This is a genomic window from Streptomyces sp. NPDC006544 (assembly GCF_040611715.1).
Lineage (GTDB): Bacteria > Actinomycetota > Actinomycetes > Streptomycetales > Streptomycetaceae > Streptomyces.
This window is the reverse complement of record NZ_JBEXOV010000045.1, coordinates 1-56,639: the sequence shown is the minus strand read 5'-3', so window position 1 is coordinate 56,639 and position 56,639 is coordinate 1. Positions and strand designations below refer to the sequence as shown.

At 71.9% G+C, this 56,639-nt stretch carries 50 protein-coding genes and 1 pseudogene (1 of these 51 running past the window's edge); 20 read left to right on the top strand and 31 right to left on the bottom strand.

Annotation, left to right across the window (positions count from 1 at the left end; translation table 11 throughout):
• Positions 1-1,624 carry the 5' portion of a hypothetical protein gene (locus ABZY44_RS21325; RefSeq protein ID WP_356656065.1) on the bottom strand. Its footprint begins 5 nt before the window's first position, so 1,624 of the gene's 1,629 nt are visible here — the first part of the coding sequence; its start codon is at positions 1,622-1,624; its stop codon lies beyond the left edge, outside the window.
• A gap of 212 nt (positions 1,625-1,836) precedes the next feature.
• Here ABZY44_RS21325 and ABZY44_RS21320 point away from each other — a divergent pair, with 212 nt between their 5' ends.
• Complete coding sequence (locus ABZY44_RS21320) at positions 1,837-2,010, top strand: hypothetical protein (protein WP_356656063.1); 174 nt, start codon at positions 1,837-1,839, stop codon at positions 2,008-2,010.
• Between the two features lie 102 nt (positions 2,011-2,112).
• Positions 2,113-2,307, top strand: a complete 195-nt coding sequence (locus ABZY44_RS21315; RefSeq protein ID WP_356656061.1) for a hypothetical protein — start codon at positions 2,113-2,115, stop codon at positions 2,305-2,307.
• On the opposite strand, the gene ABZY44_RS21310 is transcribed toward ABZY44_RS21315, so the two are convergent.
• Entirely contained in the window at positions 2,304-2,549 is a 246-nt protein-coding gene (locus tag ABZY44_RS21310) for a hypothetical protein (protein WP_356656059.1), read from the bottom strand. The two genes, ABZY44_RS21315 and ABZY44_RS21310, sit on opposite strands and share 4 nt — an antisense overlap.
• Before the next feature lie 2,275 nt (positions 2,550-4,824).
• On the opposite strand from ABZY44_RS21310, the gene ABZY44_RS21305 reads away from it, so the two are divergent.
• Together ABZY44_RS21305 and ABZY44_RS21300 are read left to right on the top strand one after the other, a co-directional pair.
• Entirely contained in the window at positions 4,825-5,067 is a 243-nt protein-coding gene (locus ABZY44_RS21305) for a hypothetical protein (protein WP_356656057.1), read from the top strand.
• 108 nt (positions 5,068-5,175) lie between these two features.
• On the top strand, positions 5,176-6,030 hold the full coding sequence (locus tag ABZY44_RS21300) for a hypothetical protein (protein ID WP_356656055.1): 855 nt from the start codon (positions 5,176-5,178) through the stop codon (positions 6,028-6,030).
• Positions 6,031-6,149: 119 nt separating this feature from the next.
• Here the strand turns inward: ABZY44_RS21300 and ABZY44_RS21295 are convergent, their stop codons facing one another.
• The 4 genes from ABZY44_RS21295 to ABZY44_RS21280 all read right to left on the bottom strand — a co-directional run bounded on the left by ABZY44_RS21295 (position 6,150) and on the right by ABZY44_RS21280 (position 10,949).
• The gene (locus ABZY44_RS21295; protein WP_356656053.1) at positions 6,150-7,106 is read right to left on the bottom strand and encodes a hypothetical protein; all 957 of its coding nucleotides are present in this window, start codon (positions 7,104-7,106) and stop codon (positions 6,150-6,152) included.
• 58 nt (positions 7,107-7,164) lie between these two features.
• A complete protein-coding gene (locus ABZY44_RS21290) occupies positions 7,165-9,444 on the bottom strand; it encodes a DUF6571 family protein (protein ID WP_356656051.1) in 2,280 nt (759 codons plus the stop codon).
• Positions 9,445-9,453: 9 nt separating this feature from the next.
• The gene (locus ABZY44_RS21285) at positions 9,454-9,894 is read right to left on the bottom strand and encodes a hypothetical protein (RefSeq protein ID WP_356656049.1); all 441 of its coding nucleotides are present in this window, start codon (positions 9,892-9,894) and stop codon (positions 9,454-9,456) included.
• Positions 9,895-10,106: 212 nt separating this feature from the next.
• Positions 10,107-10,949, bottom strand: a complete 843-nt coding sequence (locus ABZY44_RS21280) for a hypothetical protein (RefSeq protein WP_356656047.1) — start codon at positions 10,947-10,949, stop codon at positions 10,107-10,109.
• A gap of 322 nt (positions 10,950-11,271) precedes the next feature.
• Here ABZY44_RS21280 and ABZY44_RS21275 point away from each other — a divergent pair, with 322 nt between their 5' ends.
• The gene (locus ABZY44_RS21275; protein ID WP_356656045.1) at positions 11,272-12,522 is read left to right on the top strand and encodes a hypothetical protein; all 1,251 of its coding nucleotides are present in this window, start codon (positions 11,272-11,274) and stop codon (positions 12,520-12,522) included.
• A gap of 44 nt (positions 12,523-12,566) precedes the next feature.
• Here ABZY44_RS21275 and ABZY44_RS21270 read toward each other — a convergent pair.
• From ABZY44_RS21270 to ABZY44_RS21250, 5 genes and pseudogenes are all read right to left on the bottom strand, one after another.
• Positions 12,567-12,810, bottom strand: a pseudogene (locus ABZY44_RS21270) (hypothetical protein); the annotation flags it as partial.
• 897 nt (positions 12,811-13,707) lie between these two features.
• Positions 13,708-14,337, bottom strand: a complete 630-nt coding sequence (locus tag ABZY44_RS21265; protein WP_356656043.1) for a class I SAM-dependent methyltransferase — start codon at positions 14,335-14,337, stop codon at positions 13,708-13,710.
• Positions 14,338-14,427: 90 nt separating this feature from the next.
• The gene (locus ABZY44_RS21260; protein ID WP_356656041.1) at positions 14,428-14,703 is read right to left on the bottom strand and encodes a hypothetical protein; all 276 of its coding nucleotides are present in this window, start codon (positions 14,701-14,703) and stop codon (positions 14,428-14,430) included.
• An 87-nt stretch (positions 14,704-14,790) separates the two neighbouring features.
• On the bottom strand, positions 14,791-15,588 hold the full coding sequence (locus ABZY44_RS21255) for an alpha/beta hydrolase (RefSeq protein ID WP_356656039.1): 798 nt from the start codon (positions 15,586-15,588) through the stop codon (positions 14,791-14,793).
• A 101-nt stretch (positions 15,589-15,689) separates the two neighbouring features.
• Positions 15,690-16,364, bottom strand: coding sequence for a DUF4097 family beta strand repeat-containing protein (locus ABZY44_RS21250; protein WP_356656077.1), 675 nt, complete (start codon positions 16,362-16,364; stop codon positions 15,690-15,692).
• 221 nt (positions 16,365-16,585) lie between these two features.
• Between ABZY44_RS21250 and ABZY44_RS21245 the strand changes: the two genes are divergently transcribed.
• A complete protein-coding gene (locus ABZY44_RS21245) occupies positions 16,586-17,404 on the top strand; it encodes a helix-turn-helix domain-containing protein (RefSeq protein ID WP_356656037.1) in 819 nt (272 codons plus the stop codon).
• 75 nt (positions 17,405-17,479) lie between these two features.
• Here the strand turns inward: ABZY44_RS21245 and ABZY44_RS21240 are convergent, their stop codons facing one another.
• The 4 genes from ABZY44_RS21240 to ABZY44_RS21225 form a co-directional block, all read right to left on the bottom strand.
• A complete protein-coding gene (locus tag ABZY44_RS21240; protein WP_356656035.1) occupies positions 17,480-18,133 on the bottom strand; it encodes a TetR/AcrR family transcriptional regulator in 654 nt (217 codons plus the stop codon).
• Complete coding sequence (locus tag ABZY44_RS21235; protein ID WP_356656033.1) at positions 18,130-19,209, bottom strand: TlpA disulfide reductase family protein; 1,080 nt, start codon at positions 19,207-19,209, stop codon at positions 18,130-18,132. The genes ABZY44_RS21240 and ABZY44_RS21235 overlap by 4 nt, the downstream gene beginning before the upstream one ends.
• A gap of 162 nt (positions 19,210-19,371) precedes the next feature.
• Entirely contained in the window at positions 19,372-20,832 is a 1,461-nt protein-coding gene (rox, locus tag ABZY44_RS21230) for a rifampin monooxygenase (protein ID WP_356656031.1), read from the bottom strand.
• A gap of 135 nt (positions 20,833-20,967) precedes the next feature.
• Positions 20,968-22,113, bottom strand: coding sequence for an epoxide hydrolase family protein (locus ABZY44_RS21225; protein WP_356656029.1), 1,146 nt, complete (start codon positions 22,111-22,113; stop codon positions 20,968-20,970).
• 63 nt (positions 22,114-22,176) lie between these two features.
• Here ABZY44_RS21225 and ABZY44_RS21220 point away from each other — a divergent pair, with 63 nt between their 5' ends.
• A complete protein-coding gene (locus ABZY44_RS21220; RefSeq protein WP_356656027.1) occupies positions 22,177-23,142 on the top strand; it encodes a YafY family protein in 966 nt (321 codons plus the stop codon).
• Positions 23,143-23,407: 265 nt separating this feature from the next.
• Here the strand turns inward: ABZY44_RS21220 and ABZY44_RS21215 are convergent, their stop codons facing one another.
• Both ABZY44_RS21215 and ABZY44_RS21210 read right to left on the bottom strand, forming a co-directional pair.
• The gene (locus tag ABZY44_RS21215) at positions 23,408-23,665 is read right to left on the bottom strand and encodes a hypothetical protein (RefSeq protein WP_356656025.1); all 258 of its coding nucleotides are present in this window, start codon (positions 23,663-23,665) and stop codon (positions 23,408-23,410) included.
• Positions 23,666-23,772: 107 nt separating this feature from the next.
• Complete coding sequence (locus ABZY44_RS21210) at positions 23,773-24,342, bottom strand: hypothetical protein (RefSeq protein ID WP_356656023.1); 570 nt, start codon at positions 24,340-24,342, stop codon at positions 23,773-23,775.
• Positions 24,343-24,480: 138 nt separating this feature from the next.
• Here ABZY44_RS21210 and ABZY44_RS21205 point away from each other — a divergent pair, with 138 nt between their 5' ends.
• Positions 24,481-25,029 (top strand): PadR family transcriptional regulator, encoded by a 549-nt coding sequence (locus ABZY44_RS21205; RefSeq protein ID WP_356656021.1) that lies wholly within the window; start codon positions 24,481-24,483, stop codon positions 25,027-25,029.
• 88 nt (positions 25,030-25,117) lie between these two features.
• On the opposite strand, the gene ABZY44_RS21200 is transcribed toward ABZY44_RS21205, so the two are convergent.
• The 5 genes from ABZY44_RS21200 to ABZY44_RS21180 all read right to left on the bottom strand — a co-directional run bounded on the left by ABZY44_RS21200 (position 25,118) and on the right by ABZY44_RS21180 (position 31,351).
• Positions 25,118-26,611, bottom strand: coding sequence for an oligopeptide:H+ symporter (locus ABZY44_RS21200; RefSeq protein WP_356656019.1), 1,494 nt, complete (start codon positions 26,609-26,611; stop codon positions 25,118-25,120).
• Positions 26,612-27,169: 558 nt separating this feature from the next.
• A complete protein-coding gene (locus ABZY44_RS21195; RefSeq protein WP_356656017.1) occupies positions 27,170-29,350 on the bottom strand; it encodes an MMPL family transporter in 2,181 nt (726 codons plus the stop codon).
• Between the two features lie 93 nt (positions 29,351-29,443).
• Positions 29,444-30,034 carry a DUF4865 family protein gene (locus ABZY44_RS21190; protein WP_356656015.1) on the bottom strand — a complete coding sequence of 197 codons (591 nt, stop codon included), beginning with the start codon at positions 30,032-30,034 and terminating at the stop codon, positions 29,444-29,446.
• 191 nt (positions 30,035-30,225) lie between these two features.
• On the bottom strand, positions 30,226-30,768 hold the full coding sequence (locus tag ABZY44_RS21185) for a MarR family transcriptional regulator (RefSeq protein ID WP_356656013.1): 543 nt from the start codon (positions 30,766-30,768) through the stop codon (positions 30,226-30,228).
• 79 nt (positions 30,769-30,847) lie between these two features.
• Entirely contained in the window at positions 30,848-31,351 is a 504-nt protein-coding gene (locus ABZY44_RS21180; protein ID WP_356656011.1) for an SgcJ/EcaC family oxidoreductase, read from the bottom strand.
• A gap of 260 nt (positions 31,352-31,611) precedes the next feature.
• Here ABZY44_RS21180 and ABZY44_RS21175 point away from each other — a divergent pair, with 260 nt between their 5' ends.
• Positions 31,612-32,556 (top strand): methyltransferase, encoded by a 945-nt coding sequence (locus ABZY44_RS21175; RefSeq protein ID WP_356656009.1) that lies wholly within the window; start codon positions 31,612-31,614, stop codon positions 32,554-32,556.
• Positions 32,553-34,187: an FAD-dependent oxidoreductase gene (locus ABZY44_RS21170; protein WP_356656007.1), complete on the top strand. Its 1,635-nt coding sequence runs from the start codon at positions 32,553-32,555 to the stop codon at positions 34,185-34,187. The genes ABZY44_RS21175 and ABZY44_RS21170 overlap by 4 nt, the downstream gene beginning before the upstream one ends.
• A 157-nt stretch (positions 34,188-34,344) precedes the next feature.
• Here the strand turns inward: ABZY44_RS21170 and ABZY44_RS21165 are convergent, their stop codons facing one another.
• The 4 genes from ABZY44_RS21165 to ABZY44_RS21150 form a co-directional block, all read right to left on the bottom strand.
• A complete protein-coding gene (locus tag ABZY44_RS21165) occupies positions 34,345-36,126 on the bottom strand; it encodes a hypothetical protein (protein ID WP_356656005.1) in 1,782 nt (593 codons plus the stop codon).
• A complete protein-coding gene (locus ABZY44_RS21160; RefSeq protein WP_356656003.1) occupies positions 36,126-36,932 on the bottom strand; it encodes a hypothetical protein in 807 nt (268 codons plus the stop codon). The genes ABZY44_RS21165 and ABZY44_RS21160 overlap by 1 nt, the downstream gene beginning before the upstream one ends.
• A 50-nt stretch (positions 36,933-36,982) precedes the next feature.
• Positions 36,983-38,335, bottom strand: coding sequence for a hypothetical protein (locus ABZY44_RS21155; RefSeq protein WP_356656001.1), 1,353 nt, complete (start codon positions 38,333-38,335; stop codon positions 36,983-36,985).
• Between the two features lie 359 nt (positions 38,336-38,694).
• Positions 38,695-39,183, bottom strand: a complete 489-nt coding sequence (locus ABZY44_RS21150) for an SRPBCC family protein (RefSeq protein WP_356655999.1) — start codon at positions 39,181-39,183, stop codon at positions 38,695-38,697.
• A 98-nt stretch (positions 39,184-39,281) separates the two neighbouring features.
• On the opposite strand from ABZY44_RS21150, the gene ABZY44_RS21145 reads away from it, so the two are divergent.
• Entirely contained in the window at positions 39,282-39,899 is a 618-nt protein-coding gene (locus tag ABZY44_RS21145; RefSeq protein ID WP_356655997.1) for a MarR family transcriptional regulator, read from the top strand.
• Here the strand turns inward: ABZY44_RS21145 and ABZY44_RS21140 are convergent.
• The 3 genes from ABZY44_RS21140 to ABZY44_RS21130 form a co-directional block, all read right to left on the bottom strand.
• Positions 39,874-41,067 (bottom strand): cytochrome P450, encoded by a 1,194-nt coding sequence (locus tag ABZY44_RS21140; RefSeq protein ID WP_356655995.1) that lies wholly within the window; start codon positions 41,065-41,067, stop codon positions 39,874-39,876. The genes ABZY44_RS21145 and ABZY44_RS21140 overlap by 26 nt on opposite strands.
• A 56-nt stretch (positions 41,068-41,123) precedes the next feature.
• A complete protein-coding gene (locus tag ABZY44_RS21135; protein ID WP_356655993.1) occupies positions 41,124-42,563 on the bottom strand; it encodes a multicopper oxidase domain-containing protein in 1,440 nt (479 codons plus the stop codon).
• Positions 42,564-42,666: 103 nt separating this feature from the next.
• Positions 42,667-43,419, bottom strand: coding sequence for an SDR family NAD(P)-dependent oxidoreductase (locus ABZY44_RS21130; RefSeq protein WP_356655991.1), 753 nt, complete (start codon positions 43,417-43,419; stop codon positions 42,667-42,669).
• 250 nt (positions 43,420-43,669) lie between these two features.
• Between ABZY44_RS21130 and ABZY44_RS21125 the strand changes: the two genes are divergently transcribed.
• From ABZY44_RS21125 to ABZY44_RS21105, 5 genes are read left to right on the top strand one after another with little or no spacing between them, the layout of a single operon-like run.
• Entirely contained in the window at positions 43,670-44,629 is a 960-nt protein-coding gene (locus tag ABZY44_RS21125) for a hypothetical protein (protein ID WP_356655989.1), read from the top strand.
• 39 nt (positions 44,630-44,668) lie between these two features.
• Positions 44,669-45,202: a cobalamin-dependent protein gene (locus ABZY44_RS21120; protein WP_356655987.1), complete on the top strand. Its 534-nt coding sequence runs from the start codon at positions 44,669-44,671 to the stop codon at positions 45,200-45,202.
• Complete coding sequence (locus ABZY44_RS21115) at positions 45,199-48,537, top strand: FAD/NAD(P)-binding protein (protein ID WP_356655985.1); 3,339 nt, start codon at positions 45,199-45,201, stop codon at positions 48,535-48,537. Before ABZY44_RS21120 ends, ABZY44_RS21115 begins: the two co-directional genes overlap by 4 nt.
• Complete coding sequence (locus ABZY44_RS21110; protein WP_356655983.1) at positions 48,534-50,405, top strand: AMP-binding protein; 1,872 nt, start codon at positions 48,534-48,536, stop codon at positions 50,403-50,405. The genes ABZY44_RS21115 and ABZY44_RS21110 overlap by 4 nt, the downstream gene beginning before the upstream one ends.
• Positions 50,402-50,809: a cupin domain-containing protein gene (locus ABZY44_RS21105; RefSeq protein ID WP_356655981.1), complete on the top strand. Its 408-nt coding sequence runs from the start codon at positions 50,402-50,404 to the stop codon at positions 50,807-50,809. The genes ABZY44_RS21110 and ABZY44_RS21105 overlap by 4 nt, the downstream gene beginning before the upstream one ends.
• A gap of 66 nt (positions 50,810-50,875) precedes the next feature.
• On the opposite strand, the gene ABZY44_RS21100 is transcribed toward ABZY44_RS21105, so the two are convergent.
• Both ABZY44_RS21100 and ABZY44_RS21095 read right to left on the bottom strand, forming a co-directional pair.
• Entirely contained in the window at positions 50,876-51,202 is a 327-nt protein-coding gene (locus tag ABZY44_RS21100) for an antibiotic biosynthesis monooxygenase family protein (protein ID WP_356655979.1), read from the bottom strand.
• Positions 51,203-51,213: 11 nt separating this feature from the next.
• Positions 51,214-51,909: an N-acyl homoserine lactonase family protein gene (locus ABZY44_RS21095; RefSeq protein ID WP_356655977.1), complete on the bottom strand. Its 696-nt coding sequence runs from the start codon at positions 51,907-51,909 to the stop codon at positions 51,214-51,216.
• A 191-nt stretch (positions 51,910-52,100) separates the two neighbouring features.
• Between ABZY44_RS21095 and ABZY44_RS21090 the strand changes: the two genes are divergently transcribed.
• From ABZY44_RS21090 to ABZY44_RS21075, 4 genes are all read left to right on the top strand, one after another.
• Positions 52,101-53,873 carry an MFS transporter gene (locus ABZY44_RS21090; RefSeq protein WP_356655975.1) on the top strand — a complete coding sequence of 591 codons (1,773 nt, stop codon included), beginning with the start codon at positions 52,101-52,103 and terminating at the stop codon, positions 53,871-53,873.
• Positions 53,874-54,040: 167 nt separating this feature from the next.
• On the top strand, positions 54,041-55,249 hold the full coding sequence (gene metK / locus ABZY44_RS21085; RefSeq protein WP_356655973.1) for a methionine adenosyltransferase: 1,209 nt from the start codon (positions 54,041-54,043) through the stop codon (positions 55,247-55,249).
• Positions 55,250-55,305: 56 nt separating this feature from the next.
• Complete coding sequence (locus ABZY44_RS21080) at positions 55,306-56,289, top strand: carbohydrate kinase family protein (RefSeq protein ID WP_356655971.1); 984 nt, start codon at positions 55,306-55,308, stop codon at positions 56,287-56,289.
• A partial coding sequence (locus ABZY44_RS21075; RefSeq protein ID WP_356655969.1) for a homocysteine S-methyltransferase family protein occupies positions 56,289-56,639 on the top strand: 351 nt, incomplete at its 3' end. The genes ABZY44_RS21080 and ABZY44_RS21075, both read left to right, overlap by 1 nt.

Below are 56,639 nucleotides of genomic sequence, written 5' to 3'. Positions count from 1 at the left end.
TCAGGGCGACGAGGGTGGCGGCCCACTCCCCTACGACGTCCAGGCCGACGAAGGGAGCCAAAGATCCCAGACCGAAGGCGATCGGGGGTCCAGCCATCGCTGCATCTACGGGTATGTGCCGATGGAGTTTTTCCGCCTGCTTGACGACGGTAATGAAAGCGACGACCCATGTCACCAGCACCAGGCCAAGGCCTCCCAGGCCGTAGACCGTCATCTTCGAGATGGCCGGGCCCGGGTCGGCATGAAGAGCTGCGAACCAGGCGGTGGTGATCAGGCCCGTGAGAACAGTCTCGAAGACCGGAAGAGCCATGTCGAGCGCGAGCAAGGGCAGCGCTCGCGGCAGCGGCACCGCCGCCGCCGCGGCTGCGGCCGCTCGGGTGCCCTCGGGATCAGGCACCCAGCGGAACTCTGGTGGGTAGTTGGAGCTGATCTTCCCGTGAGCGGTGGCGAACGCGGAGATCTCCGGTGCCGTGGCATCCAGGCTAGTCAGGATGCGGTCCAGGTGATTCCAGTCGCCAGGAACCTTCCTACCCTCCGCCGTTGTCGGCCACGTTGCGGTACCGCCAGCCCTCTGCCGTAGCTCTTGCAGGGCGGCTTCCAGGTCTTCTGGGGTAGTGGCAGTTTCGGCGAGCTGCTGCACCAGGGACTTGTAGCCCTCGGACGGCGGGGACGGCATGTCGGGCGGGTCGGGGACCGGGCGCTGTCTGGTCGGATCCTGTGGGTTGTCCCGTGGTTGTTCCGGGACAACCATGAGATCCGGTCCCTGGGCGTTCCCGGATTGTTCCGGGACTGTCCGCGACGCCGGCCGGCTGAGGGGGGCGTCCTGCGGTGCGGGGTCGAGGCCGATCAGCTCCTCCAGGTCGTCGAGTTCGTCGTCCTGGACCTCCAGCTGCTCTTGGGCGGCCTCGAGGACGTCGCGGATCTGCTCCAACCGCGGAAACCCGAGATGCTCCGGCCCGGTGGCCGAAGGCTTCGGAGCGCTGTCGGTCGTCTGCTCGTCGATGCGGTTCACGGCGAGGCGCTCGCGTGCGACCTGCTGTTCGGCGGCGAGGCGGAGCTGGTAGGCCTTCTCTTCCGCCCGGCGGGCGTGTTCCAGCTTCTCGTCGGCCTGGCGCCGGTACTCCCGGGAGATCTGCAGTTCGCTCTCCAGCTCGGCGCGTACGTCCTCGCGGGCCCGGTCCCGCTCCACTTCCAGCACGGTGCAGCGTTCCTGGAGGACGGAGACCATGTTCTCCAGCTGTGCCCGCCGGCGTTCGGAGGAGGCCAGCTTCTCGAGGGCCTCGATCTGCCGCATCCGTGCGTCGTCCAGGCGCAGCAGCGCTTTGGTGACCTCGTCGGTTCCCCTCACCACGGGCACCGGCAGCGGGGCCGACGGCGGCGGGGCCGCGGTATCCCCCAGGGCCGCCTCGGCCTTCTTCGCGTCGGCCAGGAGACGCAGCCCCTGCGTCTCCTGGCGGACGCGCATCTCCGGATCTGCCACGTAACGCTCGACCACGGCCTTGAGGAGCTCCTCCGACGGAAGGCGGCTGCCGCTGCGGAACTCACTCCACGAGGTCGTGCTGTAGGCGAAGTCCTCCTCAAGCTTCCGGACCGCCTTGCCCAGCGTCACTTTGCGCAGCCACACGGCCAGCTCGTTCGCCTGCTCGGTCCGGCCCCGTAACGCACCCAGCGGTCGCCCCATGGCTCCCCCGCATCCTGTTGTCCCCAGGAACAACCCAGGGATTCTTCCCGATCTTCGGCCCCCACCTGCGAGGACAGTCATCACCCGCAGCGGACAATCACACCATCGAAGACGGTGAGACCTCCACCCGATCAGACGATCACAGGAGGCCCGTCGTGACCAGCCCCAACACCACCCAGCCCCCGCGCCGTTCCTGGCCCTACGCGGTGGTCGCCATCACCGTCCTGGCCATCCAGCAGGGTTGGGAGGCCCAGCAGGTCACCACCCTCGCCGTCAGCCTCCTCGTCCTCGTCGCCGTGATCACCTCCGCAGGACGCGGCAACGACTAGCCGGCCATGTCTGACGCCCAAGACGGCCGACCTGCCCCCGCGCCCCGCGCCCGCAGGCAGCCCACTGCTCCAGAGATCGGAGCGTGGGCGGAGACTGTGCAGGTGGATGATCAGCGCCGCCCCCTGGGCACCGGACCCCGCCAAGCCCCCACCCCGGACGGGCCGGTACGCCGTGGCCGTCTGGCGGCCGAACTCGCCGCCCCGGCCCCGGTGGTACCCGCCACCGAGGAACCGGCGCCAGAGGCCGCCCTGCAGCCGCAGCGGCGGATCCTCGGCACTGGCGGCGCCCGCGCCTAGGCGGGGCCGGCACCGGCAGGGCCGCCGTCCTGGACGACGACCACGCGGACGGGGCGCAGGCTCGCGGCAACCGTGACCGCAGCGAGCCCGGTCTGGAGGGAGTCGCCCAAGGCCGGCACCACGTACGTGGCGGCCGCGACGGTGCCCGCCAGGGCGAGGTAGCCCAGGGCCAGGAGCAGCGGAGCGAACCGGCGCCGGGCGGACGGCTGCTGCGGCTGGGAGTCGGTCGGGAGCGTGGTCATGACGGTGGTGTCCTTCCGGAGTGCTGCGGGATTTCCGCATGGCGGCACCGTGCTGGACCACGCACCAAGCGGCGCAACCCCGGACGGCGTCACCATCCAGGCGCCCAGCCCGAGTCCCATTCAATGAATCCCAGTGCTTCCGCCGGCAACCGGACCTAGCCCACCCCCGGCGCCCGTTCAATAGCCACGGCAACGCCGACGCTTTCGCGTTCTCAAGAGCCCGTGCGCAGCAGCCGGCCCGGCCGCCCAGGCCCCCAGCCACCCCGCCCCCATAGAGAAAGTCTGTGCACTCACCAGCCGAGAAACAGGCTCTGAACAGGTACAACGCGAACCCGCAGCCTGAACCTCTTCCCCCCATGGTTCCCCGCTTTGACTTCCCCCGATGGTTCCCCGACCTGGCGTCCCCCCATGGATCCCCCCACGGTTCAGCGGCAGGGAAACCCGCTGGTGGACACGGTACGAACGCATCCCCGGACGGTCACGAGAAGCGTTGAGGAGCCAGCTGGTGCCTCCGCTACGAACGAAGACCCGGACTCGGCTGAGCCGGACCCTGCCCAAATACGGCGAGCCGCACCCGCGAAGCCAGAGAAGCCAAGACCACGCAGCAAAGGGCATCGCTCAGGGGCAGGTTGGGCATCGAGTCTGCAAGCTCGCAGTACCCCACGAACCTACGGTGCAGCGGATGAGGCCCTTCCACGTCGCAGCCGTCGCCGACGAGACGACCTGGTCGCTGCTCTCCCGGATCGCCACCCGCTACGGCCAGGAGTCCGGCTCCGTGCTGGGGCACTGGCGGTGGAGGAACTGCCAGCCCCGCCACCCCGGCGGCGCGCTGCGCGCAGACGCAGAAGTTCTGCTCGGCCCAGCCGGGCGGACCGTGCTGGCGGGACTGTCTGGAGCATCCGGGGAAAGCTCAGGTGCGCGCTGCCGTCCTGGGGCGATGAAGAGGACGGACTTTCCGGCCAGGACGCCATAGGCGCCCCGCCGGCCCTCTGGCGCGTCGGCGGCGCCGTCGTACGCCCGGTGGGGGGGCGTGCCGGTCCGGGAGGGCGGCCAGGTCGGAGAGACGCGCGGCGCGGCCGCCATCCCGGCCCCCACCGGCCCACGCAGGGAGCGGCTGACAGGGGCGTTGGGGGTGCCGCTCTCGCCCTGCCGCCCCCGGGTGACGGCCTCCGAGGTCGGCCCCTGGTCCGCGCCGGTCTGCTGGTGTACCTCGGCGGGGACGTCGAGTTCCCCGATGTGCACCCGGACCAGGTGGCCACCCTCGCCCGCCGCGGGGGAGCCGCTGGGTGGGGCGAGGGGCGGACCCCTGACGGCGCGTTCCACGATGGCTTCGGGCCCTGGGACGTGGGACGTCCGCTGGTGGTGTGGGACGAGGCCGAGGGCAGGGTGGGGTGTGCCCGCCGGCGTTCTTCGGGACGGAAGCCGTGCTCGGCCTGTGGTCCTTCCCGTCTTTCAAAGCTCTGGGTGCAGCCGGTGGGCTGCACCCGGGGCCGGCTTCCCGCTGCAACGGGATCCGGCCTGTTTCCCCTGTTGGTGTCGAGTGGCAACGGCCCGGGGAGACCGCGTCTGAGAGGTCCGCCCTGGGGGCGGACATGGTTCGCCACGTCCCGGACATGCCTGAGTTGCGGGGCATACGGACGCGGCTCGGGATTCATCCCGGACGGACGGACCTGGTCGACGATCGCGTCCGAGACTTCCCCCTGGGACGGAAGACATGGTTCCCCACGTCACAGACCATGCCGGGCCTGCCGGCATGCGTGTGTGGCTCCGGGAGTCATCCGGGAGATGCGCGGAGTAACCCGGGCCAGGGCCGCGCGCAGGAGCTCCACGGCAGTGCGAGGGCGCTCACCGGGCCAGGGACGGGACCGGGGCCGGCGCAGAGCGGTGCGGGCGACGACGGCAGTCCGCAGGTGTTGTTGTCCGGGGTCATGACGTTCATCGCCTTCTCTCCCTCCGTGGGGCCCGGTCGGTTCGGGCTGATGACTCGAAGGATCGTCCGTTCTCTCCGGGCGGGACAAGGCTCGTTGGCCTCCGCACGTGGGAATCGGACCGTTTTCGGCGCAAGCACGGCCGGGTGGTAGTACCGCTGACCTGGGGAAATCGTGCTGACGCCGTCTCAACTTCCAGTGGGACAAGATGAAACGGCGCTCCGCGAGCGGCTGGACGCACATATGGAGGGGGATCCACGCTTTGTGAAGGTCTATGACCTTCGGTCCTGCAAGGCCGTCGGTCGTCTGGTGGACCTGTCGAGTGGTAACGAACCCAGGAGATGCAGTTGAAGAAGAAGACCGCGCTCGCAGCCGCGTGTGTGGAGGCTCCGACGACGAGTACCGGGACCCTGGTCCCGGTACCCGCCACGATCATCGTGGTCATCGTCATCCTCCTCACCGCCGCACTCACCGTGTACGGGATGCCGGTGGACACCGTCATCACCGTCATCGCCGTCGGAGGCCTGCTCGCCATCGAGCTGATCCGCCGGCTGGTCGACACGCTCACCACCCGCCGCCAGGCCTCCTAGGGGACCGCGGTGGGGCGCATCAACAGCGCCCTGGCTGAGCAAAGTGCCCGAGGCCTGGCGCAGTGGCTGTTGTCACTGCGCCAGGCCTCGGGCCTCACCATCAGCCAGGTGGCGATCCGAACCCAACGGGTGGGCATGCCCACCTCCCGCAGCACCCTGTACCGGGCCGAACTGGTCCGCATTTCCGGGCGCCGCCCGTCCATCCCGGCCTGGCCCGTCGTCGAGGCCTACACCAAGGCCTGCGGCGGCAACACCGCCGAGGCCAGACGGCTGTGGACCAAAGCCGCCGGGGCTCCCGCCCCGGGCAAGGCCAGCACCCTGCCGCGCCGCCCGGCGATGGCACCCCAGTACATCTGCGAGCCCGCCGACCTGCTGCGCGCGCTGCGCGCGCTGCGCCTGCGGGCCGGGAACCCGTCACTGCGGGAACTGGGGCTGCGGGCCGTCCCCGTCGGCAGCACCGTCACCCTCCTGCCGCGCAGCACCCTGGGCGCGGTACTCAACGGAACACGGCACTGCCGCCGGGACTTCCTCGCCGACTTCGTCCGGGCCTGCGGGGTGACCAAGGAATCCGAGGTCATGCTCTGGCTCGCGGCCTGGGACCGCATCGAGGCCGTCCGCAACGGCACCGCCGGCCACGACATGCACCAGCGCCTGACCGCACTCGAGGAGGACCTCCACCGCACCAAGACCGCCCTGGCCAACGTGATCACCCTGCCCGAGCACCGGCCCGGGACCGAGCCCGTACTGATGCCAATGCCGGTACCAGGCATCCGCCCCGCGGCCACCGAGAAGCCGGAGCCGCACGTCCCCGAGCCGGCCACCGCGGCGGCCGCCAGCACACCGGCCCGCACCCGGACCAAGCGCACCCGCCGCTCCCGGCCGTGGCTGTCAGCACTGCTCAAAGGCCTCACGAGCACAGCCGGGACCGCGGCGGTGAACGCAGCCGTGGACGCAGTCCTCTGAGAACGGTGGCGGGAGCGTCCGGGACCCCGGGCGCTCCCGCCACGAACTCCCGCGCGAGGCGGCCGCGGTGGTAGGTGGGGGGGCCGTGGGGGCGCCGGGGGACCCCGGGCACGGTGGGGTCAGGGCTTGATCTCGCGGTAGGCGCTGAGTTGGCTGCCGTCCACCTCGGCCAGCAGGGCCTGGCGGGTCTGCTCCTCCGTGGTGCGTTCCCGTGTCCATGTGCGGGCCATGTCGATTCCCTGAGTACGCAGACGGTCCGGCCGGTCCTTGTCCGGGGTGTCCTTCAGGTCGTTGATCCAGGTGGCGGTGAGGTAGGCGGCCGGATCTTCGCGGTAGGTCTTCGGGGTGGCCGGCTCGTCGAGGAGGCGGTCCATGACGGTTCGGCGCCACTTCTGGGCCTGGTCCTTGTCCTGACCATGGGTGACGGCGTTCGCGATGCCGTCCAGGATGCCGAACGCGCGCGCGTTCGTCGTCGGCGGGGCGGTGAACGCGTGGCCCGTGGCGTCGGCGGGGACATCGACGAGGTGCTGGGCCGCCGTCCGGGTCTCCGTCATGCGCAGCAGGGCGTAGGCGGCGGGGTCCTCGGCAACCGCGCGCACCGTTTCCCTGAGGACGTTGGTGTAGACCGAGAGGTGGTAGGTGCCGTCGGCTTCCCAGGGCGGGGCGTCGCGGCCCGCCTGGAGAACGTACTGGCTGTCGAGGCCGGCGAGCATGGCGTGCAGATCGGGCGCGTAGTCGGCCAGAGCGTTGGCCAGGGGTGAGCGGAGCGCTGGGTCGAGGGCGAGCTCCCGCGGGTGCTCGAACGCGAGGGCGAACAGTACGTTCTTCATCGCTTGCGCCTGTGCCTGGGTGTGGCGGCCGGGCTCGTTCCCCGAGGTCGCCTTCACGACGGCTTCGCCTACGGCGGCACAGCTCATGCCCGGTCGGAGGTTCGCCCCCAGGGACTGCCGCACCCCGGTGTCCTCGGGCAGTCCGTTGCAGGGGGCGGCTGCCTCTCTTCCGGTGAGGAGCCAGGCGGCGAGTCCGCCGAGGAGTGCCAGACATATTCCGGCAGCGGCCCATGCCTTCACCGGCACGGCTCGGCGCCTTGTGCTCACCGTCACGGCTGTCCCACTTCCATTCTTCACCGGCGGATCAGTTGGTCGTGTCGGTGAGGTACTTGTGTGCTGTTTCGGTGCCCCGGACGCGCCCTTCGAGTACATCGCGGGTGTAGGCCTGGACGTCGCTCTCGGAGATGTCCGCCCGGTCGTCGGCCCACTCGCGGATCAGGATCGGCGCCTGTGTGTTGACGGAAAGGTACTCGTCCGCGATCTGGGGGTTGGCCTTGGCGTCGATCTCCCCCTTCATCCGGTTGCCCCACTCCCAGGCCCACGTGTCGACGCCGCGCTGGATCGAGTCACCGAAGGCGAGGGAGACACCGCCGGCCGTGGTGAAGTACATGGGGGTCACCGCGCCGCCGATGACGTGGTAGGCGAGCTTGGCCTTCCAGTCCGCTTCGCTGTAGCCGGCCATCCTGCCGTCGTTGATGACGTCTTCCCGGATGGAGCTCATCACGCCCAGGGCGGTGCCGGCCTTGTTGATCGGGTTGGACAGCTCAGAACCTTCGGCTCCCTTGGGGATCTGTTCCAGTGTCAGGTCGATGTACCGGGACTCCGCCTTGTGGAGGGTGCCGTAGGCTTCCGGGTCCTCCGAGAGCCCCCGCATGAACTGCACGAGGTCTTTCTGGGACACGGCCATGTGGGTGTTGCCGCCGTCCTGGAAATATCCGGTGCCGGCCGCGGAGATGTACTTGGAGTCCAGGCCTCCGAGGATCTCGTGGGTGTCCGCGGTGTACGAGGACAGGGCGCGGGCGAGGGGTTCGCGCATGTTCTCGTGCACGCTCTGGTCCGGTCCGAGCTGACCGATGACGTCGTGCATGATCCGGGCCTGGTTCTCGGTGTGCGGGGTAGCGGGCCAGGGGTCCTGGTTCGGGCCGAGCGGTGCATGGCCGGTCGTCGAGGATTCCAGGAGGAGGCCCAAACCGGTACGGGCGTCCTTGCCCTCGCTCTCCGTGTCGCTGTGGGTCTCGATGTTGCCGTGCCAGACCGGCGTGTCGTCGAACTTCCAGTCGCGGTCCTTCAGCAGGTACTGGAGGTTGTCGTTCTTGTGGTCCGGGCCCGGGTCCAGATACGAGGTGGCGGCGGCGGGGTCCTTGGACATGATGCCGAGGAGCCCGTCGAGGGGGTCGTTGGCGAACCAGCCGCCGTTCTTGCCGCTGAAGTCGCCTTGCAGGTCCCAGACGTTCGGGTCGCCGCCGCGCTTCTTGTCCTCCGCGGAGCGGATGTCATCGGCGAGGTCGTGCATGAACGGTGCCGAGTATCCGTCGCCGCTCTGCATGAGCGTGACCAGGCTCTGGTAACCGCGGACCTTCTGGCCGTGGCCACGGCTGATGGTGTTCGGGCCCTCCGCCGCTTCCTTGAGGTCGAACTTCTCGACGCCCGCCTTCTTCAGCTGCTCACGGAAGTCCTTGTAGAACGCGGACTGCGGGTCCTGCATGGCGTTGGAGAGGGAGCCGGCCAGGCCCTTCTGGAGGTCCAGGTACCGCTGCTTGTGGCCCTTGTCGTCACCGTACGCGTGGTCGCTCAGTGTGTTGGTGAGCTTCAGGGTGTTCTGCGCGCCCATGCCGTTGAGGAACGTCTGGTTGAACTCGGGCCGCTTGGCATTGTCGCGGAAGGAGCGGTCCAGCTCCGCGTAGTCGGCTTCCGAGACCTTCTCGCCGCTGTTGATGCGGGTGGCGATGTCCTCCGCGTTGCGGGCTTCGTAGACTTCGATGTCGCCCTGTGCTCCGGCGTTGAAGCCGGCGAGGGTCTCGTCGTCGCCCTTGCCGAGGGCGTCCTTGTTGCTGTCGACGACCACGGCTTCGAGGGCGATCTTCACACCGTGGTCGGCTTCGGAGACGGCCTTCACGCTGTCGTCGATGTGTTGCTGCCACTTGGTGACAGCGGTGCGGATGGAGGCCTGGCCGTCCTGATCATGCTGGTAGGCGCTGCGTTCGGACGGGGAGAGCTTGGCGTAGTCGAAAGCGACATGGCCCTGCTCCGAGACCGTCATGCCCCCCTTGGTGATCGCGTCGTCCCGCGCGGACTCGAGCCTCTTCTTCAGCTCGGTGAACTGGCTGTGCGCGTCGCGCAGGAGGCTTGCGACGGCCTTCGCCTGGATCTGCGCCGCGGAGTACTCGTAGCGGGTCGCCGCGAAGCTCGTATGGGCCACGCCCACACTGATACCGGTCCAGCTCTGCCCCATGGTGATCTTCTGGACGCTCTCGCCGTAACGGCTCTCGACCTTTTTCAGCTCGCCGGCCATGGAATCCCACTTGTCCGCGGCCGTCGTCAGCAAACCGAGGTCCGTGGTCATCACTTCGTAGTACGTCAGCACGTGCTCCCCCTAGAGCCCGTCGAGCTTGGACCGGCCGACCGGGCGGAGCTGATCGCCCACAGCGATGTCGTTGCGCACGAACAAGCCCGAGGTACCGCGCAGGGCACTCTTCTCGGACCCGAGGCGGCCCATCAGCGCGATGACTTGTTTGTCCCACGTGTCCGCGACCTTCTTCAGGCCCGGGGCGGTGTCCCAGCCCTCGAAGCCCTTCACCGCGGCATTGGTCGCCTCGTCGGCGTGCTCCGTGGCCGTCTTGGTCTTCGGCTGCAGCTCGGTCTCGATCGTGTTGGCCGCCGCGTTCTTCTCAGCCGGTGTGGACCCGAAGGTCCCCGATCCCCCAGGTGCCAGCGGCCCCGCCGGATCGCCCGTCCCGTTCAACCGCGTGCCCACCTGCTGATCGGCCCCGCGAGCGCGGAAGGCGCCCCACTCCCTTTCGAACTCCCCCGGCATGTCCGCCCTCCCCCTTGGCCTTCTCCATGATCATAGACATGGCTCAGACGCATACGTCGAGCACGCGAAGGCAAGGTTTTCCGCAAACTTCCGTCAACCCGAACGTCCTGCCGCGAACGCCGTGAGCCTCATCCTGGTGCCGGGGCTGGGGCTGGGGCCGCCGGCCCCGGGGCTCGTTCCGAGGAGGGCTGGTGCCGCTGGGGCGGGCGGGCTTACGGGCGTTCGAAGGCTTGGAGGGCGCCGCCGATCGTGAAGCACAGGGCGCCCAGCAGTGTTCCCCAGTTGGCGATGCCGGTGTTGATCAGGCTTCCGGTGGTGGGGCGGGTGTATGCGGCCAGGGCGGAGATCATGAAGAGGCCCGAGCCGAACTGGTTCACCGCGACGATCCACCAGCCGAGGCTGCGTGAGCGGAGGCAGGGCCAGGGGCGATGGCAGATCTCGGCGAACGCGAGGTGTCCGGAGATCAGGAACAGCAGGCATCCGATCATGTCGGGGGCCCAGATCAGCCGGTTGGTCTGCTCGGCCGTGAGCCCCTGTAGGAACGAGTCGAGGAGATTGACGCCGAAGACGAGCGTCCCTACGAACAGGACGAAGGTGCTCAGCCAGTCCAGGCGCATCGGCTCGTATCCCCACCACCTCCAGCCGGCCGCGCGGAACGCACCTCCGCCGGGGGAGTGTCGCGGCGCGTTCAGCACCTGCAAGAGGGAGGTGTAGCCCCCGGCGTTGAAGAGGAGGCCGCCCACGAAGTAGATCGAGGCGCTTTCCGTTGCGTCGCCCGAGCCGAGCTGGGCTACGGCGGCGCCGAGGGCGAAGAGTGCTCCCCCGGCGAAGAACGCGGCGGAGGCGAGGGCGTTGAGCCTTCGGAGTCGGTCGAGGGTGGTGGCGTCGGCGGTCGGGGAGGTGGTGACCGTGCCCTCGGGACCGTGGACCGCCATCGATCCGCGCCTTCGCGCCGGCCGCGATTCCCACACCACCGTTTCCCCTCCGGGGCGGTGCCAGGTGAGCCGGGTGGTGAACGGGCCTGCGCCTTCGGCGCGCTGCTCGGGCTGTTCCACGAGCCGAGCCTAGACCTGGGGGTGATGGCCGACGATCAGCGAAACGTGGCTTTCCCTCCCTGACGGGGGCGCTCGAAGGGGGCTCCCGGCTGTGTTTCACGCCCGGCCGAATGCTCCCCGGAGGGTGGGCCCGCATCATCGTTTCTTCCCTATCAGCCCTGTGACCTGCGCGGAAAGGGCTTCGGGTCGCAAGAGTGACGTGGTGTGGATTCGCTGGCAGCGGGATCCGAGCCATCGCCATCATGGGTCCGCTTTCGCCCTGAAAGCGGCGGCCTCACGGGTGGCACAGCCCGGCCGCACCCCGAGACGGAGGAGCTGGATCATGTCCATGTCCGTTGTGAGCATCTGGGACCACGCGATGCCGGGCGCTCAGCCCGTGTACCCGAGGACTTCCGCATGGGACGCCACGTGGCCTCTCGAAGGGGGGACCGCCTGGGTGTTCTACAGCACGCCGGGCCAGAACCGGGTCAGGAAGCCGGTGATCCTCTCCGACGGCTTCTCGGCCGGGAAGAGCGACCCCGACGCCCTGTGGAACGCCTTGGAGAACGGCGCGTACCCGTTCGTCTCCAAGCTGCGGGAGGCGGGCTTCGACTTGGTGCTCCTCGGCTTCGACGAGCGGTCCGCGTCCATCATCGACAATGCCGGTGTGGCGATCCAGTGCATCGAGAAGGCGATCGCCGACCGCGAAGGGACCGCCAAGCTGACGGTCGGTGGTTTCAGCATGGGCGGGCTGGTCACGCGGTACGCCCTCGCGAAGATGCAGCACGACGGTGACGACCCCCAGACCTCGACCTACCTCTCCTACGACACGCCTCATCGCGGCGCCTGGCTGCCCATCGGGGTACAGGCGTTCGCGCACTGGGTGAAGGACAACTGGGGTTCGATCCCGGGGTTCGGCCAGCTCCTCGGCAGCTTCTCCGTGCTGGTCAACAGTCCGGCCGCCCGGGAACTGCTGCGCTGGCACATCGATACCGTCGGCGCCGAGGCCCGCCCGGACCGGGCCCGCATCGACTTCCTCGCCGAACTCGAGCGGGTCGGCGGCTGGCCCGAGGGCGTACGCCTGCTCGGTGTCGGAAACGGGACGGGCACCGGCGCCGGGAACAACATCCCGGCCGGCGTGACGGCGATGCGCACCACCGGTGCGGAGCTGACGGGCACCTGTCTGGACACCCAGCGGACGGGAGACCAGGTCGTCGCCGTCCTGAAGAAGGCCGGAGCCCCCGAGATCCCGATCACCACCAGCGGCCTGCCCGACGTCGACGGCGCTCCGGGCGGCCTGTTCCCCGAAGCGCACAACCTCCCGGGGCACCCCGGCAACTTCGGCACCGCCGCCTTCCTGGCCGGGCTCCTCGAAGGCGAGCCGGCCGAGCTCACCTACAACACCAGCACGTTCGTCCCGAGCGTGAGTGCGGTGGCGGCCGGTGACATCGACGACCACGACACGCTCTACGGCAAGATCGACCCCGCCGACAGCGAGCTCGACGCCTTCATGTGCGCCAGTGAGAACGAGGGGCACACGCTGATGACCGAGGAACTCGGCGCGTGGATCCTGGCCAGGCTCCAGGGCGAGTAGCCCTGTGCCGCGACGATGACCGGGTCCCGGTCATCGTCGCGGCTGCGGCGGGCCGCCTCGAGGGCGCCGTGGTCGAGGAGCTCGCGGGCCCGGGCGTCGATGCGGAGCTGGTAGCGGGAGGAGCGGCGGTGGCCGCCCTCGGAGCGCAGCGGGGGATGAGGCGGGCTTCGCCGAGGGCCCGCAGGAAGTTCAGTTCTGGGTGGTGTCGAGGAGTTCGGCGGCGCGGCCCGTGGTGGAGGCGCGCACCGCGCTGTGCGCATGCGGAGGGGCCCGGGTGCGTGTGCGCACCCGGGCCCCGAAGGAACTGCTACACCATCTGCCGGCCCTGATGCCGCGCCGGCCTTCTGTTTCCGCCCACCCGACCTGAGCTCAACTTTGTCGGGGGTGCGGGGATCGCGGTTGCTTGACCGGAGACCACCTCACTCACGATGTCCTGCGGTACCCGGACTCAGACTTCCGCCCGGGCGATCCTGATGGCGCTCAACTCCTCCGTTCTTCCCTCTGGATCACTCACTTACCAAACGGGGGGACTGCGTACTGCTGATACTGCGAACTACGGCAACGCTGAACTACTGCAACGCGGGTACTGCCCTACTGCACTGCTGGTGTTGCGTACTGCTGGTGACCTGTGGAAGCGCCACGTCTTCGGCAGCCAGCCCCGTCGCCCATCGTGCGTCTGCTCTGGCTTAGAACCCCACTGCCGAACCTCCCGGTGCGCGCGCCCGCAGCCGACGCCTTCACCGAGGTACCACTCACTTCACTTCACTGCGGGTACTGCACCTACCACTGGGAACTGCGGTACTGCTCACGGCGGCCCCTGATCACTGCGGGCCACCCGGTCCGGTCGCCAGTCCCGTCGCCGTCCTGCAACCACTCTGGCTTCGACACTCCACCACCGCACCGTCCTGCGTACTGCGACTACTCGTACTGCTGCCCGGCAGTTCGTGTCTGCCAGGCCCTGCGGTCTCTCTGCGTTACGAGAGAAACCATACCCACCTCACCGCCGGATGTCTACTCTGGCCGTCATAGATTTCTGGGGGCGTGGTGGAGAGATAATCGTGCTCAGGTGCTGTCGGTCTCGTGCCCGGCGGGGCCAGCCCCACCGAGGGGCCGGGCGCTCCTCGGCCCCGCCCCGCACGGCACCGGACACCGCGGGCTCGGCCGACAAGGTCCGGAAGGGGCTGCCTAGCGGCGGCGGGCCATCACGTGGGCGTCCAGGAAACCCCGCTCGGAGGCCGGGTCGTGGAGCAGCCGGGCGAACGTGTCGAGCCCGGCCTCGGCCAGCAGCTCGGCGAAGCGGTCCGCCGGCCAGCTGTAGGCGGGCGTCACCTTGTGGTCGAAGCGGATCGGCTCCGGGCCCTCGGTCGCGAAGAACGAGACCAGGAGCAGGCCGCCGGGCGCGAGGACGCGTACCTGCTCGGCGAGCAGCGCGGGGAGGTCCCGGGGCGGGGTATGGATCATCGAGTAGTGGGCCAGGACGCCGCCGAGCGCGCCGTCGTCGACCGGCAGGGCCTCCATGCGCGCCTCGTCGAACCGCACCGCCGGATGGGCCCGCCGGGCGTGGGCCACCATGGCCGGGGAGAGGTCGAGCCCGAAGGCGTCCAGCCCCAGGTCGTGCAGCATGGCCGTGAGATGTCCGGGTCCGCACCCGACGTCGGCTGCCCACGGGTTGCCCGTCCCGCGCACCAGTTCGGCGAAGGTACCGATCATGGACCGTGCGAACGGGCGCGTCTCCAGCCGGTCGGCGAACAGCGACGCGTACAGCTCGACGACCCCGTCATAGGCCGCCCTCGTCTGCTCCTGGTACTCCGTCACGGGAAGGAAGCTAACACCCGCGTGCGGAGGAGCGGTCTGCTGCGCGGGCTCGGGGCGGGCCCTCCCGCCGGCCGGCGCCCCGCACGTGCGTCAGGCGGGGGTGGCGGTCCGGCGCGGTGCGGCGTGGTGGGCGGGGCGGGGAGCGGACCGGAGGTTCCGCAACCACGCGGACGCGGTGACCAGCAGGCCGGTGAAGACGGTCAGGAGGAGGACGGAGACCCACATCTGCCGGCTGCCCGGGTCCAGCCATCCGGCCCAGGCGGCGGCAGCCGCCCAGAGCAGGGTTCCGGACAGGTAGAGGGAGCGGACCCGGCGCAGCTGGCGTGCGGCCCGCAAGGACGTGAGGAGTTCGCGCTTCGGTGCCATGGCGGGTCGTGTACCCCGAAGCGCCGTGTGTCCACGGAGGATTCCCGAGGAGTTGTCCGGGGGCCCGGACCTGGGGTTCGGGCACCGTCAGGCGGACTCGTCGGCGGTGAGGGCCCGTACGGCGTCGGCGACGGCCCGGAAGTCCTTGCGCAGGATCTTGGAGTGGTTGCTCGGGACCTTGGCGCTGACCCGGATGTTCGGGTTGCGGACGAGGGCCGGGTCGAGGTTGGCGCGGATCTTCTCCATCAGGTCCGCTTCGCCGCCGAGGTTGCCGCCGGTGGCGAGTACGTACCGGGCCGGGACGGTCAGGCGGTCGAGGACGGGGTCGAGGGCGGCGGGCGCGCACAGTTCGTTGGCCTCGATGTTGATCTCGGCGTGCTGCGCCGCGCTCATGCGCGCGGCCAGGCCGAGCGGGCGGGCGAGGGGGAACAGCGGGCTGAGCCGGCGGAAGAGCGTGCGGATCTGCTCCCGGCCCGCGTCGTCGAGCCACTCGTGCGGCAGGGCGCCGTCCACGGAGACCAGCCCGAGGACGCGGTCCGGGTTCCGGGCGGCCCAGTGCACGGCGATCATGGCCCCGTAGGACCAGCCCACCAGGATGGGCCGGTCCACGTTCCTGGCGGTGAGGACGGCGTCGAGATCACGCAGGCACGCCTCGAACGAGTAGTCCGTGGCGCGCCCGGATCTGCCGCGGGCGCGCTCGTCGTAGGTGATGTGCCGGTAGTCCTCGCCGAGTTCGGCGATGACGCGCCGCCAGTGCGACTGGTCGGCGTACGAGCCGTTGAGGTAGACCACGGGGCGGCCGGGGCCGCCGGTGTCGGTGACGGCGAGTGCGGTGTCCTCGATCGGCACCATGGCGGTGGTTCCGGCGGATCGGCTGAGTGACACGGTTCTGTTTCTCCTGGGTGAGAAGTGGGGCGGTGGGGGTGGAGGAGGTGCGGCTGCGCACCTCCTCCTGGTTCCGGCGGGCCCTTGGGGCCGGGCGCGTCTCAGAGACTGCGGGCGGTGATGTCGCCGTAGGACGTGGTCGCGTGGATGTTCAGGCCGGCGGCGGCGCCGTCGGTGTTGCGGAGCGCGTTGTGGATCCGGCCGTAGGCGGTGTCGGCGTCCAGGGTGGCGGAGGCTCCGCGGGCGGCGCCGACCGAGATCGCGCCGTGCTCGGTGCGCAGTGTGACCGTTCCGCCCATGGCTTCGGTGATGCGGAGGTCGCCCTTCTGGGTGCTGATCTCCGCGGGGCCGCCGAGGCGGCCGACCGAGACGTCGCCGGCGAGGAGGGTGAGGCGGGCGCTCGCGGTCTCGTCGAGCTTGACCGCGCCCTGGGCTCCCTCGAAGGTGACGTCGCCGAGACGTCCGACTCCCCGCAGTTCGGCGGCGGCCGCCTTCGCCTCGACGCGGGAGCCGGCGGGCAGCTGGACCGTCACCTCGACGCGGCCCGAGCTGCCGAGGATCCGGTTCTTCGCGGGTGAGGCCTCGATCCGCAGGACGCCGTCGCGGTAATCGACCGTGGTCTGCTCCGCCGCCCGGACGTCCCGGCCCTGCGCGGCGTCCGCCGGCAGGACCTCGACCGTGGTGTCGGCGCGGTCGGCTGCGATGAACCGGATGCGTCCTGCGGGGATGTCGAGGACGGCGGCGATCGGGGCGGGGGTGGTGAACTTGTTCTGCATCGTCTTCTCCTGCGAGTCGTCGTTTCCGATGACCGAAACGCTACGTTGCATTCCAAAGCTCGACAAGAAGTTCGTTGCGTATGATTGTTGTTTTCGCAGGTGAGGGGCGTCTAATCGTTGCGACGATCCTCGAGGCGAATGCAACGAGAGCAGGGTGATCGTTGCAATGAACTGTAGGTGAACGCTATGCTCGAGGCTCACGGAGACGAAGGAGACCGATGATGCCGGGAGGCAGGCTCACCCAGCAGGAACGCCGGCAGATCGCGCTGGGGCTGGCCGACGGCCTCACCTACGCGGAGATCGGCAGACGCCTCGATCGTCCGACCTCGACGGTCACGCGCGAGGTCATGCGCAACGGCGGCCCCACCGGCTACCGCGCCGATCTGGCCCACCGCGCGACGGAAGCGCGTACCCAGCGGCGTGGGCAGGCCGCGCCCCGGGGGCCGCAGCCGCCCCCGCAGGAGCACGGACGGGACGCGGAGGCCGTGCGGGCGTACGAGGAGACGTTCACCACCGTCCTCATACAGGCGGGCACGCCCAAGATGATGGCCCGGGTGCTGGTCTGCCTCTACACCACCGACGCGGGCAGCCTCACCGCGTCCGAACTCGTCCGGCGCCTCCAGGTCAGCCCGGCGTCCGTCTCCAAGGCGATCGCGTTCCTCGAGGGCCAGGGTCTCGTCCGCCGGGAACGCGACGAGGGCCGCCGCGAGCGCTACGTCGTCGACGACGACGTCTGGTACCAGTCGATGATCGCCAGCGTCCGGGCCACCACCCTGCTCGTCGAGACCGCGCGGGAGGGCGTCACCGTCCTCGGCCCCGACACCCCGGCCGCCTCTCGTCTCGAGAACATCGCCCGCTTCGTCGACTTCGTCAACGAGAGCATCACCCGTGCCGCGGAACAGGCCCGCGAGATCCTGCACACGAGGGTCGAGGCTCCGCCGGGCCGCGTCACCGTGGGCGGGCCGGACGCCGTGGGCGGCCCAAACGTCGTGGGCGGCCCGGACTCCGTGGGCGGGTCGCCGGCCACTGGCGCACCCTGACAGGGGCGGGCCCCCGCGCCGCTGGGTGCCGGCGGACGCGCGGGGCGGCCGCCGGCTGACGGGCGGGCGCCCCGGCTACCCGGCGGGCCCGTCCGCGGCGGCGTCCCCCGCCGGAGGGCCGGCGGAGAGGTACGCGGCCACCACCGCGCCGGTGAGGGTGCGGTAGCGGTGTTCCGCGACCCCTTCGGGGAAGTGGCCGGTCAGTTCGAGGCTGATCGAGCCGTGGGCCGCTGCCCAGATGGTGTCCGTGACCTCGTCGGCGTCCACGTCGGGGCGGAAGACGCCGGCCGCGGCACAGGACCGGACGGCTTCGCGCAGGACGTCCAGGCTGGCGGCGGCGAGGGAGCGGGACTCCTCGGTGGGGGTGAAGCCGGGGATGAGGCCGGCGAACATGACCTGGTAGAGGTTGCGTTCGGCGAGGGCGTTCTCGCGGTAGGCGCGGCCGAGGGCCGCCAGGTACGCGGGTGGGTCGACGGAGGGGGCGACGGACTCCAGGCGGTGGCGGAGGCGGGTGAAGCCTTCCCGGTACAGGGCTTCGGCGATGCCGTCCTTCGCGCCGAAGTGGCGGTAGAGGACCGTGGTCGAGCAGCCGGCGGCGGCGGCGATGCGGCGCATCGTCAGCGCGGCCGGGCCTTCCGCGGCGAGGAGTTGGGCGGCCAGGTCGAGGAGGGCCGCGCGGAGTGCTTCCTGACCCTGGGCCTGAGCTCGGGTGTAGAGGGCGCCGGTCATGCCGGGCGCCGGTCGCCGAGGGGGCGGTAGATCGGGATGCCGGCCTCGGTGAGGGCGGCGCGCTTGGTGAAGTACGCGTCGCCCATCGGGTCCAGGCCGCGCAGCGGCATGGTTCCGCGCCAGATGGTCAGGTCCTCCGGGGCCAGCTCCTCGGCCCGTGCGAAGTGTTCCTCGGCGGCTGCCGTGCGGCCGTTGCGGTGGAGCCACAGGGCCAGGGCCGCCTCGGTGCGGGCCGACTGCCGGCCGGCCGTGGCCCGGCGGGTGTGGCGGGCGACCTCCGCGTCGGACAGGCCGCTGTCGCCCGTGCGGACCCAGCGGTCGAGTGCGGCGAGCGCGGCGGCGGAGTCCAGGCCGGAGAGGTCGCGGAACAGGTCCGTCGCGAACTGCGTGTCCTGGGGGCGGGCGATCCGGCCCGCTTCGTCGATCCACAGGACCGTGGGGACGTTCAGGACGTCGTAGAGGTCGCAGACCGTTCCGTCGGTGTCGATAACCGCGGGGTGGGTGACGGCGGCCTCGGCGATCCAGGGCGCGGCGTCGGCGACGCGGCGGTCGACCGCCACGCTGAGGACGCTGAAGCCGTGTTCGGCCAGCGCGGCGTGGCGGCGCTCCCACTCGGGGAGGTCGTAGCGGCAGCCGCACCACGACCCCCAGAAGACCAGGGCGACCTTGCGGCCGCGCAGGTCGCTCAGCGAGTGCGGGATCCCGGCGACGTCGGGGAGGGTGAAGTCCGGTGCGGTTTCGCCGGCGAGGGCACTCGAGCGTTCCCCGGCGCAGGCGCCCAGGGCGATGACCGCGGTGTCGGTCGCGACCGGGCGGTCGAGGATCTCGGCGAAGGCCACCGGGTCGAGCAGGCCCCCGTGTTCGGCCCTCGCGGCGACGGACGACGGGACGCACAGCTCGCCCTGGCACCAGCCGTGCGGTGTGCGGACCCAGCCGAGAGCGCGTTCGGCCGCCTCGGGGGTGAGGAGGATCCGGCCCGCCGGGTCGGTCCGGGCCGCCACGGTCGTTTCCCTGCCGTCGTCCAGGATCGTGACGTGTGTGCCGTGCGTGGTGTGCGTGCCGTGCGTGGTGTGCATCCCAACCCCCGCTGTCGTCGTGAAAACGTCGTGTTAGAAAAATAACAGCGTTATTCGCCCCGCGGCAAGAGGGTTGTGTCCGGCCGGATCCGGGAGCCAGCCGCCCTGCCACGGGGGGGGCGAGGCGGCCGGCTCGGGGAGGGGGGCGCCGGGGCGGCCCGCTCAGTGGTCCGGGGCGGCCGGCTGCTGGTCGGCGGGGGCTCCGAACCAGGTGGGGAGGTGGGTGAGGAGGTCCTCCTGGGAGTCGCCGGTCCACGCGACGTGGCCGTCCGGGCGGAGGAGGATCGCGGGAGCGGGCAGGGTGGTCGGGTCCTCCGTGACGTGCGCGACGTGGTCCACGCGGTCCGCCCAGCCCTCCACCGAGAGGCGGCCCGTCCCGTCGAGGAGGAGTCCGCGGCCTTCGTGCATGAGGGAGTACAGGCGTCCCTGCTTCAGTTCGACGTCCCGCATGCGGCGGCCGAGGAGGTCGGAGCCCTCACCGAAGTCGTAGCGGATCTCGACCGCGGTGATCATGCCGGTCACGTACCGGTTGACCTCCTCGAAGTCCATCAGCTTCGAGAACAGCGCCCGCAGGGCGGTCGGGCCCGGTTCGCCGCCCATCAGCGTGATCTGCGCGCGGGTGTTGTCCAGTACGGCGGCGCCCACCGGGTGGCGTTCGGACTCGTAGGTGTCGAGAAGGCCTTCCGGGGCCCAGCCGTCGACCGCGGCGGCCAGTTTCCAGCCGAGGTTGAAGGCGTCCTGCACGCCGAGGTTGAGGCCCTGGCCGCCGGTCGGGGGGTGGATGTGGGCCGCGTCGCCGGCCAGGAGGACCCGGCCGACCCGGTAGCGCTCGGCCTGGCGGGTGGCGTCGCCGAAGCGGGAGAGCCAGCGGGGCGAGTGCACGCCGAAGTCGGTGCCCGCGAAGGCGCGCAGCCGCTGCTTGAACTCCTCGAGGGTCGGTTCGGCCGTACGGTCCTCGGACACGCCGTCGGCGGGCACGATCACGCGGCACAGGCCGCCCTGGGTGGGGACGACGCCGAAGCGGATCTGGGTCTTGTTGACCTCCTTCACGGCGGCGGCGATCACCGCCGGGTCTTCGGTCACCTCCATCTCGCCCAGCAGGGTCTCGACCGTGGCGGCCTGGCCGGGGAAGTCGACGCCGAGCAGCTTGCGGACCGTACTGCGGCCGCCGTCGCAGCCGACGAGGTAGCGCGAGCGGAGCCTGGTGCCGTCCGCCAGCTCCACGCCGACCCCGTCGTCGTCCTGGCTCAGGCCCACCACTTCGCAGCCGCGCCGGATCTCGGTGCCGAGTTCGAGGGCGCGCTCGTTCAGCAGTCGCTCGGTGACCGGCTGCGGAGTGGCGACGCCGTACGGGTGGGCCGTGTCCAGCTGGTCCGGCCACGGCTTCATGATGCCGCCGAAGAGGCCGCCGACCTGGAACTTCTCGCTGACCGCGAGGAACCGGTCCAGCAGGCCGCGCTGGTCCATCATTTCGACGCTGCGCGCGTGCAGACCCTGGCCGCGGGACTGCTCGGTCGGCTCGGTCAGCTTCTCCAGCACGACGACGCGCACCTCGTGCAGGCGCAGTTCGGCGGCCAGCATCAGACCGGTCGGTCCGCCGCCGACAACGATCACGTCGATCATCAAGGTTCTCATTTCCGCAGGTCCGGGCTTCAGCGAGTGATTCTGCGGGAGGAGTGGGGCCTTGCCGCAAGCCCCCCTGTGCGCTATATCTTGAGAGTGGCAAGGAGTGGTTACCCCTCCTTGCCATGTGTCGTTTCAGGCTCCGGGCGCGGCGAAGAAGGCGCGGACGTCCTCGACGAAGGCTTCGGGCTGCTCCATCGAGAGGAAGTTGCCGCCCCGGTCCAGTTCCGTCCAGTGGGTGATGTGGTGGTCCCGCTCGGCGAAGCGGCGGATGGCGATGTCGGTGGGCAGGGCCACGGCCACGCCGGTCGGGACGGTGCCGCGCGGCTTGGGGGACCAGGCGCTCGGGTCGTGGCCCGATTCGTAGTAGAGGTTCGCCGAGGAGCCGGCCGTGCCGGTGAACCAGTAGAGGCTGATGTTGGTGAGCAGCCGGTCGCGGCCCACGGCGTCCTCGGGGAGCTCGGAGGCGGGGTCCGTCCACTCCTTGAACTTCTCGGCGATCCAGGCCAGTTGGCCGACGGGTGAGTCGTGCAGGCCGTGGGCGAGGGTGTGCGGGCGGGTGGACTGGATGGCGACGAAGCCCATCTTGTCCTGCTGGAAGTCCTCGAGCCGGGCGAGGCGCTCCTGCTCGGACGCGGTCAGACCCTCGAGTTCGGCGGGGTCCCCGGACGGGAAGGTGACCAGGCCGTTGACGTGGACGCCGATGATCCGGTCGGGAGCCCGGCGCCCCATCTCGGCGGCGATCCAGGCGCCGCCGCCCGTGCCCTGGACGCCGTAGGAGTCGTACCCGAGCCGGGCCATGAGCTCGACGAACGCGCCCGCGATGCGGCCGGTGTTCCAGCCCGCCCCGGCGAGCGGGCCGGAGAAGCCGGTGCCGGGGGTGGAGGTCACGACGACGTGGAAGTGCTCCGCGAGCGGTGTGACGACGTCGGTGAACTGGACGAACGAGCACGGCCAGTCGTGGAGCAGGAGCAGGGGGACGGCCGCCGGGTTCTGCGAGGGGACGTGGAGGAAGTGGATGTCCTGGCCGTCGATCCCGGTGGTGAACTGGGGGAACTCGTTGAGCTCCGCCTCCGCCTCGCGCCAGTCGAAGCCGTCGGCCCAGTACGCGGCCAGGGCCTTGAGGTAGTCGGTGGGCACGCCCCGGCTCCAGCCGGTGCCGGGGATCTCGCTGCTCCAGCGGGTGCGGGCGAGGCGGGCGCGCAGGTCGTCGAGCTCGTCCTGCGGAACGTCGATGCGGAACGGGTGGATCCGGGCGTCGGTGTTGCTGCTGTTCTCCATGGGTAGGACGATATTCTCGATATAGGCACGACCCGTTCCTAATGAATCGGGAGGGTGAGCTTCATGCTCGATACCTCCGCACGACTGCTGCGCCTGCTGTCCCTCCTGCAGACTCCGAGGGCGTGGCCGGGATCCGAACTGGCCGAGCGCCTCGGGGTGAGCGGCCGTACCGTCCGCAACGACGTCGACCGGCTGCGCGAGCTGGGCTATCCCGTGGACGCCACGCGCGGAACCACGGGTGGGTACCGGCTGGGGGCCGGGGCGGCCATGCCTCCGCTGCTCCTCGACGACGAGGAGGCCGTCGCGGTGACGGTCGCGCTGCGCACCGCGGCGCAGGGGGCCGTACCCGGTGCGGAGGAGACCGCACTGCGGGCGCTGGGCAAGCTGGAGCAGGTGCTGCCCTCGCGGCTCCGGCGGCGGGTGCGGGCCCTGGCCGCCTACACCGTGGCCGTACCGGCGGACCGACCGGTCCCGACGGTGTCGGCGGACGTGCTGAGCGTGCTGGTCTCCGCCTGCCGCGACCGCGAGCGGCTGCGGTTCGACTACCTGGACCACGCGGGTTCGGCCACCCGTCGGGTCGTGGAGCCGTACCGGGCGGTGAACTGGGGGCGGCGCTGGTACCTGGTGGCGTGGGACGTCGAGCGCGAGGACTGGCGGACCTTCAGGGCCGACCGGATCGTGCCCCGTACGCCGACCGGGCCACGGTTCGCCCCGCGCGAGGTCCCGGGCGGGGACGTGGCGGCGTACGTCTCCCGGCGGGTGTCGGGCGCGGCCTGGCGCCACCACGCGCGGGTGACCGTGCACGCGCCGGCGGGGGCGGTGATCGAGCGGATCAACCCCGCGGTCGGCACGGTCGAGGCGGTCGACGCGCAGAGCTGCGTGCTGGTCACCGGGGCCGACACGGTGCAGACCCTCGCGGTTCATCTGGCCCTGCTCGACCTCGACTTCGAGGTCACCGGGCCGGAGGAGCTGGTCCTCCACCTGCGCCGGCTGGCGGACCGTTACGCGCGCTCCACGCCGCCGCGCTAGGTCGTCCCTGCCGGGCCCTGCCGGGGGTCGGTGCGGCTGCGGCGGGACCGCTGCTCCAGTTCGTCAGGGACGGCCCCGGTGTCGGCGACCGGCCCGATGCGGCCGAGCTTTGTCCGGGTTGAAGAAGTTCAGTCGCGCGTCCACGGGGTGCTCCTCGGTGCTTTGTCGGTGCCCGTCGGTGCCTGCACACCCTGGGACGAGGTAGCCCGATCCCCTGTGACACCGGCTGACGTGACGCGCGTCTCCCCCGACGGGGCCGCCGGTCTCAGGGCCTCGGGTCGATGCCGTGCGTCGGGGAGTTGTGCAGGGCCGTCGCGCCGTACGAGATCCGGTCGTGGTGGGCCTGCTCCCTGCGGGCCTGCTCGATCCGCAGGCCCTCCGCGGTCTCCGTGCGCCGGTTGCCTCGGCGCAGCAGGATCCGCACCATCCACAGCACGGCCAGACCCATCACACCGAAGAACAAACCGAGTTCGAACACGTCGCCCCATCCCCGTACGAGCAGCCAGGACCTGACCTTATCCACATGACCGCAACGCCTGGAAGGACCCTCCCGCCGTCGGGCCCGCCGCAGGGCCGTGCCGTTTCGCCGCGTACTGCCGGACCAGCCGGACCAGTGGGCCTGCCGCGGCGCTACGCGGTCCGCGGGGCCGACTGCCGGGCGCGGTAGCGCTTCATGAACGTGAACATCTGCTGGACCGCGACGATGGGGACGATCCAGTTGCAGACGACGTCCAGGCCGGTGTTGTGGGGGGCGGTCGACGCGAGGAGGTGGGCGAGGGTCATCAGCGCGAACACACCGCCCCAGGCCGCGGAGAAGAGGCGGTTGGTCTTCTTGAAGGCGGGGGTGTTCCACACGATCCGGGGGGCCTCCTCGCGGGCGTACTGCTCGGTGAAGGGCAGCACGGGCAGGGTGAGGAAGATCAGCGCCGCCAGGGCGCCGGTGGCCACGGTGCGGCCGTGGTCGGTGACGAAGGCCTGGGCTCCGTGTCCGCCGGCGAAGGCGAGGGCGGAGAGCGCCGCGAAGGTCGCGATTCCCATGGCGTCCAGCAGCTTGGGGCGGCCGGTGAGCAGCGAGGGGACCGCGGCGGCGAGGGCGACCAGGGCTGCGAGAGCGGCGGACCACTGGGCGGCGACACCGTTGCCGGCCGCCAGGGTGAAGACGATCCAGGGGGCCAGGCTCAGGAGGGGGTTCGACTTCATGTCTTTGCCGTCTCTTCTCGGGTGGTCGGGGCCGTCCGACGGGGAGGGTCCGCGCCGCTAGCGGATATTCCATTAGTGACAGGTCGAATGTAGAAGCTGCGATTGTGACCTGTCAAGAGTGGAAGGTAGGGTGTGGTCATGAGCCTTCGCCACGCACTCCTCGGCCTGCTCGCCGAGCGGCCGTCCAGCGGCTACGACCTGATGAAGCTGTTCGACACCACGCTCGCCAACGTCTGGCGGGCCACGCAGAGCCAGGTCTACGGGGAACTGACCCGGATGACCGACGCCGGACTCGTCGACGTATCGGCCGAGGGCCCCCGGGGGCGCAAGGAGTACACGCTCCGCCCCGAAGGGCGTACCGAGCTGCAGCGCTGGCTGACCACTCCCGCCCAGCCCCAGCCGCTGCGCAGCGAGTGGATGCTGCGGGTCTTCTTCCTCGGTCTCCTGCCGACCGATCAGGCCCGCGCGCAGCTCGTGCGCATCGCCGAGGCGGAGGCCGAGCAGATCACGGAGCTCGAGGGGCTGCTCGCCTCGCGCGACTGGGCGGGTGACCCGCTGTCGGTTTCCGGGCGTCTCGTGCTGGAGTACGGGCTGCGCGGCAGCGCGATGAAGCGGGAATGGGCCCGGTGGGCCCTCGAGCAGATGCCCGGAGACCGGCAGCCCCCCGCCGGGGCCGACGCGCCGTAGGGGGTTTCCGGGTCATCCCGGCTGTCACCGGACGGCGTTCTTCCGTCCGGTGGCAGGGCGGCGACGGCCGGATCGCGCGGCGCCCCGATCACACACCGAGCAGGCGGGTCAGCGGGCGGCGGGCCAGGATCAGGGAGCCGGCCACGACGAGGGCGGCCAGGCCCAGGGCGAGGAAGTAGCCGGGTCCCGGGACCTCGTGGCCGGAGACCTTGAGGGCGTTGCCGCCCACCCCGCCGCCCAGCGCCCCGGACAGCCAGAACAGCGAGACCATCTGGCTGGTGAAGGTGGCGGGGGCGATGGCCGTCGTGGCGCTCATGCCCACCGGGGCGAAGGCGACCTCGCCGGCCGCGAGGAGCAGGAAGGAGGTCACGAGCCAGAGGGGCGAGACGCGCTCTCCGCCGGAGGCGGCGAGCGCGGCGAGTGCCATGAGGAGGTAGGCGCAGCCGGTGGACCCCATTCCGACGGCGTACTTCACGGCGGTGGGGATCCGGTCTCCGGCACGCTTCCACAGCCAGGCGAACACCGGCGCGGTGACGAGGACGAAGAACGGGATCGCCGCGTGGAACCAGCTGGCGGGCACGGTGGTCCCGAACACCTCGCGGTCGGTGGACTCCTTGGCGAAGAGGGTGAAGACCGAGCCGCCCTGGAGGAACAGCGCCCAGAAGACCGCCGAGGCCAGGAAGAGCCAGATGTACGTCTTGACCCGGGTCCGCTCCCCCGCGCTGAGCAGGGGGTTGCGGATGAGACGCCAGAAGCAGACCACGGGCGAGACCACGCACAGCAGGCCGATGAGGGCCATGACGTGGCCGATCTCGAAGGCGCCCAGAAGGGCGTCCGTCCCGTAGCCGGCCAGGACGAGTGCGGCGGCCGCGAGGGAGAGGCGCAGGACGCGGGTGCGCTGGAGCGGGGTCGCGAAGCGTTCGGGCGCGCTGCCGACTCCGGCGAAGTGGCGGGCGCCCCGGACGTACTGCACGAGTCCCGCGCCCATGCCCAGGGCGGCAAGTCCGAAGCCGAGGTGCCAGTTCACGCCCTCGCCGACGGCGCCCACGACGAGCGGGGCGATGAGGGCGCTGACCTGGACGCTCATGTAGAAGATGGCGAAGCCGGCGTCGCGGCCCGCGCGGTCCTGGCGGTCGTAGAAGGCGCTCAGGAGGCTCGCCATGTTCGGCTTGAGCATGCCGGTGCCGGCGGCGATCAGCAGCAGACCGGGGTAGAAGAACCCGGTGGCGGGCACGGCCATGGAGAGGTGGCCGAGTCCGATCAGGACCCCGCCGTAGAGGACGGCGCGGTACGAGCCGAGGATGCGGTCGCCGATCCAGCCGCCGGGCACGGAGGCGATGAAGACCGAGGCCATGTAGAGGCCGAAGAGGAGGGCCGCGTCCTCGTTGGACATGCCGAGGCCGCCGTCGGCGGACGAGGCGGTCGCGAAGAGGACGAGGATGGCCGACATCCCGTAGAAGCTGAAGCGCTCCCACATGTCCGTGCCCCACAGGGTGAGGAACCAGCGGGGCTGGCCGAGCAGTCCGGTGGCGGACTGTTCGGACGGATGCGGCGCGAGGCGGGGCTGGGTCGGGGCGGCCATCGGTCTTCGTCTCCTCTCGTGCGTACGGTTTTCACGCGGGCAGGGGCAGAGGGTCGCCGCGGTCCTTCGGGGACGGGTCGAGGGTCGTTCGACGACGGCTCGGGGACGACTCGCGGACGGCTCGAGGCGGGCGGCTCGGGGCGGCGGGCGGCTCGGGGCTGCCGCGGAGGCTCGGGGCTGGCGCGGAGGCTCGGCGCGGGCGCGGAGGCGCGCAGACGCCGGGAGGCTCGGAGGCGGAGCGCCGAGGCTCGGGGAGCGGCACCGGCCGGGAAAGGGTGCGGCGCCTGAGGAGGGGGGCCCAGGCGCCGCAGTGGGGAAGGGGGGATCCAGGGCGGTCCACCGGCGACGGGGCGGGGGGATGCTCGCCGTCGGTGGGGCCGCCCTGGCGCTTCGCCCCGCACACCGTCAGGAAAGCGGGTGCGGCTCGCGATGGACTACAGCAGCGCCGGACCTGCGCGGACACCGTGCGCCGTCGGGCGGACGGCCTGCGGACGACCGACGCGCGGCGGCCCGGGACGGAGTCCGTCCCGGGCCGCCGCGCGTGCGGGGTGAGGCAGGTCAGCCGTGCTTCTCGATGTTGAGCTTGGGCAGGGCCTTGTCCAGGCCCGCCGGGATCCACCAGGCCTTGCGGCCCATCAGCTGCATGGCGGCCGGGACGATCAGCAGGCGGATGACGATGGCGTCGACGAACACCGCGACGGCCATGCCGAAGCCGAACTGCTGGAGCATCCGGTCGCCGCCCAGCATGAAGGCGCCGAAGACCGAGATCATGATGAGGCCGGCGGCGACGATGACCGAGCCGGTGTGGGCCACGCCCTCGCGGATGGCCGTCGCGGGCTCCTTCGTACGGTCCCACTCCTCGCGGACCCGGGAGACCAGGAAGATCTCGTAGTCCATGGAGAGGCCGAAGACGATCGCGAAGATCATGATCGGGAGGAAGGCCTCGATCGGCCCCGGCTCGACTCCGAACATGCCCTTCTGGAAGACCAGCGTCATGGCGCCCAGCGCGGAGCCGATGCTGAGCAGGTTCAGCAGGGCGGCCTTGATCGGGATCAGGATCGAGCGGAAGACGATCACCAGGAGCACCAGCGACAGGCCGACGACGATCGCGATGAACACCGGCATGCGCTTGGCGACGGTGTCGGAGTAGTCGACGACGGCCGCGGTGGCGCCGCCGACGAGGTACGTCGCCTCGTGCTGCTTGGCGAGGTCGGGCAGGACGTTGTCCCTCAGCTCGTGCACGAGGTCGGAGGTCTTGGCGTCCTGCGGCGCGGAGGTGGGGAAGACGATGACGGTGAACGCCTTCTGGTCGTTCGCCGGGAACGCGGGGGTGGCGGCGGCGATGCCGGGGGTGGAGTTGAGCTTGGCCGACAGGGCCTCTCCGGCCTGGCTGTCACCTTCGGCGACCACGACGAGCGAACCGTTGAAACCGGGGCCGAAACCGTCCGCGAGGAGGTCGTAGGCCCGACGGCTGGTGGAGGCGGCGGGGTCGTTGCCGGCGTCGGCGAAGCCGAGGCGCATGTCGAGGGCCGGTGCGGCCAGTGCGCCGAGGGCGACCACGGCGAGCAGCAGGCCGGCCAGCGGGCGGCGCTGGACACCGGTCGCCCAGCGGCGCCAGGCGGCCCCGCCCTCGGCGGACTTGCCCTTGGCGACGCGCTTCTGCGCCTTGGCGGTGAACTGGCGGGCGAACCGCTTGCCGAAGATGGCCAGCAGGGAGGGCAGCAGGGTGAGCGAGGCCAGCATGGTGACCAGCACGGTCAGCGCGAGGGCGACGGCGGTGCCCTGGAGGGAGCCGAGTCCCAGCGCCACCAGACCGAGCAGGGCGACGATGACCGTGCAGCCGGCGAAGAAGACCGTACGGCCGGCGATGTCGAGGGCCTTGGCGGAGGCGTCCTCCGGGCTGGCCCCCTTGACCAGTTCGGCGCGGTAGCGGGCGAAGATCAGCAGCGCGTAGTCGATGCCGACGCCGAGGCCGACGAGGATCAGGATGTACGGCGTGTAACTGGCGATGGTGAAGACGTGCGAGACGATCACGATCCCGCCGAGGGTGCTGCCCACGGCGAACACGGCGGTGATGATGGGCAGTCCGGCGGCGATGATCGTGCCGAACATGATCGCGAGGATCACCAGCGCGGCGAGCATGCCGGTGCCTTCGGCGGCCCCGCTCTCCTGCTCGGCGATCTTGCGGGCGGCGTCACCGCCCAGCTCGACCTGCAGCTGGTCCGTCTGGGCCTTGCGCGCCGTGTCGAGGATCTGCTGGGTGTCGGCCTTCTCCATGTCCTCGGTCTTGCCCTTGAGGACGACGGTGGCGTAGCCGATCGTGCCGTCCTTGGAGACGGCGGCGGTCTCCGTGTACGGGCTCTGGACCTGGGCGACCTTGGGGAGCTTGGCGACCTCGTCCAGCATGGCGGTCACCCGCTGCTGGGTGTCGGCGCCGGCGAGGCCGGCCTCGTCGCGCAGCACGATCTCCACGCTGTCGCCGACCTGCGGGGAGCCGTGCTCCTCCAGGACCTCGAGGGTCTGCTGGGTCTCGGTGCCGGGCAGCGAGAAGTCGTCGTGGTAACTGTCTCCGACGGCCGAGGCTCCGCCCCAGACACCGACCAGGATGACTGTCCACAGTAAAAGGGCAGTCCAGCGGTGGCGCTGGCTGAAGGCCGAGGTGCGTTCCAGAATGGTCTTGCGCGGGGGTGGCGGCGTGGCGGGGCTGCCGACGCCCCTGACCGGGGTGGTGGTCACCATGCACTCCTTGTCTAGGCAACTCGCCCAGATCTCCACAGCGGCGTCGAGCGTGGCATGAGCCTCGCTCGAGCGCCGGGCGGATGTGCCTGGACGTCAGGTGGACTGGTTCTGGTGGTCTTGCTGGTTCTGGTCTTGCGGGGGGCGGGACAGGTGCAGTACGCGCAGCACGCGGACGCCGTCCTTGGGCCGCGGGGCGTCGTGTCCCTCGTGCAGGAGGGTGCGCCGGGTCACCGTCATGGCGGCCGGGTCGAGTTCGGTGATGTGCGAGTGGACGGCGGGGTCTTCGAGGACGGCCAGGTGGCGGGCCTCCTCGGCGCGCGCGGTCGCTCTCAGGTCGGTCAGGGGGCCGAGCGGCTCGCTCTCGGAGAGGAGGTACGAGGTGCCTCCGGTGCCGAGGTGCTGCTGCAGGACGACGCCCGTGCGGACGGGTACCGGGCCGAACGCGGAGCACAGTCCGGCGTACTCGGCTCCGGTGAGGAAGGATCCGAACTCGGCCGGATCGGCCCATATGTAGAAGGGGGCGTAGCTGTTGTGGCCCTCGGCCCTGACCTCCGAGACGCAGAAGGCCTTCATCAGCAGTCCGGCCCGCAGGTCCCAGGGGTCCGAACGGTCGGCCACGCGCCGCGCGATGCCGGTCATGTCGTAGTCGGCCGGCAGGGTGATGGAGTAGTGGGCGGTCAGCACGGTCGGGTCACCTCATCCGGTGTGGCTCGGGCCGGCGGACAGGGCTGCCGGTGACCGGAGTGTGACGTGACGCGCTAGAGCCGCGGTGGTGCGGTGGGTCGGGGGTCGGGGGGCGGCGGGGCCCGGGAGGTGAGGGTCGGGAGGTGACGGGCCGGGAGGGCGTGGGCCCGGGGGCGGCGGGCCCGGCGGGCTCAGGAGACCGGGGTGGCCTTCGGGGCCTTCGCCGGTTCGCGGGAGAGCAGCCGCAGGGTCTCGGTGTGGAAGATCTCGTTGCCCTTGGTGGTGACGTCCAGGAGCAGCTGCTGCTGCTGCGGGGTCAGTTCGGAGAGCAGCTTCCCGAGGGCGGCGCGGTACTCGGCGAAGACGGTCTCGACCCGCTCCGCGAAGGCTTCGGGGACGGCTTCGACGATGACCCGTCTGCGGTCGGCGGGGTCGGGGCGGCGGTGGACGAACCCGGCCTTCTGGAGGTGGTCTATCACCGCGGTGATGGCCCCTCCGCGGCTGAGTCCCACGCGCTCGGCGAGCCGGCCGGGGGTCATCGGGCCTTCCAGGTCGAGGAGGCTCAGGCAGTTGAAGTCGGTGGCGTTCAGGCCCACCGACTGGGCCACCGCGGACTGGAAGAGGACGGTGCGCGCGGCCTGCACCCGCAGTGCGGTCGCGAGCGACATCAGGGTGCCGAAGGAGCGGTCCTCGGTGCCGGAGGAGCGGTCTTCCTCGTCGCCTTGCGGTTGCATCCTCGAGCTGCCTCTCTGCCGGTCCGGTGCGGCCAGAGTACTGGCGAGGACTCGCACGTGTGCGGCCTGTCCCGGCCGGTCAGCGGGCCTGCCGGGCGCGCAGGGCCCGGTCGACCCGGAAGCGTACGGCCTTGGAGGCCACCTGGAAAAGCGGGCCGGAGGTCGGGAAGGGCTTCACCCGGCTGTTCTGGAAGGACGCGATCAGCCAGCGGCCCTCCTCACGGACCAGGACCATCGTCTGCCGTGACAGCCGCTTGGCGGTGATCTCGCGCTGCCAGGGGAAGAGCGCCGCTCCGGTGGAGACGACCACCACGGTGTTCTCGTCGACCCGGCGGACGCTCTCGATCGTGTCGCAGAGCAGCCGGGTGCCGTAGAGCATCGTGCGGAACATCAGGTCGTGCATGTCCTCGATCTGCACCCGGCCGTCCAGCACCACCCCGTTGAACTGGACGTACGCGGCGTCCGGGGTGAAGAGCCGGGCGTAGCCGCGGGCGTCGGCGCGGTTCCAGTGGTCGGACAGCTCGTCGAGCAGGACGCGGACCTCGTCGCGGACGGCGGGACCGGTGGCGGTGCTGGTCTTCATGACGGAGCCTTTCGCTCTCATTTCGTGCTTCTCTGTTTCCGTGCATCTCTAATTTAGAGAGATCTAGTGGGCCGTGTCAACCCCGCCAGCCGCGCTTGAGCCGGTGTCGAGTCCCCTTCAGGACCATCGGCCCGCCCGTCAGAGGCACCGGAGACTTTCGGAAGAGGTGCATTCCCATCGACAACCAGGCACAGACGACACCGCGGGGTCCGGGCGGGCGCCCGGCTTTCCTGGACGTTTTCACCCCCATCGGGGTGCGGGTGGCGGCCACCCTGCGCATCGCCGACCACATCGCGGCGGGCATCGACACCCGCGACGCACTCGCCGCGAAGACCACGACCGACGCCGACTCGCTGGGCCGGCTGCTGCGGTTCCTCTCCTGCCGCGGCATCTTCGAGGAGACGGCGGCCGGCACCTACGCGCTCACCGACACCTCGAGGCTCCTGCTGGACTCCCACCCCTCCCGGATGCGGCACTGGCTGGACCTCGAGGGTGCGAGCGGCCGCATCGACCTCGCGGCCTGCGGCGGCCTCCTGCACGCCGTCCGCACCGGCGAGCCCGGCTACGACCAGGTCTTCGGCCGTCCCTTCTGGGACGACCTCGCCGACGACCAGGTGCTGACGGACACCTTCAGCGACCAGATGGCCGCCGTGCAGGGCAAGCTCGCCCCCGCCGCCGCCGGCGCCTATCCCTGGGACTCGCTGGGCCACATCGCGGACATCGGCGGCGGCACCGGCGCCCTGCTCGCGGAGATCCTCAAGGCGGCCCCCGCCGCCCGCGGCACGGTGGTCGACCTGCCCGGAACCGTCGAGGGCGGCGCCGCCCGCTTCGAGGCGGCCGGCCTGTCCGGCCGTACGGAGCTCGTCGGCCAGAGCTTCTTCGACGAACTCCCGGCCGGCGCGGACATGTACGTCCTCAGCCAGATCCTGCACGACTGGGACGACGAGGAGTCCGTCGCCATCCTGAAGCGCTGCGCCGAGGCCGCGGGCGAGAACGGCCGCGTCATGATCGTCGACCGGGTCATCGCCGAGGACGAGGGCAAGCAGCTGAACACCGAGTACGACCTGCGCATGCTCGTCTTCAACAAGGGCCGCGAGCGCACCGTGGAGGAGTTCGCGGCCCTGGCCGCGCAGGCAGGACTCAAGCTGCGCGGGGTCACCGGACTGCCCTCGTACCACTCGCTCCTCGAATGGGAGCGGGCGTGACGCCCGGGACACCCGGTCCCGAGGTACTGGTGGTCGGTGCGGGGCCGGTCGGGCTCTGCACCGCCATCGAACTGGTCCGGCGGGGCGTGCGCGTCCGGATCGTCGACCGGCGTACGGAGCCGCGCACCGGCACCCGCGCCTGCACCGTGTGGCAGCGCTCCCTGGAGGTCTTCGACCTCATGGGCCTGCCGGTCGAGGAGTACCTCGCCTCGGGCGTGCCGTACACCTTCCGCACCCACCACTTCGCCGGGTACCCGCCGCACGTCCGCGATGCGGCCCAGCCCGGCACCCCGTACCCGCGGCCGCTGCTCATCGGGCAGCAGGACACCGTGGCGATGCTCACCCGCCACCTGTCCGGGCTCGGCGTCGAGGTGGAGCGCGGCCGTACGGCCGTACCCGTGGCGCAGGACGCCGAGGGCGTCACCGTGCGTCTCGAGACGGCCGACGGCGGCGGCGAACTGACGCGTGCGGGCTGGGTGGTGGGGGCGCAGGGCCCGCACAGCTCGGTGCGCGACGCGATGGACTGCGCCTGGGAGAAGAAGCACTACTCCGGCACCCAGCTGCTCCAGGTCGACGCGCGCTGGACGGGTTCGCTCCCGGGCGACCCCTCCCACTGCCACCTCTTCCTGACGCGGGAGGGCTCGCTGGGCAGCGCGCCGCTGCCCGACGGACGCCACCGCTTCTACATCGGCGTCGCCGACACCGGGCGGACCGGCGACCCGGAGGTGGAGGAGGTCCTGGAGGCCGCGCGCCGGGTCACCGGGGTGTACGACCTGGAGTTCCACGACGCCCGCTTCAACTGGCGGGTGCGGCTGTACAACGCGGTCGCCGGCTCCTACCGCGACGGCCGCCTCCTGCTGGCGGGCGACAGCGCGCACACCTTGATGCCGGTGACCGCGCAGGGCATGAACACCGGTGTCCAGGACGCCTTCAACCTGGGCTGGAAGCTCGCCGCCGTGGTTCGCGGCGAGGCCGGTGAGACCCTGCTCGACAGTTACGAGGCGGAGCGCCGGCCGGTGGCCCTCGGCCTCGCCGAGCGCAACCACCGCACGTACTGGGGCGGTACGGGACCCGTGCCGCCGTTCGACCGGCTGTACGAGGCGCTCGACCACATGGGGGCGGGCCACACCGGCCTGCCGCTCGCCTACCCGGACAGCCCGCTGAGCGGGCGGACGGACGGGGCGGCGGACGGCGCGGCGGCGGCCGGGGCGAACGGCGGGGCGGGACCGGTCGCGGGCGACCGCGTGCCGGACGCCGCGCTGCACTCCCCCGAGGGCCGGCTGTTCCGCCTGATCGGGCGGGGCTCCTGGACCCTGCTCGCCTTCCCCGCGGACCCGGCCGACCCGGAGTCCGCGGGCCTCGCGGCCAAGGAGCTCGCCCCGGCCGCCCGCCGGGCGGGCGTCACCGCCCGCGTGGTGGGCAACGCCTTCGGCGGCGCGGTCGGCGGCGGTACGCAGACCCTGGCGGACCCGGACGGCGCGCTGCGCGCGGCGTTCGGCGCGCAGCGCGGGGCGGTCCTCCTGCTGCGGCCGGACGGGTACGTGGCCTTCCGCGGCGGCGCGCGCGACGGCGCGGCGCTGGAGGGGCACCTCGACACGGTGCTGGGCCGGGCGGTGGCCGCGGCGCGGTAGGACCGGGTGCCTGAGGCAGCAAGGGGACGGCCCCGCGGCCATGTCGGCCGCGGGGCCGTCCCTTGCCTCGGGGCCACTCCGGCGCCGGCGGGGATCGCCGGCGCCGTACCTCGTCTCCGGGGCACGTCCCGCCTCCACCGGGGTGCGGGCCGGGCGGTCAGAACGCCAGGGGGAAGAGGGTCGCGTAGTCGCCCGTGCGGGCCGCACGCAGGGTGGCGAGGGTGCGCAGGGGGGTGTGGTCGGCCGTGGTGAGGGACTGGGGGGTCTCCGCGCAGCGGTCGCCCGAGCAGAGGCCCGCGCTGGTCCAGCCGGCCGCTGCGTCCGTGCTCGGGCGCTCCGCCCAGACGCCCAGGACCGAGGCCTCGAAGGAGGCGTCCTTGCCGGCGCGGTAGACGCCGTCGGCCACCCGCTGGGCGGAGGCCTCGGCCGCCGCCTGGCGGGCCAGCTCCGGATCGCCGCACCGTTCTGCGGCGGCCCGCAGCCAGGCGGCGCGGACGACCGAGTGTCCGGCGTCCGGGGCGGTGCGCGCGGCGGCGGCCGTAGCGGCCGTGCGGTAGACCGAACCGGCTTCGCAGACGAGGGCCCCGGCGTCGGGGGATCCGCCCAGGTCGACGGCGGTCAGGAGCAGCCGGGCGTCGTCCTCGGGCTTCAGGCCGGTCACGGAGGGGGCGGGCAGCGCCTCGTCGACGGCGCGGGCGGCCTCGGCGCCCAGGGCTTTGGAGATCAGGCGCAGGTCGACGCGTTCCACCAGCGCGGCCGTGTCGTACGGGGCCTTGCGGCCGGCCGCGGCGGGCAGCCAGACCTCGCGGACCTGCCGCTCGAGGCCGGGGGCGAACTCGGCCGTGCTCCCGTTCCGTGCGGCGAGCGCGACGGCGGCGGCGGTGGCGCCCAGGGCGCCGTCGGCGGCCTGTTCCGCGGGCCAGCCGGCCCGGGAGTGCGCGCCGGCGTCCGGCGCCCGCACCCCGGGGCAGCCCAGGCCCAGCGCGGCGGAGGTCGCCTGCGGATCGCTGCGGGTGGCGCCGGGCAGGGCGATGCCGCCGTCCGGGCGGACCAGACCGGCGCAGGCTGCGGGGTCGAACGCGGGCAGGGCCACGCCCAGTTGCCCGGCGGCGTCGCGCAGGGCGGCCTCGGAGACGAGGCGGACCGGGTCGGCGCCGAGCGCGGTGAGCGCGCGGTGGGTCGCGGTGACGAGCTCCGCGGTGTGCGGGGGCACCGCGGCGGAGCCGCGCAGCAGCCCGGCGCTCTGCAGCAGGGCCGCGGCGACGTTGGGGTTCTGGGCGGTGTCGCGGGGGGTCAGGGCCGCCAGGGCGGCGCGGTTGGCCTCGCGGACCGGGGCGGGCACGGGCAGGCCGAGGCGCGTGAGGGCGCGTACGGCCACGGCGGTGGAGCCGGGGTCGGCGGCGGCGGCGGCCGGGCCGGTCCGGTAGCCGCCGCCGGTGCGCAGGGATTCCAGCGTGCGGGCGACGCGTTCGCGGTCGGGGCCGCCGCCGGCCGTGAGGAGGGCGTCCACGGCAAGTCCGACCTGGGCGACGGCGGGCAGGCCCGAGGAAGCCATCCGGCCCTCTTGGGCGCCGCCGGTCCACAGGGCGAGCCGGGCCGGGTCCACGTGGACGTCCGGGGTCGCGGCCTGCGCGGCCAGGCGCAAGCGCCAGGAGGTCTCGTAGAGGGAGAAGGGGGAGTTCGCGGCGGACTGGGCGCCGTCCACGAACCAGCCGCGCCCGCCGTCGCTCACCCAGGAGTCGAGGAGCAGGGCGGCGGTGTCCACGGGGGGAACGGCGGCGGGTGCGACGGACCGGCCGGCCTCCCGCCCGGCCGCGGCGCCGTCCGGCTGCGGGGAGCAGGCGCTGACGGCGGCCACGGCGGCGAGGAGCGCGGCGGCGCAACGCGCCCGCACCGCTCCCCGAGGGGAGCGGTGCGGGCGCCGGTGGGCGGTGGGCATCAGCTGTAGGCCCTGTCCTGGCTCGTCACGGTGAAGAAGGAGGAACCGAACTGGAAGGTTCCGGTGACCGAGTGGCTGATCCGGAAGACGTTGGAGTAGTCGTCCTGGCTGGGCGGGTAGAAGGAGACCTGGTCGTAGGCGTGCTCGCTGTACCAGTTGTTCTGCACGCTGGTGCTCCAGCTCGCCTCGGCGAGGCTGCCGGTGCTCCTGACGGTCGCGCCCTGCGGCGCGCCGACCACCCAGAACGGGGCGCCGACGGAACCGATCCGCCAGTTGTCGGTGTGCTCGATGCTGTCGGCGTTGAAGGGGCGGGTGCCGAGCCAGGCCACGTCCGAGGAGGTGTCCGTGAAGATGGCGTAGTACTCCATGAACGGCACCTTGACGAAGCTGGCGCCGGACGCGACGAGCTCGCCCTGGCCGCCGCCCGGGACGTTGATCCGCTCGGACCGCGTGGAGTTCAGCCACTGGTCGCGGACGGGGAAGCCGCTCTGGTCCCCGTGGCCGCCGCCGTCGTCGGCGGCCACGGCCGGGGCCGCGGGGGCCGGTGCCTTGGGCGCCTTCTGGTGCTCGGCGCGGCGCTTTTGGACCTCCGCGACCAGGTCGCGCTTGTTGCGCACCGAGGCCTCGGCGGTGAACACCTTGCCGTGTGCGTCCTCCTTGACCACGACCGTGCCGGGGACCGTGGTGGCGGCCGTCTCGGAACCGGTCGCGCCCTGCGCGATGCCTGCGGCGAGGCCGCCGGTCAGCAGCGCGAACGTCGCTGCGAGTGCGGCGGCGCGCCTGCGCCCGCCGAGGGTGATCCCCATGGTGTGCGTCCCTTTCTGCGTGTCGGTCGTGTCGGTGGTGGGAGCCGGGGTCACGGGTGCCGGCGGACGAAGATGTCGGGCTGGCCGTTGGTGTCACCGGCCGTCAGGTTGGTGGCGTACGAGGTGAACACCACGGTGGAGGCGTCCTGGTCGGCCTCCGGGAAGTAGCTGGCCGCGTTGCCCTGTTCGCCCGTGGTGGAGACGCTCTCGCGGCGCAGCTCGCCGCCGGGCAGGTCGGCGACGAAGATGTCGCGGACGTTGTTGGTGTCGCCGCCGACCAGGTTGGGGCCGGAGGAGGACATCGGGACGTGCAGGGCGTCGCCGGTGATGCTGGCCCAGAACGTGCCGCCGGGGGCGGGCACCCCGTCGGCGCCCTTGTCGATCAGGCGCAGCTCACCGGTCTGCAGGTCCTGCAGGTAGGTGTGGTTCTGGCCGGTCGCCGGGCTCTGCGCCGTCAGGTTCGTGGCGTGGGAGTTGAGCACGGTGTAGCGGTTGTCGTCACTGATCGTGCCGCCGATGGTGATCTGGTCCGACTCGACGCCCGCGGGCGACACCGACAGCCGGGTGGTCCTTCCGGTGGCGAGCTCGTGCAGGAACTCGTCGACCTTGTGGTTGGTGTCTCCGGGCGCGAGGTTCGTCGCGTTGGAGAAGAAGGTGACGAATTTTCCGTCGGCGCTGATCTGGGTGCCGTCGGAGGCGGCGTCGCCGGGGGTTCCGTCGGCGGCCCGGCTGGTGCGGACGACCGTGCCGGTGTTCATGTCGCGGACCACGGTGTCCCACACGCTGGCGGGGGTGTCGCCGGGGATCAGGTTGTCGGCGGAGGTCGCGAAGGCGACGTACCGTCCGTCGGCGGTGATCGTCGGACGCATGCTGTCGCCGTTGCCCTGGGTGCCGTCGGCCGCCGCCGAGACGAGGACGGTCTGGCCGGTGCACAGGTCCGTACGGAAGATGTGGGACTTGCCGTCGGTGCCGCCGGACACCAGGTTGGTGGAGTCGGCGGAGTAGACGACGTAGCGCCCGTTCGCGCTGATGATCGGGTCGATGCCGGTGCAGCCGTTGGACTCGGCGCCGTGCAGACCCGCGTTCACACGCGTGGTGGTGCCGCGGTTCACGTCACGCAGGAAGATGTCGCTGCAGTCGTTGCGGTCTCCGCGGACCAGGTTGCTGGCGTGCGAGGCGAAGACGACCAGGCGCCCGTCGCCGCTGATCGAGGCCCTCTCGCTGGGGCCGTTGGCCGGCTGCCCGCCCACGCCCACGCTCACGAGCAGCGTGTCGTCGGTCGTGGCGGGGCCGATCCGTCCTGCGGCGGGCGCGGGGGCGGCGGCCACCGCGACGAGCGTGAGCGCGGTGCCCAGCATCGCTGCGCACGCGGCCCGGACGCGGCCCGGTCGGTCCTTTCTCATGCATGCCTCCTCGTACACCGCCCGGCCAGGCGGCCGGTCGGTCGCGCAGAGACTCACACCGCGACCTCGCGATTGGCTTAAGAAGGCCTTGACGGCCGGAACGTACGCCGGAGCGGCCGCCGTGCCCCGGGCGCGGCACAGCCATCCGGGTCCGCGGGGGAATGGAGAACCCGGATGGCTGTGGCTGCTGGGGCCACGGCGGCCGTGGGCCGGTCGTGGCCGGATGCGGCTGCCTCGGCGCGGCGTGCGGCGGCGTCCGTACGAGTGGCGCCGTACGAGTGGCGCCGGCGCCGTGGTGCCGGCGCCGTGGTGCCGGCGCCGTGGTGCCGGCGCCGTGGTGCCGGCTGCCGCGGGTGCGGCTACTTCAGGGCCGCGCCGACGCGGGTGGCGCAGCCGAGGCGCTCGCCGATGGCGGTCAGTACGGCCTGGAGGCGCCGCTCGAGCCGGGCTTCGACGCCGATCTGGGCGACCTTCTGGCCGAACCGGCTGGAGTTCGGCACCAGGTTGTGGACGCGCAGGACGAGCTGGGTGCCCCCGTCGGCCGGTTCGACGGTGTAGGTGCCCCCGTACCAGGTCTGCACGCGTACGCTGTGCGCCTCGCGGTCGACGGTGACCTCCAGGTAGTCCTCGCCCGAGTCGCCGAACCGGCCGGTGAACTTCACGGGGCCGCCTTCGAGCGTCAGCCCGCCGCTCTCCTTGGCGTGGTCACCGGCGAGCACCAGGGCGTTGCCCTCCACCCCGGCGTCGCCCTCCCGGACGTCCAGCAGGACCTGGGCCACCTGCTCGGCCGGCGCGTCCACGGTCCCCGTGACGATCCACTTGGCCTGCTCCGCCATCGACATGTTCATGGCTTCCCCTCATCGTTAAGCTATTCCTGCACGTGGGACTTCTCCATGGATGGGAAATCTCGATTCATCGAAATAAATGGTGCTCCCGGAGGTGCCACATGTCAACTCTTCCAAGTACCCCCAGGTCAGAGCTGATTGCCCGGATCGAGGACGGGGTGCGCGACAACGGCGGGCGCGGCCAGCTGCTCCACCAGGCCATCGCCCAGCACTTCGGTCTGAACCCGACGGACATGAAGTGCGTGGACCTGGCGAGAACCGAGCCCCGGCTGACGGCGGGGCGGCTCGCCGAGATCACGGGAATGAGCACGTCGGCGACGACGGCGGTGCTCGACCGGATGGAACGGGCCGGATTCATCGAGCGGGTGCGCGATCCCGAGGACCGCCGCAGGGTGATCGTCGTGTCCACGGGACGCCGCGAGCAGGAGGTCGCCGAGGCGTTCCTCCCGCTCAAGGACGCCATGCGCGCGCTGCTGGATTCGTACGACGACGCGCAGCTCGAGGTGCTCGACGCGTTCACCTCGCGGGTGAACCAGCTGCTCAGGGAAGTGACCCGGGAGATCCCCGGCGGGGTCCCCGCGGGCGGCCGGACCAGTGGCCCCGCGGCCGGCCGGGCAGGCCGGGGAGGGGCGGCCCCGGCCGCACCCGGGCCCGCCCCTGCCTCCTCCCCCGAGGTCCCGCCGTCCGGTCCCGTCACCAGGCGACGGGTAGCGAGCTGACCCCGCGGATCATGCCGCCACCCCAGACGAGCTCCTCCTCCGCAACCGCGAGCCGCAGCCCCGGGAAGCGGCGCAGCAGGGCCCCGAAGGCCACTTGGAGCTCGATGCGGGCGAGGGGCGCGCCCAGGCAGCGGTGGATGCCGTGGCCGAAGGCGATGTGCCGGTTCTCCGCCCGGGTGAGGTCCAGCTCGTCCGCGCCGGGGAAGACGGCCCCGTCCCGGTTGGCGGAGGCCGTCGAGGGGATGACGGCCTCACCGGGCTTGACGATCACGGAGCCGACCTTGACCTCCTCGGTGGCGATCCGGATCGTGCCTCCGCTGACCGGCCCGGGGGTCCAGCGCAGCAGTTCCTCCACGGCGGCGAGCGGGAACTGCGCCGCCCCGCGCAGGGGGTCGAGCTGTTCGGGGTGGCGCAGCAGCGCCACCATCGAGTTCGCGAAGGAGTTGGCCACCGTGTGGTAGCCGGCGGTGATCAGGGTCGCCGCGGCGGCGATCAGCTCGCCGGGGCTCACCCGGTCCTGCGCCTGCGCCTCGACCAGGGTGCTCAGCAGGTCCTCACCGGGCACCCGGCGCTTCACCTCGACGAGCTCCGCGAGGTACTCGGCCAGCCGGGTCCTGGCGTCGGTGACCGCGCCGGCCGCGCTCGGCGCGAGCGTCAGCGCCGCGTCGGTCCAGTCGCGGAACGCCTCCCGGTCGGCCTCGGGGACGCCGAGGAGGTCGCAGATGACCGTGATCGGCAGCGGCCGGGCCAGGAGCGGGACCAGGTCGGCGGGCTGCCCGGACTCCTCCATGACGTCGAGGAGTTCCTCGGTGGTACGGACGATGCCCTCCCGCATCCGCTCCGCCTGCCGGCCCGTGAACACCGAGGCGAGCAGCCGGCGCAGCCGGGTGTGGTCGGGCGGGTCCATCGCCATGATGGAGTCCGGCTCGGGACTGGCCGGGCCGAGCCGCGGGGCCCCCGGACGGGTGGCGGCCGCGCGGCTCAGCCGGGCGTCGTTGAGTACCGCGCGCACGTCTTCGTACTGCGTGGCGATCCAGGCCCAGTCCCCGGTCGGCAGCTCCACCCGGGCCACCGGACAGGTCTCGCGCAGCTGCTGGAACTCCGGTGGCGGGGTGAAGAGCTGACTGAGCTGGAACGGGAAGCGCAGCCCCCCGGTGTCGTCGGACACAGCCTTCCTCCCAGAGAGGATTCGTTGACGTGCGGCGCGTTCAGGAGGTGGCGGGGTCAGTTCTCCACAGCCATCTGGCCCATCATGCCCATGTTGAGATGGCCCATCAGGTGGCAGTGGAACATGAACAGCCCGGCGTAGTCGGTGAATTTGATCTTGAACTTGACGGTCTTGCCGGGCATCACCGTGACTGTGTCCTTCAGGCCCGCCTCGCCGGGCGGGGGCGCCGCGCCGTCGCGCTCCACGACCTGGAAGTGCTCCAGGTGCGTGTGCATGGAGTGCGGGATGCCGAAGCGGACGTCGGTGTTCTCGACGGTCCACAGCTCGGTGACCCCGAGCTTGGGGCGCAGGTCCACCCGGTTGACGTCGAAGTGCTGCCCGTTGATCAGGTGGTGGCCGGTCGCCGGGTCGAAGTTCATGACGAACTTGCGCTCCACGGTGGGCGTGCCGATGTCCGGGTTCGGCCGCAGGGCGTCGGGCACGCGGCTCGGGTCGGCGGCCCGGCGCACGACGTCGAAGCGCATGACCTCGGGGGCCTCGCCGGCGAAGCCGATGAGGTTGCGCAGGACGATCTTCGAGCCGACCGGGTAGCGCGAGAAGTCGATGACGATCTCCTGGCGCTCGGCGGGCCAGATCTCCAGCACGCGCGCGGACACCGGGGCGGGCAGCAGGCCGCCGTCGGAGCCGATGTGCGTCATCTCGTCGCCCTCGCCGAGCTGGAGCAGGAACGCGCGCTCGTTGGAGGTGTTCGCCAGCCGGAAGCGGTACTTGCGCGCGGCGACCTCGTAGTACGGGCGCGGGGCGCCGTTCACCAGGATCGTCGGGCGCTTCATGAAGCCGTCCGGGTCGTAGACCAGGGTGCCGTCCTCGGCGAACTGCGCGTCGCGCAGGTGCAGCGGCACGTCGTACTGGCCCTTGGGCAGCGGGAGCCGCTCCTCGAAGTCGTCCGTGAGGATGTACGAGGCGGCGAGACCGCGGTAGATGTTCTCGGCGTGCGCGTCGTGGGAGTGGTCGTGCATCCACATCGTCGAGGCGCGCTGGCTGTTGGGGTAGTAGAAGACCCTGTTGCCGCCGGGCGACACCTGGTTGTTGGGGTGGCCGTCAGAGGTCGCCGGGACGTGGCCGCCATGCAGGTGCATGGAGAAGGGCACGTCGAGGGCGTTGACCTGCTCGATGACGACGGGCCGGCCGCGGGTGGCCCGGATGACCGGCATCAGCTCGCCGTTGAAGAGCCGCATCTTCGTCCGGGTGCCCGCGAAGATGGTCTTCTCCACCTCGCTGGTCGTCAGCCGGTAGACGTCGTACCCGGCCCAGGCCCCGCCGCCGCGCCCGTGGGACGCGGGGCGCAGCACCTTGGGTATCCGCAGGGGTACGGCGAAGAGGCTCGCCGGTCCGGCCGCGGCCGTGGTGCCGGCGAGGGCGACCCCGGCGGGGGCCGCCGCCGCGATCAGACCGGTGGCTGCGCCTGCCTTGATCAGTTGTCTGCGCGTCAGCACGCTCTCTCCTCTTCCCGGGTGTCTCCTCAGCGCATTCAGGCCGAGTCGGCTCGCTCCGCACTAGAGCGCCGATGGTGCGCACCGGCCGCGCGGGGGTCGGTTCTCAGCCGCGGTGGATCTTGTGGTGGGCCGCCTGGGCGCGCGGCCGGACCACCAGCAGGTCGATGTTGACGTGGCTGGGACGGGTCACCGCCCAGGCCACGGTGTCGGCGACGTCCTGGGCGGTCAGCGGCTGTGCGACGCCGTCGTACACCGCGGCGGCCCGCTCGGCGTCGCCGCGGAACCGGTTGAGCGCGAACTCCTCGGTGTGGACGAGGCCGGGCGCGACCTCGATGACCCGGACGGGGCTGCCGCACAGTTCCAGCCGCAGCGTGCCGGCCAGGGCGTGCGCGCCGTGCTTGGCGGCCACGTAGCCGCCGCCGCCCTCGTAGGGCAGGAGGCCGGCCGTGGAGGAGAGGACGAGCACGGTGCCGTCGCCGGAGGCGACGAGGGCGGGCAGCAGCGCCTGGGTGACGTGCAGGGCCCCGACCACGTTCACCGCGAACATCGCCGTCCAGTCGTCCGGGTCGGCCTCGGCGACGGTCTCGGTGCCGATCGCCCCGCCCGCGATGTTCAGCAGGACGTCCACCCGGTCGAGGCCGTCCGCGAAGTGCCGTACCGCCCGGCGGTCGGTGACGTCCAGGGCGTGTGCCACGGCCTCGTGCCCGGCCCCGGCCAGCTCCTCGGCGAGCGCCTCGACGCGGTCCTTGCGCCGCGCGGTGAGCACCACCCGGTAGCCCTCGGCGGCGAGCCGGCGCGCGGTCGCGGCGCCGATCCCGCTGCTCGCACCGGTGACGACCGCGGTACGGGTGGACATGGAGCCTCCTGCTGGGCGTGTCGCCGGTTCTCGTGACCCGCCGCATCGTGCCGAAGACCGCTAGAGAACGCCTGCATCCGGTCTCGTACGGGAGCCCCGCGCGGCCCCGTGGCGGGCCCCGCTCTCGATAAGGCCTGAAGTCGCTCTTGAGGCGCTCTGCGGAACATGCCGCATCCCGGACAACCAATCCGCACCCCCGGGTGCCAGCAGCGTCGCGGCCGGCATGGCCGGGACGGAGGAGGAACCGCAGATGCACGCGACCCCAAGCGCCGCGGACTCGCAGGGTTCTGGGCACGGACTCGCACGACGCAGACTATTGATCGGCATGGGCGCGGGGGCCGCGATCCTGCTGCCGGCCACCCCCGCCCTGGCCCACGGCGGGCAGGAGGAACGCCACCGCTCCGACACGGCCGTGATCGGCGCCGTCGCCACCGTCGACGGGATCCGGCTGACCACGGACCGGGTGCCCGCGGGTCCGGTGACCCTTTCGGCGAGCACCACGGACGAGAAGGTCCAGCGCCCGCTGGGGCTCGTCCGGCTGCGCGCCGGCGTCACCCTGACGGCCTTCCTGACGCACTACCAGACCGCCGCCACCTCCAAGGACCCGGCGGAGCGGCACGCCGCGCTGGCGCTGATCGATTCCGAGGCCCAGTACTTCGGCGGGCCCGCCGTCACCAAGGCCAGCGGGAAGATCGAGATCTCCTGGATCCTCACCCCCGGCACGTACCACCTGCTCGACTACACGCTGCTGGACCCGGCCCGCCCCGAGCTCGTGCGCAGCATCCGGGTCGGCGCGCCGACGCGCGCCGCCGTCGCGGTTCCGCGCTGGGCCCCGGAACTCATCGCCGCGTACGACGAGGGCCCGCTCGGCCGCTACCTGATCGGCAACACCCTGGACGCGCGGGGCGAGTTCACCGTCGTGAACCAGACCTCTCAGCTCAACGAGGTGATGTTCCTGCGGGTGACCCCGGGGGCCAGTGCCGCCGACGTCGCCGCGTGCATGGACGCGCTGGCCCACGGCCAACAGCCGTCCGTGTACCCGTTCAGCGGTGTTCCGTCCGGAATCACCCCCCTCTCCCCCGGCTCGACTGCGGTTCTCTCCCAGTCACTTGAGCCCGGGCAGTACCTGGTGACCTCCTTCATCAGTAACCGTGAAACGCTGATCAAGCGGGCGTTCGAAGGCATGTGGAAGCTCATCACCCTGCGCTGACGTGCCGTTGCCTGTCCTTCATCAGTCCACGAGAGAGAGATGAGCACACATATGAGGACGGTGGTCCCACGAGACGGACGGCGGCGGATCCTGCTGTCTACGGTCTCCTCGGATTCCCATACCTGGAATCTCGTCTTCCTGCAGCTTCTGCTCGAGGAGATGGGCAATGAGGTCGTCAATCTCGGACCGTGCGTCCCCGACCAGCTGCTGATCGACTCGGTGCGCAGGATCCGCCCCGACGCAGTGGTCATCAGCACCGTCAACGGCCACGGCTGCCTCGACGGCGCCCGGCTGATCCGCGCGCTCCGCGCTGACGCGGTGGCCGGGGCGACCCCGGTGATCATCGGCGGCAAGCTGGGGATCACGGGCGGCACCGGCGACCAGGCCGCCCAGGAGCTCGTAGAGGCCGGGTTCGACGCGGTGTTCACCGACACCGCGGACCCCTCCCTGGTCAGCCGGCTGCTCGGTTCGCTGCCCGGCGGGACCCCCGAGGCCGCCCTGTCCCTGCCGGCGGAGCGCAGCGCCGAGGCCAGGCCGGAGCAGCACCGCGCGACGGAGGGAAGAGCGCTATGACGCAGATGCTTCCGCACGGGGGCAACGGCCCTGCCGAGGGCGACCGCCCCGCCGACCTGGGGGACTTCGTACGGCGGTCGGCGGCCGCGGGCTGGCTGGTGGTCCAGCCGCGCATGGGCATGGCGGACGCCGACACGATGGCGGCCGGACTGCGCGCCGTCCGTTCGCTGCCCTTCCCCACGGTGGGGACGATCACCCTCGACGCCTACACGCGCGTCGGCGAGCACGACCACGCGCGGGCGGCGCTCGCCGCGGGCAACGGGCTCAACGGCTTCCCCATCGTGGTCCACGGGCCGCGGACCACCATCAGGGTGGCCGCCGAGGGCGCGGGCCGGCCGGTCCAGGTCCGGCACGGCTCGGCCACCCCCCGGGCGATCTTCCGGACGATGGTCGAGGCCGGGCTGTCCGCGAGCGAGGGCGGCCCGGTCTCGTACTGCCTGCCCTACGGCCGGACCCCGCTGGCCACCTCCGTCGCCAACTGGCGCGAGGCGACTTCGGAGTTCGCGGAACTCAGCAGCGCGGGCGGCCTGCGCGCCCATCTGGAGACCTTCGGCGGCTGCCTGATGGGGCAGCTGTGCCCGCCGTCCCTCCTCGTCGCGATGAGCCTGCTCGAAGCGCTCTTCTTCGCCCAGCAGGGGGTCCCGAGCGTCTCGCTGAGCTACGCGCAGCAGACCGACGTGCGCCAGGACGTCGAGGCGCTCACCGCCCTGCGCATGCTGGCCGCCGAATGGCTGCCCGAGGGCATCGACTGGCACATCGTGCTCTACACGTACATGGGCGTCTTCCCCGGCACCCAGCAGGGCGCGCAGCTCCTGATGGACCGCAGCGCCGAACTCGCCGTGCGGGGCGGCGCCCAGCGGATGATCGTCAAGACGCCGGTGGAGGCCATCCGGCTGCCCACCGTCGAGGAGAACCTGGCCTCACTGCGCTCCGCCTCGGCCCTCTCCTCCCGCGCCCGTTCCGAGAGCCAGATCCCCTGGGGCCACGAGGTCGACCCGGGCGAGGTGCTGGCCGAGGCCCGCGCACTGATCGAGGCGACCCTCTCGCTGAGCGGGGACGTGGGCGAGGCGCTGGTACGGGCCTTCTCGGCCGGGATCCTGGACGTGCCGTTCTGCCTGCACGAGGACAACAAGGGCCTGACGCAGGCGGCCATCGACGGCGAGGGCCGGCTGTACTGGACCCGGACCGGCCGGCTTCCGCTGCCGGCGGCCCGCCGCACGGCGCCGCAGGGCGCGGTCACCGCCGACCGCCTCCTGCAGATGCTCCGGTACACCGCCGACCGCCACGACCTGCTGGGTCTGGACGCCGCCGCGGAGGCCGACTGGACGGGCGCCCCGCTCGAACTGCCCGACGCCAAGGACGAGGAGCCGTACCGCATCGCCGTGGTGGGCGCGGGGCCGCGGGGCCTGTCCGTGCTCGAACGGCTCGCCGCCCGTCTCGCGGAGAAGCCGCCGGGGCGTCCGGTGGAGGTCTACGCCGTGGACGCCCACCAGGTCGGCACCGGGCGGATCTGGCGGACCGACCAGCCCGACTGGTCCCTGATGAACACGGTGTCGGGCGAGGTCACCATCTTCTCGGGCCGGCCCGACGGCGGCCCGCACCGGGCCGGCGCGGGACCCTCGCTGTACGAGTGGTGGCGCACCATCGACCCGGAGGCGGCCGACGCGGACGAGTGCGCCTCGCGCGCCGTCTACGGCCGCTACCTCTCCTACGCGCTGGACCGCGTCGAGCAGGGTCTTCCGGCCGACGTCCTGCGGCTGCGCCGGATATCGGGGCAGTCCGTCGAAGCCATGGAGAAGGAGCCGGACGGCGGGTACCTGCTCTCCCTGAGCGACGGCCGTCACCTGCGGGCCGACCGCGTGGTCCTGGCGACCGGGCACCCGCTGCCCGAGCTCCGCTCCGACCAGCAGGAGCTGGCCGCGTTCGCCGACGACCACCCCCACCTGCGCTACGTGCGCGGCGACTCGGCGATCGACATGCCGCTGGACGGCATCGAGCCGGGATCCCGTGTCGGCATCCTCGGCCTCGGGCTGTCCTTCTACGACGTGGTCTCCGCGCTCACCACCGGCCGTGGCGGCCGCTACGTCGCGAACGGCGGCGGGGCGGAGGGGCTGCGCTACCTCCCCAGCGGGCGGGAGCCGCAGCTGGTCGCGGGTTCGCGCGGCGGGGTGCCGCTGCTGGCCCGGGGCCGCAATCAGAAGGGACCCCACTACACCTACCGTCCGCGGCTGTTCACGCACGAGCGGATGCGCGCCCTGCGCGACCGCGGGCGCCTGGACTTCCGGCGCGACGTGCTGCCCTGGCTGCTGACCGAGGTGGGGCTGGTCTACTACTCCACCTACCTCAAGGGCCTCTACGGTCCCGACATCGCGGAGAAGTTCGCCAACGAGGTGCAGGACGTCGTCCTGCACGACCCGGGCGACCCGGGGGTCGTACTGGCCCGGGTGGCCGCCCACCGGGGCATGGGCGACCTGCCCCCGGTGGACATCGAGGCCTGGGCGCGGCCGTTCCGCGGCCGCCGCTTCGCCGGGGCCGAGGAGTTCCAGAGGGAGCTGGTCTCCTTCCTGCTCAAGGACCTGGAGCTGGCGCGGGAGGGCAATTCCGAGGGCCCGGTGAAGGCCTGCCTGGACGCCATCCGCGATGTGCGCGGGGTGATCCGCACCGCCGTGGACTTCTCCGGGCTCACGCCGGCCTCCCACAGCCGGGACTTCCTCCAGGAGTTCGTGCCGCTCGTCTCGCAGCTGACGACGGGGCCGCCGATGGTCCGGCTGTACGAGGTCCTCGCGCTGATGGAGTCGGGCGTACTGCGGATCGCGGGGCCGGGCGTGCGCTTCGCCGCCGACCCGGGGGCGGCGTCCGGCGCCGGACGGTTCACGATCGAGTCCCCACAGGTGGCCGGCAGCCTCACCCTGCTGGACGCGGTGGTCGACGCCCGCATACCCGAACCCGACCTGCGCCGCAGGCCGGGCGGTCTGAACTCGCGGCTCTACGAGTCCGGCTTACTGACCGCCTACGTCAACCGGGACCACGACGGCGAGGAGTTCGCCACCGGCGGGGTGCACGTCACCGGCTCCCCGTTCCACCCGGTGCGCGCCGACGGACGCCCCGAGGAGGGCGTCTACGTCCTGGGCATCCCGGCCGAGTTCACCCGCTGGTTCACCCAGGTGGGCAGCGCGCGGCCCGGGGTCTGGGGCGAGTTCCTGAACGACGCCGACGCGATCGCCGAGGACGCGCTGGCCGGGGCCCGCAGGCAGGGCAGCGAGTACAGCGGCCTGGTGGTCGGCAAGCGCTGGCGGGGCATCCTCTCCGCCGAGGACGAGGAGGACCAGCGGTGACCGCGCGGGCGTCCTTACCGGCGCGGGCGCGCCCCGCACCTCCCGTCGAGGACGCCGACGCCGCCCCTTACTGGGCGGCGCGGCGTACCGCGGCCTCCGACGGCTTCCGGGCCGCCCGGGACCTGCTGCTGCGCCACCGCGAGGACCTCGACACCGCGGCCGGGCTCTTCCGCTGGCCGCGCCCGGAGCACTTCAACTGGGCGCTGGAGTGGTTCGACGTGGTCGCGGCGGGCAATGGCGGTGCGGCGCTGGAGCTGCTGGACCGGGACGGCGGCGCCGAAAGCGTCTCGTACGAGGAGCTGTCGCGGCGCTCGGACGCGGTGGCCGTTTGGCTGACCGGTCTCGGCGTGCGCCGCGGCGACCGCCTCATGGTGGTCCTCGGGACCCAGCGGGAGCTGTGGGAGGTGCTGCTCGCCGGGATGAAGACCGGCGCGGTGCTGGTGCCGTGCCATCCGGAGCTGACCTCCGCGGAGGCCGCCGACCGGGTCGTCCGGGGCCGCATCGACCACGTGGTGTGCCGGGCCCCGTCGGCGGGCGTCTTCGCGGGCGCGGAGGTGCCCGGGGTACGGATCTGCGTCTCCGGCGCGGTCCCCGGCTGGACGGACTACCGCGACGCGGACGGCGAGACGGGCCGGTTCCTCCCGGACGGGCCGACCCCGTCGCAGGACGTGGCGTTCTGCTACTTCACCTCGGGGACGACCGCGGCGCCCAAGCTGGTGGCGCACACGCACCTCAGCTACCCCGCGGGGCACCTCTCCAGCCTCTACTGGAACGGGCTGCTGCCGGGCGACCGGCACGTCAACGTCTCCTCCCCCGGCTGGGCCAAGCACTCCTGGAGCAGCTTCTTCGTGCCGTGGAACGCGGAGGCCACGATCGTGGCGCTGCCCGAGGGCCCGCCGGATCCCGCCCTCCTCCCGGGGATCCTGCGCGACCGGGCGGCGGACAGCTTCTGTGCTCCGCCGAGCCTGTGGCAGGCCCTGCGGCCGCACCTCGGCGCGGCGGCCCCCCGGCTGCGCGAGGCCACCAGCGCGGGGGAACCGCTGCCGCCGGGCCTCGCGGACGAGATCCGCTCCGCCTGGGGAGTCCCGGTGCGCGACGGCTACGGGCAGACCGAGACCACCGCCCTGATCGGCACCACCCCGGGCACGGCGCCCCGGCCCGGCCTGCTCGGCAGGCCGCTGCCGGGCTACCGGATCGTCCTGTGCGACCCCGAGAGCGGGGAGCCGGGCGAGTCCGGCGAGATCTGCGTCGAGCTCGACGGTGAGCGGCCGGTCGGGGTGATGGCCGGCTATCTGGAGGATCCCGAGCGCACCGAACGGGTGCTCGGGCAGGGCCGGTACGCGACCGGGGACCTCGGGGAGCGGACGGGCGACGGGTGGATCCGCGTGCTGGGGCGGCGCGACGACGTGTTCAAGTCCTACGGGCACCGGGTCTCGCCGTACGAGGCGGAGGCGGCGTTGCGCACCCATCCGGCGGTCGCCGAGGTGGCCGTGGTGCCGGTGGCCCATCCCGAGGGCGGTCTGGTGCCGCTGGCCGTGGTGGTCCCGGCTCCGGGGCACGAGCCGGACGGGGCGCTGGCCGCGGAGATCCTGGCGCACGCCGCCCTGGCGCTGTCCTCGGTGGCCCGGCCGGAGCGGCTGCGGTTCGCGGCCGGTCTGCCGCGCACGGCCTCGTCCAAGATCCGCCGCCAGGCGGTCCGGGAGCTGTACGCCAGGCCCGCGGCCGACGCCCCGCACCCGTCGCGCGCGGGCGGCGTCCCGTCGGCCGCCGGCGCCGTCGGCTCCCCCGGCTCCACCGGCACCCGGGCGGCACCGGCTACACCGTCGACATCCGTGGCACCGCGAGGAACTGGGGAACCGACGAGATGACCGTCACGCAGAACGACACTCCGGCCGCCGCGCCGTTGCTGGTCGAGGGACTGGACCGGCCGGGCGAGCTGGAGCGGAAGCTGAAGTTCACGCCGATGACCGCCGACGGCAGGGTCGGGGTGGAGGTGTTCCCGCTCTACACGACCGCGCAGACCGGGCCGGGCGGCCCCGCCGCCTCCCTGGTCCGGTACCACCCGGGTGCCAGCGCGGCCCCGCACCGGCACACGAGCTTCGAGATCATCCTGGTGCTGGAGGGCGAGCTGATCACCGAGGACGGCCGCCACCCGGCGCATTCGATGCTCGTCATGCCTCCGGGCAGCGTGCACGCGCCGCGCACCGAGCAGGGCGCGCTCATGCTGGTCGTGTGGGAGGCGCCGGTGGAGCCGGCCGAGCCCGTCGACTGACGCCGTACACGACGGAGGCCGCCCGAGCGGGTGCTCGGGCGGCCTCCGTGCGTTCCGGACGGGGGGTCAGTCCTCGGAGGTGATCCCGTAGACGGCGTAGTGCCGGCCGCGGGAGCGGTCCTGGTAGGGCCGCAGCGCCGAGGGGTTGTCCTTGTGGTCGGGTCCGAACTGCCAGGTGCGGTAGGCCTCGAGGGTCTCCCACTCGCTGTGCAGCAGGTATTCGCCGGGCCGGTCGACGTCCCGGAGCAGCTCGCTGCGGACCAGGCCCGCGATCGCGGTGCCCCCGCCCTCTCCCCGTACCCAGCTGATCTCGCGGTAGGTCTTCTCCAGCTGCTCCGCCTCGCCCTCGGGGGCGCGGAGGTAGATGACCACCCGGATGCGTTCGCCGCTCATGCGGATTCCTCCTACGCGTAGTACTCGGGGGCCACGCGCAGCGACTCCCACTGCTTGGCGTCGTGGCCGTGGACGATCAGGGCGTTCTCGTCGAAGGCGACCCCGATGAGCTTGCGGGTGCTCTCGCGGACCGCCTTCTCGTCCTGGTCGAAGGGGAAGACGGGCCGGTCGTCCGGGTCCATGGCGATGGCCATGGGGATGGCGTCGACGGCCAGCAGCACCGGGCCCGTGTCGGGCAGGCGCACCAGTACCGACTGGTGGCCGGGGACGTGGCCGCCGGATTCCAGCAGCTCGATGCCGGGCAGCAGTTCGGTGTCGCCGTCGACGGTCCGGTAGGTCAGCTGCGGGAGGTCCCACAGGGCGCGGGTGGCCTCGAAGCGCGGGTCGGTTCCGGAGCGGGCGAGCTCGAGGTGCGCGCGCTGGATGACGAACTCGGCGCCGGGGAAGGACGCGTGGAAGCCGGCGTGGTCGGGGTCCAGGTGCGAGCAGACCACGTAGGAGATGTCGTCGGCCGTCAGTCCGAGCGTAGCGAGCGTGGTCACCACGTCCTGGCCGGCGTCCACGCGGATGCGTGCGCCGGGCGACGGGTCGACGGGGGCGCCGGTGTCGACGAGGACGTTCACGCCCTCGTCGGTACGGATCAGATAGCCGGGTACCGGCGCCTCCAGTCCGGCGATGGTGCCCAGCCTCAGCAGGTACAGCCTCATGTCCGCACGTCCCCTTCCGGAGCGGCCGGCGCCGCTGCCCGGGGGCATGGTCGGGGTAGCCCCTCGACTCCCGATGGAGCCCGTCCCCGGGGGCGCCGTCGTGGCCGGAACAGGTCGGCACGCTCTCTAGCGCGCCTCGAGTCGCCATCGCCACACTGCTGACGGCCACTCGTCTATCAAGGAGAGCCACCGTGACCGAGGCGGAGAACAAGGTGTACCAAGAAGGGGAGACGGAGCCCGATCCGCAACGGTGGCGTGCAGCCACCGTGATCCTCGTGGCCATCGCCCTCGACCTGATCGACACGACGATCGTGAACGTGGCGCTTCCCGTGCTGCAGACGGATCTGGGAGCGGGCAAGGCCGCGCTCCAGTGGGTTGCCGCCGCCTACACCCTCACCTTCGCCCTCAGCCTGATCACGGTCGGCCGGGTCGGCGACATGCTCGGACGCAAGCGCCTGCTGACGGCGGGCATCGTCTCGTTCGTGCTCGCGTCGCTGCTGTGCGGTGTCGCGCAGAGCACGGAGATGCTGATCGCCGCCCGGGTGCTGCAGGGCTTCGGCGGCGCCATGGTGATGACACAAGGCCTCTCGATCTTCCAGGTGGCGTTCCCGCCGAAGGAACGAGCGGCTGTTTTCGGCCTGTTCGGTGCCCTGTCCGGGATCGCCGCGATGATCGGCCCGCTGCTCGGCGGCGTCCTGGTCAACGCCGACCTGTTCGGCTGGTCCTGGCGGCCGATCTTCCTGGTGAACGTGCCGATCGGCATCGTCGCGCTGATCGGTGTCGCGATGTACGTGCGCGAATCGCGCTCCGATCACATCAAGCGGCTGGACCTGGTCGGCGTCGCGCTGATCACGGCCGCCCTGCTGGCCCTGCTGTTCCCGCTGATCCAGGGCGGCGAATCCGGCTGGCCCGCGTGGACGTTCATCGCGATGGCCTGCTCGATCCCGCTGTTCGTGGTCTTCGGTGTGTACGAGGTCCGCAAGGCGGCGCGCGACGGTTCTGCGCTCGTGGAGCCCAGTCTCTTCAAGGAGCGGTCCTTCGTGGCCGGCCTCGTCGTGATGCTGAGCTTCTTCGCGATCATCGCCGGTCTGTTCTTCCCCTTCACCCTGTACCTCCAGGTCGGCCTCGGCTTCTCGCCGCTGGCCTCCGGTCTGGCCACCATCCCGTTCTCCTTCGGCGCGATGATCACCGCTTCCTTCTCCGCGGTGCTCGCGCTCAAGATGGGCCGCAAGGTGCTCAGCATCGGCATGGTGATCATGGGTGTCGGCATGGTCGCCCTGATCTGGACCATCAACCACTACGGCGCCGACGTGGGCGGCTGGAACCTGGCTCCCTCGCTCACGGTGCTCGGCCTCGGCCTCGGCTTCGTCATCTCCCCGGTCGTGGACATCGTCCTCGGCGGGGTGCCGGTGGAGCACGCGGGCTCCGGCTCGGGCGTCCTCAGCACCGCCGACCAGCTGGGCGCGGCGGCCGGTGTCGCCGTGATCGGCGTCCTCTTCTTCAACCTGCTCACCTCGCAGGCGGTGCCGGGCGCCGACGCCGCGCTGCCGCAGCTACGCAAGGAGCTCGCCGCCGTCGGAGTGGCGGAGTCCGCACAGGACCAGATCGCGGTCAACTTCCGTGCCTGTGCGAAGGCGAGCTCGGACGAGGGCGACTCGGGGCAGGTCCCCGAGGCCTGCGCGCGCATCGTCCCCGATGCGGCGGTGCCCGCCGGGGCGGCCGAGAAGGTCGGCAAGGTGCTGGCCGACGCGTCCGTGAAGGCGCGCGAGGAAGGCTACGCCAAGGCGACCGGCAAGGTCCTCTGGTACGAAGTGGGCGTCATCGCCCTGGGCTTCCTGCTGACGTTCCTGCTGCCGAAGCGGCCGCGGGAGCCCGAATGGGCCGGCGGCGACGAGGGCGCCGCCCCTGCCGACGGAGCGAGCGAAGAGGTACCGCAGGCGGTCCGTGCCGCCGGCGAGAGCTGACCTCCCGCACCGCCCTTTCGGCCGCGGACCCCGGACCCGAGCGCATGCCGCTCGGGTCCGGGGTCCTGTGCGTCCACGGGCTTCAGCAGCCTTCGAGTCACTTTGAAGAACGGGCCTCCACCCTGGCCCGACCGACAAAGCCCGGTTGGCTTCCCATTGGAGGGTCCGTGTCCCTGCGCCTGTTTACCTCGGAGTCCGTGACCGAAGGCCACCCCGACAAGATTGCCGACAGGATCAGCGACTCCATCCTCGACGCGATCCTGCGGGACGACGCCACGGCCCGCGTGGCCGTCGAAACCCTGATCACCACAGGGCAGGTGCACGTGGCCGGAGAGGTCACCACCAGCGCCTACGCCGACATCCCCGCCCTCGTCCGCGAGGCGATCCTGGAGATCGGCTACGACTCGTCCGCCAAGGGCTTCGACGGCGCCTCCTGCGGCGTGTCGGTGTCCATCGGCGCGCAGTCCCCCGACATCGCGCAGGGCGTGGACACCGCGTACGAGAAGCGGGTCGAAGGCGATGAGGACGAGCTCGACAAGCAGGGCGCAGGCGACCAGGGCCTGATGTTCGGCTACGCGACCGACGAGACCCCCGAGCTCATGCCGCTCCCGATCCACATCGCGCACCGCCTCTCGCGCCGCCTGACCGAGGTCCGCAAGGACGGCACCGTCCCCTACCTGCGCCCCGACGGCAAGACCCAGGTCACCATCGAGTACGACGGCGACAAGCCCGTCCGCCTCGACACCGTCGTCGTCTCCACCCAGCACGCCGCCGACATCGACCTCGACGCCCTGCTCACCCCCGACATCCGCGCGTTCGTCGTGGAGCACGTGCTCGCGCAGCTCGTCGAGGACGGCATCAAGCTGGAGACCGAGGGCTACCGCCTGCTGGTCAACCCGACCGGGCGCTTCGAGATCGGCGGCCCGATGGGCGACGCCGGCCTCACCGGCCGCAAGATCATCATCGACACCTACGGCGGCATGGCCCGCCACGGCGGCGGCGCCTTCTCCGGCAAGGACCCCTCCAAGGTCGACCGCTCCGCCGCCTACGCCATGCGCTGGGTCGCGAAAAACGTCGTCGCCGCCGGCCTCGCCTCACGCTGCGAGGTCCAGGTCGCCTACGCCATCGGCAAGGCCGAGCCCGTAGGCCTCTTCGTCGAGACCTTCGGCACGCACCGGGTCCCCGTCCAGAAGATCCAGGACGCCATCGACGGGGTCTTCGACCTGCGTCCGGCCGCGATCATCCGCGACCTCGACCTGCTCCGCCCGATCTACGCCCAGACCGCCGCCTACGGCCACTTCGGCCGCGAGCTTCCGGACTTCACCTGGGAACGCACCGACCGCGCGCAGCAGCTGCGCGAGGCCGCCGGCCTCTGAAGCCATCCCGACGAGCGACTCGCGGCCGCCCATCGTGCCGGCAGAGGAGAGCAGACATGCGCATCGCAGTGACAGGTTCCATCGCCACAGACCATCTGATGGCCTTTCCGCGAAAATTCGCCGATCAGCTCATCGCGGAGCAGCTGGACAAGATCTCGCTCTCCCTGCTGACGGACGAGCTGGAGATCCGCCACGGCGGTGTGGCCGCCAACATCGCCTTCGGGCTCGGCTCGCTCGGCCTGGCGCCGCTGCTGGTCGGCGCCGCCGGGGTGGACTTCGGCGACCACCACCAGCTCTGGCTCAAGGAGCACGGGGTCGACACCGACGGCGTGCGCGTCAGCGAGACCCTGCACACCGCCCGCTTCGTGTGCGCCTCGGACACCGAGCAGAACCAGATCGGCTTCTTCTACGCCGGTGCGATGGCCGAGGCGCACAAGATCGACCTCGGGGAACTCGTGCGGCGCACCGGCGCCGTCGACCTCGTCGTCGTCTCCCCGAACGACCCCGCGGCGATGCTGCGCCACACCCGGGACTGCGTCGCCCTGGGGATCCCGTTCGTCGCCGACCCCTCGCAGCAGCTGGCCCGCCTGGAGCGGGACGAGGTGCGCGCGCTGCTCGAAGGGCCGCGCCACCTGTTCACCAACGCGTACGAGTCCGTGCTCATCCAGGAGCGCTCCGGCTGGACCGAGCAGCAGATCCTGGCCCGGGTCGGGACCTGGGTCACCACCCACGGTTCCAAGGGATCGCTCATTTCCCGCGCCGACGCGGCGCCGGTGAGCGTCCCCCCGCTGCCCTCCGTGAAGACGGTCGACCCGACCGGTGCGGGCGACGCCTTCCGCTCGGGTTTCCTGGCCGCACTGGCCTGGGGTCTGGGGCACGAGGACGCGGCCCGGCTGGGCAGCGGGGTGGCGGCGCTGGCACTCGAGTCCCGCGGCACCCAGGAGTACGCGCTCGACCCGGGGGCGCTCCTGGAGCGGCTGACCGCCGGGTACGGCGCGGCCGCGGTGGGCAACCTCGCGCACCGGCTGCGGGCGCTGTGATGACGGCGGAAACGATGGCGCGGGCCGACCGGGTCGCGGCGCTCCGCCAAGCGCTGGCGACCCGTGTGGTGGTGGCCGACGGGGCGATGGGGACGATGCTCCAGGCGCAGGACCCGACGATGGAGGACTTCCAGCAGCTCGAGGGCTGCAACGAGGTCCTGAACGTCACGCGTCCGGACATCGTGGCGAACGTGCACCGGGAGTACTTCGCGGTCGGTGTGGACTGCGTGGAGACCAACACCTTCGGCACGAATTACGCGGCGCTGGCCGAGTACGACATCGCGGAGCGCAATCACGAGCTGTCGGTGGCGGGTGCCCGGATCGCGCGGGAGGTCGCCGACGAGTTCACG

What these genes read in the sequence shown, in the direction of transcription:
- ABZY44_RS21160 (WP_356656003.1), bottom strand. Translation starts at nt 36,932, where the DNA reads ATGGGGATCACCCTCGGCGGGCGCAGGCGCGCCGCCGCACTCGCAGCG.
- ABZY44_RS21200 (WP_356656019.1), bottom strand. Translation starts at nt 26,611, where the DNA reads ATGGCCGCCCCGACCCAGCCCCGCCTCGCGCCGCATCCGTCCGAACAG.
- ABZY44_RS21150 (WP_356655999.1), bottom strand. Translation starts at nt 39,183, where the DNA reads ATGAACATGTCGATGGCGGAGCAGGCCAAGTGGATCGTCACGGGGACC.
- ABZY44_RS21195 (WP_356656017.1), bottom strand. Translation starts at nt 29,350, where the DNA reads ATGGTGACCACCACCCCGGTCAGGGGCGTCGGCAGCCCCGCCACGCCG.
- ABZY44_RS21220 (WP_356656027.1), top strand. Translation starts at nt 22,177, where the DNA reads ATGCTCGATACCTCCGCACGACTGCTGCGCCTGCTGTCCCTCCTGCAG.
- ABZY44_RS21165 (WP_356656005.1), bottom strand. Translation starts at nt 36,126, where the DNA reads ATGCCCACCGCCCACCGGCGCCCGCACCGCTCCCCTCGGGGAGCGGTG.
- ABZY44_RS21120 (WP_356655987.1), top strand. Translation starts at nt 44,669, where the DNA reads ATGAGCACACATATGAGGACGGTGGTCCCACGAGACGGACGGCGGCGG.
- ABZY44_RS21235 (WP_356656033.1), bottom strand. Translation starts at nt 19,209, where the DNA reads ATGCACACCACGCACGGCACGCACACCACGCACGGCACACACGTCACG.
- ABZY44_RS21115 (WP_356655985.1), top strand. Translation starts at nt 45,199, where the DNA reads ATGACGCAGATGCTTCCGCACGGGGGCAACGGCCCTGCCGAGGGCGAC.
- ABZY44_RS21250 (WP_356656077.1), bottom strand. Translation starts at nt 16,364, where the DNA reads ATGCAGAACAAGTTCACCACCCCCGCCCCGATCGCCGCCGTCCTCGAC.
- ABZY44_RS21145 (WP_356655997.1), top strand. Translation starts at nt 39,282, where the DNA reads ATGTCAACTCTTCCAAGTACCCCCAGGTCAGAGCTGATTGCCCGGATC.
- ABZY44_RS21100 (WP_356655979.1), bottom strand. Translation starts at nt 51,202, where the DNA reads ATGAGCGGCGAACGCATCCGGGTGGTCATCTACCTCCGCGCCCCCGAG.
- ABZY44_RS21105 (WP_356655981.1), top strand. Translation starts at nt 50,402, where the DNA reads ATGACCGTCACGCAGAACGACACTCCGGCCGCCGCGCCGTTGCTGGTC.
- ABZY44_RS21260 (WP_356656041.1), bottom strand. Translation starts at nt 14,703, where the DNA reads ATGGCACCGAAGCGCGAACTCCTCACGTCCTTGCGGGCCGCACGCCAG.
- ABZY44_RS21210 (WP_356656023.1), bottom strand. Translation starts at nt 24,342, where the DNA reads ATGAAGTCGAACCCCCTCCTGAGCCTGGCCCCCTGGATCGTCTTCACC.
- ABZY44_RS21095 (WP_356655977.1), bottom strand. Translation starts at nt 51,909, where the DNA reads ATGAGGCTGTACCTGCTGAGGCTGGGCACCATCGCCGGACTGGAGGCG.
- ABZY44_RS21205 (WP_356656021.1), top strand. Translation starts at nt 24,481, where the DNA reads ATGAGCCTTCGCCACGCACTCCTCGGCCTGCTCGCCGAGCGGCCGTCC.
- ABZY44_RS21285 (WP_356656049.1), bottom strand. Translation starts at nt 9,894, where the DNA reads ATGCCGGGGGAGTTCGAAAGGGAGTGGGGCGCCTTCCGCGCTCGCGGG.
- ABZY44_RS21155 (WP_356656001.1), bottom strand. Translation starts at nt 38,335, where the DNA reads ATGAGAAAGGACCGACCGGGCCGCGTCCGGGCCGCGTGCGCAGCGATG.
- ABZY44_RS21240 (WP_356656035.1), bottom strand. Translation starts at nt 18,133, where the DNA reads ATGACCGGCGCCCTCTACACCCGAGCTCAGGCCCAGGGTCAGGAAGCA.
- ABZY44_RS21180 (WP_356656011.1), bottom strand. Translation starts at nt 31,351, where the DNA reads ATGAAGACCAGCACCGCCACCGGTCCCGCCGTCCGCGACGAGGTCCGC.
- ABZY44_RS21275 (WP_356656045.1), top strand. Translation starts at nt 11,272, where the DNA reads ATGTCCATGTCCGTTGTGAGCATCTGGGACCACGCGATGCCGGGCGCT.
- ABZY44_RS21310 (WP_356656059.1), bottom strand. Translation starts at nt 2,549, where the DNA reads ATGACCACGCTCCCGACCGACTCCCAGCCGCAGCAGCCGTCCGCCCGG.
- ABZY44_RS21245 (WP_356656037.1), top strand. Translation starts at nt 16,586, where the DNA reads ATGCCGGGAGGCAGGCTCACCCAGCAGGAACGCCGGCAGATCGCGCTG.
- ABZY44_RS21185 (WP_356656013.1), bottom strand. Translation starts at nt 30,768, where the DNA reads ATGCAACCGCAAGGCGACGAGGAAGACCGCTCCTCCGGCACCGAGGAC.
- ABZY44_RS21225 (WP_356656029.1), bottom strand. Translation starts at nt 22,113, where the DNA reads ATGGAGAACAGCAGCAACACCGACGCCCGGATCCACCCGTTCCGCATC.
- ABZY44_RS21130 (WP_356655991.1), bottom strand. Translation starts at nt 43,419, where the DNA reads ATGTCCACCCGTACCGCGGTCGTCACCGGTGCGAGCAGCGGGATCGGC.
- ABZY44_RS21080 (WP_356655971.1), top strand. Translation starts at nt 55,306, where the DNA reads ATGCGCATCGCAGTGACAGGTTCCATCGCCACAGACCATCTGATGGCC.
- ABZY44_RS21125 (WP_356655989.1), top strand. Translation starts at nt 43,670, where the DNA reads ATGCACGCGACCCCAAGCGCCGCGGACTCGCAGGGTTCTGGGCACGGA.
- rox (WP_356656031.1), bottom strand. Translation starts at nt 20,832, where the DNA reads ATGATCGACGTGATCGTTGTCGGCGGCGGACCGACCGGTCTGATGCTG.